The organism is Streptomyces sp. SAS_281, from assembly GCF_052542855.1.
On record NZ_JBMNDO010000065.1, the window covers coordinates 1 to 43512 of the forward strand.

The window sequence follows — 43512 nt, forward strand, 5'->3', positions numbered from 1 at the left end:
AGGTCCTCGTGCAGTTCCCCTTCGACGCGGAACTGCAGCTGGGCGCCGCGGTAGCTCATCGCCGCGGGCCTGGGCCGGTCGAAGGGCAGCTCGACCTGGTCGGGCAGGCCCGCCAGCCGCTCGCGCCAGTAGGCGAGCTGGTCGCCCCGCAGGCTGTCCGGGTCGCCCTCGTCGCCCAGCAGTTCCCGCTGCCACAGGGTGTAGTCGGCGTACTGGACCGGCAGCGGCGCCCACGCCGGCTTCGCGCCCTCGCGCCGGGCCGCGTAGGCGGTCGTCAGGTCCCGCGAGAGCGGGCCCGTCGACCAGCCGTCGCCGGCGATGTGGTGGACGACGAGCAGGAGGACGTGCTCCTCGTCGCCGAGCCGGAACAGCTCGGCGCGCAACGGCGGTTCGCCGGAGAGCTCGAAGCCCTGCGCCGCCGCCTCGGCCAGCCGGGCGGGCAGTTCGCGCTCGCCGGTCTCGGTCACCCGAAGCCGGGGCCGGGACGCTTCGGGGTCCAGCACCCGCTGGCACGGCACTCCGGCGGCCGAGGGGAAGACGGTGCGCAGGGTCTCGTGGCGTTCGGCCACGTCCGCCAGGGCTGCTTCGAGGGCGCGCTCGTCCAGGCTTCCGGTCAGCCGCAGCGCCAGCGGGATGTTGTACGTGGCGCTCGGGCCCTCCATCCGGTGCAGGAACCACAGCCGGCGCTGCGCGAAGGACAGCGGCACGGTCTCGGGCCGCTCGCGCCGGCCCAGCGCCGGGCGCGCCTGGGCGGCCGCGTCGACCCTGGCCGCCAGCCGGGCCACCGTCGGCGCGTCGAACAGGTCGCTGAGGCGCAGCTCCACGCCCAGCACGGACCGGGCCCGGGCGATGAGCCGGGTGCCGAGCAGGGAGTGTCCGCCGAGGTCGAAGAAGCCGTCGTCCGGCCCGACCTCGGTGACGCCCAGCACCTCGGCGAACAGCCCGGCGAGTTGGTGCTCGACCGCGCTGCGCGGGGCGCGGCCCGGTGCGGTGGGCCGGTGCTCGGGGGCGGGGAGGGCACGCCGGTCCAGCTTGCCGTTCGGGGTGAGCGGCAGGGCGTCCAGGACCACGATCGCCGACGGCACCATGTGCGCGGGCAGCCGGTCGCGGACCCAGGCCAGCAGGGCTTCCGTCCGGACGTCCTGTCCGGCGGCGGGCACGACGTAGGCGACGAGGAGGGGTTCCTCCTCGGTACGCACGATGACGGTGGTGCGCGTGAGGTCCGGGTGCTCGGCGAGGGCGGCCTCGATCTCGCCGGGTTCGATGCGGAAGCCGCGCACCTTGACCTGGTCGTCCGTACGCCCCAGGAACTCGAGGTGGCCCTCGGCGTTCCAGCGCACCAGGTCACCCGTGCGGTACATCCGGGTCCCCTCCGCGCCGAACGGGTCCGCCACGAAGCGCCCGGCCGTGAGCCCCGGCCGGTCGAGGTAGCCGCGTGCCAGCCCCGTACCCGCGATGTACAGCTCCCCCGACACACCACCGGGCACGGGCCGCAGCGCACCGTCCAGCACGTACAGCCGGGCGTTGGTCACGGGGCGGCCGATCACCGGGCGGGGGCCCGACGCGACGGCCGCGGTCACCGAGTTGACCGTGCACTCGGAGGGTCCGTACAGGTTGACGCAGTGCGTGCCGCCGGCCGCTCGCAACCGCTCCCACAGCTGCCGCGGGACGGCCTCGCCACCGGCCGCGACCAGCGCCGGGCCACGTCGCGCGTCGTCCAGGAGGCCGTGTGACACGAGGTCGTGGAGATACGAGGGGGTGGCCTCGACATAGTCCAGCGCACGGTCCGCCGCGTACGCGACGAACGCCTCCGGGTCCGTCCAGGTCGCCCGGTCCAGGACGTGCAGCTCATGGCCCGCGAACGGGGCCATGAGCTGGTTCCAGGAGGCGTCGAAGGACACCGAGGTGGTGAGCGCCACGCGCAGCCGTCGCCGGTCCCGCAACAGCGGCGCGAACAGCGCCTTCCGGTGGTCGGTGAGCAGGTCGGCCAGGCCGCCGTGCGTGGCGACGACGCCCTTGGGGCGGCCGGTGGACCCGGAGGTGTGGATGACGTAGGCGGGGTGCCGCGCGTCGACCGCCACCATCGGGTCGGTGGCGGGGCGGCTCCCGATCTCCGCCGCCGTCTCCGCGTCGTCGAGCACCAGCCGGTCACTCGCCGCCTCCGGCAGGCGGCCGAGCGTGCGCGCGTCGGTCAGGGTCAGGACCGGGCGGGTGTCGTCCAGGAGGTACGCGATCCGAGCGGCCGGGTATTCCGGGTCCACCGGCACATACGCGGCGCCCGACTTGAGCACCGCCAGGATCGCCACCACCAGGTCGGCCGACCTCGGCAACGCCACCGCGACCAGCCGCTCCGGGCCCGCCCCGCGCGCCATCAGCGCATGGGCCAAACGGTTCGCGCGTGCGTCCAACTCCGCGTAGGAGAAGGACACGTCGCCGCACACGAGCGCCGTCAGGTCCGGAATCGTCCGCACCTGCTCCCGGAACAGCTCCGGCAGGCTCGCAGCCGCAGGCGTTTCCGTCGGCCCGGTGCCCAGCGCCGCCACCTCGCGGTGCTCCTCGGCCGTGAGCAGGTCGACCCCGCCCACCGTCTCGTCCGGATCGAGGTCCGCCACCGCGTCGAGCAGGGCGAGCAGCCGTCCCTGGTGTGCGGCGAGGTCGTCGGCGCCGTACGCGTCCGGCGCGCCGTGCAGCCTGAGCAGCGGGGGGTTGCCGTCCCTGTAGTCGAACAGCCAGACGGCGAGGTCGGTGGTCGACCCCGAGACGAAGTGGTGCACGGACGCGGGGTGCCCGGCGAAGCTCGGCCTGGCGTTGAAGGCCATGATGTTGACGATCAGCGGGAACGCCGTACCGATGCCCCCGGGCGCTCCGAGGTCACGGAGCAGGTCCTCGCCGCGGTACCGCTCGTGCGCGACGGCCGCCTCGATCTCGCTCGCCACCTGGGCCACGAGCTCGCCCCACGGCATGTCGGGCCGTACGGTCAGCCGGAGCGGCACCACGTTGGACATCGTGCCGGGGACGGACATCAGGTCGCGGCCGGAGCCCCGGCGGGCCGTGACGGGCAGGGCGAGGACCACGTCCTGGGCGCCGCTCAGCCGGTGGGCGTAGAGCGCGGTCGCCGCGATCACCACCCGGGACCACCTGACACCGGCCCGGGCGGCCGCCGCCCGCAGCGCCTCCGGGTCCCGCAGCTCCCGCTCGCCGGCCACGCGCAGGACCCGGTGCGGGTCGGTCGCGGAGGTGGCGGTGAGCCGTGTCGGGGCGGGCAGGTCGGTGAAACGTTCGTTCCAGTAGGCACGGTCCGCCGTGAAGGCGTCGGAGGCGCGGTACTCGGCGTCGCTGTCGACCAGGTCCCGCAGCGTGCCGAACGGGGACGGCGGGACGGCGGCGTCCCCGGCCAGCGCCGAGTACACCTCACCGACCCGCCGGCGGACCATCGAGCTGCTGATCGCGTCCAGGACCACGTGGTGGTAGCGCAGGTACCAGAAGTACTCCGTCGGTGACAGCCTGATCAGCGCGTGGCCGAACAGCGGATCACGGGACAGGTCCAGCGGGCGGGCGAGGTCGCGCTCCATCCACTCGGCCGCCGCGGCCCGGGGGGCCGGCTCCGCCCCCAGGTCAAGGTGCACCGGCGCCCAGTCCCAGGTCTCCCGGAGGATCTGGCGCGGGCCGTCCCCCTCGTCGGTGAACGTCACGTGCAGGGCGTCGACCTCGCCCACCACCTGGCGCAGCGCGGTGTCGAACAGCTCCGGATCGACCGGCCCATGGATCTCCAGGCACTCACCGACGCGGTAGCCCGGGATCGGCGTCGGCGAGCTCTGCTCGGCGAGCCAGATCTCCCGCTGGGCCGCGGTCAGGGGAAGGACGTCGCCGTCACGACGGGACATGGGGGTACCTCCAGAGGTGTGAAAGGGCATGCGCGCAGGGCGCACCGGCCGCGGTGGCGTCACGCGGCCGGGCGGTGGGGCGGGTTCCTGCGGTCAGGCGGCGAGTTCGCCGGCCTGGAGCTGCCAGAGGGATGCGTAGAGCCCGTGCTGGGCGAGGAGTTCGTCGTGGGTGCCCTGCTCGGCGACGATGCCGCCCTTGTCCAGGACGTAGATGCGGTCGGCGTGGCGGACCGTGGAGAGGCGGTGGGCGATGACGATCATGGTCCGGTCGGCCGCGAAGCTGTGCAGCGTGCGCTGGATGGCGGCCTCCGTCTCGTTGTCCACGGCGGAGGTCGCCTCGTCGAGGATGACGACGGGCGAGTCCTTGAGAATCGCGCGGGCCAGGGCGATCCGCTGCCGCTGGCCGCCGGAGAGCGCGGCACCGCGTTCACCGATGAGGGTGTCGTAGCCGTTCGGCAGGGTCGTGACGAAGGTGTGGGCCTCGGCCATGGCGGCGGCGCGGACGACGGCCTCGTCGGAGGCGTCGAAGCTGCCGTAGCGGATGTTGTCGGCGATGCTGCCGTCGAAGAGGAACGGGTCCTGGGCGACGAAGCCGACGGCCTGGCGCAGTTCGTGCCGCCGCAGGTCCTGGACGTCCCGGCCGTCGAGCAGGACCCGGCCGGACTCGGCGTCCTGGAAGCGCATGAGCAGTTTGGCGATCGTCGTCTTGCCGGAGCCGGTGGCGCCGACCAGGGCGGTGACCCGCCCGGCCGGGACGGTCAGCGAGAGGTTGTCCAGGGTCGCCGGGCGGCCGGGATAGGCGAAGGTGACCTCGTCCAGGACGATCTCGCCGCGAACGGAGGGGAGGTCGAGCGTCTCTTCCCCGCGGTCGGCCTCGACGGGCAGCTCACGCAGCCGCTGGACCCGCTCGTAGGAGGCGAGGGTCCGCTGGTACTGGTCGGCGATGCCGCCGAGCCGGCTCATCCGCATGAGCAGCATCTGAGGGAGCCCGATGAGCGGGCTGAACACCTCGAAGCGGAGGGTGCCGTCGAGGACCGCGCGTCCGCCGATGAGCAGGGTGCCGGCCATCGACGCGGTGGTGCAGGCGCGGACGGTCTCGCCGTGGCGGAGGGTGCCGCGGTCGGTGCGGTGGCTGCTCTCCTGAACCGCGTCGCCCAACCGGTCGACGCGCTCGGCCTCGTACGCCTCGGTGCAGAAGCTCTTGACGGTGGCGCCGGCTTCGAGTGAGTTGATCACCTGGCTGCCGAGCCTGGCGCGGTGTTCGCCGGTGGCGGCGTAGTCCGTCGCGGCCTTGTCCTGGTGACGCAGGGAAAGCCAGGCGATGACCGGGATCGGGAGGAAGGCGATCCAGGCGATCTGGGGTGCCAGCAGGAGGAACGCCGGTACGAGCAGGGCCAGGCTGGTGCCGAGTTGCAGCACGTCGTTGGCCGGTCCCGCGAAGAAGGCGCCGAGCTGGCCGACGTCGTTGGTGAGGGTGCCGGCGACTCTGCTGGTCCGCTCGCCCTCCAGGTGGCCCAGTTCGAGGTGTTGGACGTGCCGGTAGGTGCGTCCCCGCCAGTCGTGCTCGATGTCCTGGCCGAGCCGGCGCCATTGGAGGTTCGAGGCGTACGAGAGTCCCGCGACGGCGGCGCATGCGGCGGCCACCAACCCTGCCAGACCCCATAGTTGGGCGGACGCCGTGGTCAGACCGAGGCGGGCCAGAGGTGCCGCCTCGCCCTTGATGAGGACCAGGCCGGTCCATCCGAGGAAGGTGCCGAGCGCCATCTCCGCGGCCTGGCAGGCGACGGACAGGGCGGCGGCCCGGTAGAGCCGGGGGCGGTGGGGTCCGACGATTTCCAGCAGGGGGTGCCGTTCGGCGCCGGGTCCGGCCGCGTCGGCCGTTCCGCGCCAGGCCTTCCGCAGGACGACCGCGGTCGCCGCGGCCACCCCGCCGACGGCCACGAGCTGCCGGGTCAGCGTCGAGCCCTTGACCAGCGCGGTGCCTGCCGCGACCCCGCCGCCGACGGCGAGCACCGGCCGTACGACGAGGCCGCGGTCCGCCCGGGGGGCCGGCACGGACCGGTCCGTCGCCGCTCGCCCCGTGCCGGCCGCCTCCCGGGCGAGCCGGGCGACGGTGCGGCCGATGATCCGGCCGACGTCCGCGGCGCGCAGCCGTGCGTCGTGCCGGACGAGCACTCCGCCGGTGACCGGGCTGGCCTGGGCCTCGGTGATCCCGGGGATGTGGCGCAGCGCGGCGGCGAGGATCTCGGCCGTCCGGGGGCGTCCGACGACGAGTCCGACGTCCCAGCGCTGGCGGCCCGGTGTGACCGAGCGAGGGCTCGCGGCCGGTTCCGTGGAGCGGAATCCGGATGCGGCTCCCAGTAGCGATGGCATGTGTACGTTCACCTGTTTGCGGAGGTCGCGGAAGGCCGTCACGGAGTCGACGGATCAGGGCGACGGAACGGGAGATGAGCTACGGAGCGGGCCGGCGGCGACACCGGAGGGGTGCGCGGGCGGGGCGGCCCGAGAACGGCCGCCACCCTGGCGTGCTCCGCCGCAACCGATCGGCGGGCTCGCCTGGTGGCGGCCGCGGGTCGCACAGGCCGTCAGTGCGTCTTTCCGGCGACGCTCTCGGCGGTGGCGCGGATCTTCGGGGCCCTCCGGTCCCCCTTGGCACCGGTTCCGGTCGTGTGCTGGCCGGGCACGGAGTGGCCCTCGGTGTCGCCGGCGGCGATCTGGGCGGCGACCACGTCGGCGGCGACCTCGGCCGCGAGGTCGTGGATGTTCTCCCCGGCCTCGTGGGCCGCCTTCTTCACCTCCATCGCGATTCCGACGGACGCTTTGACGACTCCACCCACCAGTGGCCTCAGCAGACGCTTGGCCAGCGGCGCGACGATGAGCCCAATGAGAAACGGCGGTACTACAGGCGGCATGACGCTCCATCCTCTCCACGCATACGTATGACAGGGAACCCGGGCACGACGAGAATGGGAGCGGCGCACCGCCGGGCGGAAAAAGGAAATTCCGTTGCGAATTCCGGTACGGACCGGAAAAACCGGCACGGCCCCGGAATCCGAATTCCCGGACGACAGGAACACGCCGTCCGATCCCTTGATCACGGTAGTCGAACAACGCCCGCCTGGGCCAAACGGATTCCTCCGGGTTCACTCGTGTGAGTGTGGGTGGCCATTTCTCGTGTCCGGAATTGGGCGCACCTCGGCACATTCAAGAATGATTATCTGACTATCTTTTTCAAAACATGCCGCCCGGCACATGCCCCGATGCCCCCGCACCGACTCGTACGGGTGAATCAGGTTCGGCCGTCCCCGTCGATCCCGGCCGTGCCCGGCCCGGCGGCCAGGCGATTCCGGGCACTCGAACAGGCTTTCCGCGCAAGGAAGTTGGATCATCACGGCCACCCTCCGGTGGCACCATGACGCCATGCTCCGACGCACCCCGCCGGCCGCCCTGACGGCCGCGCTCACCGCCTCGGCCCTCGCGCTGAGCGGCTGCGGCGGCGTCGCCCGCTCCTCGACGACCACCCCCCTGGTGGACCGCGGCACCGTCCGGATCGCCGAGGCCAGCGAGACGCCGAGCTTCGACCCGTACTCCACCTTCGGCGCCTCCCAGGCCCGTTACGCCTACGACTCCCTGGTGAACCCCGCCCCCGACGGCGGCCTGGTCACCGGCCTGGCCTCCTCCTGGCGGGCGACGGCCACCAGCGCCGTGTTCACGCTCCGCGCGGGCGTCACCTGCTCCGACGGGACCGCCCTCACCGCCTCGGCGGTCGCCCGGTCGCTGACCTACGCGGCCGACCCGGGCAACCAGCTCGCCGGAGCCCGCACGGTGCTGCCGAACGTCCCGTTCACGGCACGCGCCGACGACCGCACGCGCACGGTGTCGGTCTCGGCGGACGCCCCGTTCCCCTTCCTGGTCCGCACCATCGGTCTGCTGCCGGTCGTCTGTCCCGCGGGCCTGGACCGGCCCGGCTCGCTCGCCCGCACCACGCAGGGCACCGGCCCCTACGTGCTGACCCGCTACTCCCCCGGCGGGCCGTACGAGTTCAGCGTCCGCGAGGACTACAGCTGGGGGCCCGCCGGCGCGACGACCGACGAGCGCGGCCTGCCCGGGCGCATCGTCCTCTCGGTGGTGCCCCAGACGTCCACGGCGGCGAACCTCCTGCTGACCGGGGGCGTCGACATCGCGCGGGTGAGCGGCCCCGACCGCGCCCGGCTCACCGGCCACGGCCTGGCCGTCTCCGAGGTCGCGACCGTCGTCGGGCTCACCTTCTTCAACCAGCGCCCGGGCCGGGTCCTCGCCGACCGCGCTGTGCGCCGGGCCCTGGTCTCCGCCCTCGACCGCAAGGGGCTCGCCAACGTCGCCGTGGGCGGCACCGGCAGCCCCGCCGAGGACTTCGGCGCCGAGGGGGCCGTCTGCCACGCCGCCCTCGCCGACGCCAACCTGCCCGCCCTGGACGCCGCGGAGGCGCTGCGGGAGGCGGGCTGGACCCGTTCCGCCGGCGGTCCGCCGGCCAAGGACGGCCGAACGCTCCGGCTCCGCCTGATCACCAGCCCCGATCTCGGGCCCACACTGGCGTCCGTCGCCGAGCTGATGGCCCGGGAGTGGACGGCGCTCGGCGCCAAGGTCGAGCTGGTCACCGAGAGCCTGCCCGCCCTGGTCAACGCGATGTACACGACGGCCGACTTCGACGTGGTGGTCGGCAGTACGCCGGGCTTCGCCCTGCCGGCGGGCTTCATCCCCTTCTTCTCGGGCCCCGCCCCCGCCGAGGGCCTGAACTTCGCGGGGGTGACCGATCCGGAGTACGACGCCCTGGTCGCCCGGGCCCTCCGGGAGCCGGACACGACGGGGTGCGCCACGTGGAACAGGGCCGCCGCCGCGCTCCTCCGCTCGGCCGACGCGCTGCCGATCGCCGAGGGCCGCAGCGGCGTGTACGGCCACCGCACCACGTTCACCACCACGTTCGGCGGTCAGCTCGTCCCCACGAGCATCCGCCTCCACCAGTGATCCCGGGGCCCACCATGACCGTTCCCTCACTGCTGCGACATCCCTGGACGGTGTTCCTGGGCCGCCGCGGCCTCCGGCTCCTCGTCTCCCTCGGCATCGTCCTCACCGCGTCGTTCGCGATGATCCGCCTCATCCCCGGCGACCCGGTGCGCGCCGCGCTCGGCGTGGACGCCGCACCCGACCTCGTCGCCGCCCGGCGGCACGCGCTCGGGCTGGACATGCCGTTCCTGGCCCAGTACCGGCAGTACCTCGGCGGCCTGCTGCACGGCGACCTCGGGACCTCGCTGGTCACCGGGGCGCCGGTCGCGGAGCTGGTCCGCACCCGGCTGCCGGCCACCCTGGAGATCGCCGGCCTCGCCTTCCTCACCGCACTCGCCGTCGCCCTGCCCGGCGGACTGCTCGCCGCCGTCCGCACCCGCGACGGCCGCCGCCCGCGCACCGAGCTGGCGTTCACCACGGTCACCGCCGGTCTGACCGGAGTGCCCGACTTCGTGCTGGCCGCCGGGCTCACCGCCCTGCTCGCCGTCGGCCTCCAGCTGTTCCCGGTGGCCGGTGCGGCGGGCGTCGCCTCCCTGGTGCTCCCCGTCCTCGCGCTCTCCCTCACCCCCACCGCCGTACTGCTGCGCATTGTCAGGGTGGAGGCGCTGAAGGTGCTGGACGAGGACTATCTGCGTACCGCCCGGAGCAAAAGACTGTCCGCCGCACGCCGCCATCTGCGGCACGCGGCCCCGAACATGGCGTCCGCGGCGCTCACCGTCGCCGGGAGCCTGCTGCCCGCCCTGATCGCGGGCACGGTCCTGGTCGAGAAGGTGTTCGCCTGGCCCGGCATCGGGTCCGCGATGGCCCAGTCCGTGGTGTCGCAGGACTATCCGGTGGTCCAGGCCATGGTCCTGGTGCTCGGCGCCACGGTGCTGCTGGCCGGCCTGCTGGTCGATGTGCTGCTCGCCCTGCTCGACCCACGCTCGGCGATCCGGGAGATGTGATCATGAGCCTTGTCACCGATCTCCGGCGCTCCCCGATGGCCTGGGTCACCGGGGTCATGCTGGCGTCGCTCGTCGTGCTCGCCGTGGCCGGCCCGCTGTTGTGGGGCGCGGCCGCCGACCGCCCGGATCCCTCGGCCGTGCTGCGGGGGCCCTCGGCGACGCACCCGGCCGGTACGGACGGCCTCGGCCGGGACCTGCTGGCCCGCGTCCTGGCGGCGGCCCGGCCCTCGCTGCTGCTCGCGCTGGCTTCCGTGCTGCTCGGCGCGACCGCGGGCGTGCTCCTCGGGGCCTGTACGGCGGTCGTCGGCCCGCGCGCCCGCCGGCTGGCCGCCGGGGTCATCAACCTGCTGCTCGCGTTCCCGGCGCTCCTGGTCGCGATGTTCCTCTCGGTGGTGTTCGGCGCGGGCACGGCCGGGGCGGTGCTGGCTCTCGCCGCCGCGAGTGTGCCCGGGTTCGCGCGGCTGGCCCAGACGCTCGCGGCGGGCGTCGCGGGCACCGACCACCTGGCCGCCGCCCGGGTCCTCGGGCTGAGCCGGCTCCGGCTGCTGTGGCGCCACGTCCTGCCGAACATCGCCGAGCCGCTGCTCCTGAGCGTCACCACGGCGGCGGGCACCGCGCTGGTCGCACTCTCCGGACTGAGCTTCCTGGGCCTGGGCGTCCAGCCTCCGGGCTACGACTGGGGGCAGCTGCTCAGCCAGGGGCTCGACCGGATCTACGCCGAGCCGCTGCCCGCGCTCACCCCGGGCCTGGCACTCGTGTACGCGGCCCTGACGTTCCAGCTGCTGGGCGAGGTCCTCGCCGGGGGCGCCGCCCGGCGCGGCCAAGTGGTGCGCATCCCGGCACCGCGCTCCGCCCCGAGCGGCCCGGCCGAGGACGGGCAGGTCCTTCAGGTCGACGGCCTCACCGTCGAACTCCCGACCCCCGCCGGACCGATCCGCCCGGTGCGCGGGGTGAGCCTGTCGCTGGGGCGGGGCGAGATCGTCGGGCTGGTCGGCGAATCGGGGTCGGGCAAGTCGCTGACCGCGCTCGCCGTCGCCGACCTGCTCCCGTACGGCGCCCGGGTCTCCCGGCGCACGCTGCGCCTGCTCGGGACCGACCTCGGCGCGCTGACCCGGAAGGAACGGGACCGGCATCTGGCTACGGGCCTGTCGGTGATCTTCCAGAACCCGGCGTCCGCGCTCAACCCGGCCCTGCGCATCGGCACCCAGCTCACCGAGGCGGTCCGCGCCCATCGGGGGACGAGCCGGGCCGAGGCCGCCGCGCAGGCCGCCGAGGCACTGCGCCGCGTCGCCCTCCCCCCGTCGCTGCTGCACTCGCGCCCGTACGAGCTCTCCGGCGGCCAGCGTCAGCGGGTGATGATCGCCGCCGGGCTGATGGTGCGGCCCGGGCTGATCATCGCGGACGAGCCGACGACCGCGCTCGACGTGACCGTGCAGCGTCAGATCACCCGGCTGCTCGTGGACATCCGGCGGGACACGTCCGCCGCGATCCTGTTCATCAGCCACGATGTCGCGCTGGTCGCCGAGTTCTGCGAGCGGGTGCTGGTCATGTACGCGGGCACCATCGTCGAGGCCCTGCCCGTCGGCCGGCTCGCCGAGGGCGCCCGGCACCCGTACACCCGGGCGCTCGTCGCGTCGGTCCCGGACCTCACCGCCGACCGGGGCCGCCCGCTGCCGACGGTCGAGGGCGCCCCGCCCGATCCGCACGCGCCCCCGCCGGGCTGTGCGTTCGAGGCCCGCTGCCCGCGCCGCCGGGACCGCTGCGCCGAGCAGGCTCCGCCGCTGGACGACCTGGGCTCCGGCCACCGGGTCGCCTGCTGGAATCCGCTGCCGGTGCCGGCGGTCCCGGAGGCGGTGACCGCGTCATGACGGCGCTCCGGGTGGACGGCCTCACCGTCCGGCGCACCGGCCCCCGTGGCTCCTTCGCCGCCGTGGACGGGGTCTCGCTGGAGATCGCGCCCGGCACGACGCTGGGCCTCGTCGGGGAGTCGGGCTCCGGGAAGTCCACACTGGCGGGCGCGATCGTCGGGCTGGTGCCGGTGCGGGGCGGCCGGATCCTGGTCGACGGGGAGGAGGTACGCACCCGCACCGTCCGGGACCGGCGCCGGCTGGCCCGCCGGGTTCAGGTGGTGCTCCAGGACCCGGACACCGCGCTCGATCCCCGTATGACCGCCCGTCAGACGCTGGTCGAGGCGGCCACGGTGTTCCGCCGGCTCGACCGGGCGGGGCGCGCGGAGCGCGTCGCCGAGCTGCTGGACCTGGTCGGCCTGGACGGGGGGCTCGCCGACCGCCTGCCACGGCAGCTGTCCGGGGGTCAGCGGCAGCGCGTCGCCCTGGCCCGTGCGCTGGCCGTCGAGCCGGGCCTGCTGATCTGCCGACGAGATCACCTCGGCGCTCGACGTCTCGGTGCAGGCGTCCGTCCTGAACACGGTCGGCCGGCTTCAGCGGGAGCTCGGCCTGTCCATGCTGTTCATCGGCCACAACCTGCCCGCGGTCTGCCACGTCTCCGACATGGTGGCGGTCATGCGGCACGGCCGGATCGTGGAGACCGCCCCCACCGGAACGCTTCTGAGCGCACCGGCCCATCCGTACACCCGGACGCTGCTCGACTCCGTACCGTCCCTGCGCACTCGACTGCCCGGGGAAATGACCGTGTGACCGCGAGGAACACATTCACGCCATTCCGCTGTCAAGCCGTCGCCCGATTCCTCACGCTCACGGATTACCGCGCACTTTTCGCGCGGGTTTTCCGTGAGACGATGCGGCGGCTTCGGAATGCGACGGGGCCTTTCTCGAACCGCTTTCGAAAGGTACGGAGTATGGGAGTTCTCGCGCCCGGCCAGCCCCTGTCCCACCGGAGTTCGTCCCACCAGACCGGCGCCGGCCTGTCCGTGCCGTTCGCCGTCGCCGGGACCGGGATGCATCTCCCGCCGGAGGTCGTCACCAACCAGGAGCTGACGCGCACCCTGGACACCAGCGACGCGTGGATCACGAGCCGGACCGGCATCCGCGAACGCCGCCGTCTGGCACCGCACTTGGCGACCTCGGACATGTGCGTCGCCGCCGCCCGCCCGGCGTTGGAGGCGGCCGGGGTCGAGGCGGCCGGGCTGGACGCGATCATCGTGGCCAGCTACACGGGCGACCAGCCGCTCGTCTCGACCGCGCTGATCGTCAAGGACGCCCTCGGCGCCCACCGAGCCCTGTCGCTCGACGTCACCCAGGCCGCGTGCGCGTCCGGCATCCAGGCCATGCTGATCGCCGCACACCTCCTTCAGAACCCCTCCATCGGCACGGTCCTGCTCCTCGCGGCGGACTGCGCGTCCAGGATCACCGACCCCGCCGACCGCACCACGCGGGTCTTCTTCGGGGACGCCGCGGCAGCCGTCGTCCTCACCCGGAGCGAGACGCCCGGAGCCGGTCTGCTCTCGTACGACCTGGGCTCCCAGCTCTCGTACGACGTCCAGATCCCCGCCGGCGGCTCCCGGCTGCCGGCGAGCACCGCCACCGTCGCCGCCGGGGAGCACTACCTGTACATGGACGGGCGTGCGGTGTGGGACACCGCGACGACACGGCTCCCCGAGAGCATCCGCAGCGCCGCGCACCGGGCCGGTGTGCCGGTGGACCGGGTCCGGCACTTCTTCCTGCACCAGGCCAACCTGAACATCCTCGACGAGACCCTGAGCGCGCTCGACGTCCCCCGTGACCGCGCCACCGTCACCATCGACCGGCTGGGCAACACCGGTTCGGCGGGCGTGTTCACCGCGTTGCACACCTCGGTGACCGAGGGCGCCCTGCTTCCGGGGGACGTCTATGTGCTCTCCGGCATCGGCGCGGGCTTCCAGTGGGGCAGCCTCTGCCTGCGTCACGCCTGAGTCACGCCTGAGTCCGCGTGTCGTTCGGGACGTCCACGGACGAGTGAACTGCCTGCCGTACCGTGGCGCACCGTCCGCCGCGAACGACAGCATGGGCTCATGATCATCACGCGCTCCGGGGCCGATCGGGCTGCCCAGGCCCGGGCGGCCGAAGCCCAGCTCGCCATCGACGGAATCGACGGGGTGGTGTTCGGCTGGGTCGACAATTCCGGGCTCACCCGGGTGAAGTCGGTGCCCCTCAGCCAGCTCGTACACGCCGCCGAGTTCGGAGTCGGTGCCCCGCCCTGCTTCGATGTCGCCCTGGTGGACGACTCCTTCACCTCCGCCCCCTCCAGTACGGGCGCGGTGGGCGACCTGCGCCTCGTCCCGGATCTCGACCGGCTCACCCCCCTCGTGGCCCAGCCCGGCTGGGCCTGGGCCCCGGCCGATCGCTACACGCAGGACGGCGCTCCGCACCCCGGCTGTCAGCGCGGCTTCGCCCGCCGGGCCACGGAGGCCGTGGCCCGGCGCGGCCTGACGTTGCGCGCCGGGATCGAGGTCGAGTGGGTGGTGGCCGACGCCACCGGCGATCCGGCGACGACCGGGCCCGGGTACGGCATGACCCGCTTCATCGAGCACTCCGACTACCTCCGGGACGTGCTGCGCGCCCTCACCGGGCAGGGACTCACCGTGGCGCAGCTCCACCCCGAGTACGCCGCCGGGCAGTTCGAGGTCTCCGTGGCCGCCGAGGGCCCGGTCGAGGCGGCCGACACCACGATGCTGATCCGCCACACCATCCGGGCCGTCTCCGCCCGGCACGGCCTGCGCGTCTCGTACGCCCCCGTCTTCACCGAGGGCGCGCTCGGCAACGGCGGCCACCTCCATCTCAGCCTCTGGCGGGAGGGCCGCAACCTCGGCCACGGCGGCCCGGGGCCGCACGGGCTGCACGCCGAGGCGGAGCACTTCCTCTCGGGCGCGCTGGCGCAACTGCCCGCGCTGCTCGCCCTCGGCGCGCCGGGCGTCGCCTCCTATCTGCGCCTGGTCCCGGCCCACTTCGCCGGGGCGTACCGCTGCTGGGGGCTGGAGAACCGCGAGGCGGCGCTGCGCCTGGTCACGGGGTCCGCCGCCGGGCAGGCGAACGCCGAGTTCAAGTGCTTCGACGCCGCCGCCAACCCGTATCTCTCGGTGGGCGGTGTGCTGGCCGCCGGCCTCGCCGGCCTCGACGCCGGGCTGCCCCTTCCGCCCGAGACCCGGGACGACCCGGCCGCGGCTGCCTCCGCCGAGCGCCTCCCGGTCAGCCTGTCGGAGGCGGCCGACGCGTTCGAGAAGTCCGCGCTGCTGCGACAGGCGCTCGGACGCGAGTTGTATGAGGCGGTGCTGGCGGTGCGGCGGGCGGAGGCGGACCTGTTCGCGGGGCGCTCGGACGCGGAGGTGATCGAGGCGACGCGCTGGCGGTATTGACAGGCCGTCAACTAGGCTCGTCCAGCCTCCGCGCCATGGGGACCGCGTCCGGGCCGTAGCTCGCGGGGAGCGGGGTTCCGGGCCGGGCCTGGTAGCCCAGCGCGGCCCACTTCCCCTGCGTGCCGTGCACGGCGACCAGGGAGAGGGTCCGGAATCCGGCCGCCCGCCCGGCCGCCTCCAGGTGCCGCAGCATCCGGGGAGCCAGGCCGCGGCCGCGCAGCCGCTCGGCGATCACCAGGTCGTGCAGGTGCAGGTTGGTTCCCGCCTGCCGCACGTTTTCGAGCAGGCGCAGGTCCGGGCAGCGGCCGAGCGGGTAGGGCAGGGCGAGCAGGTAGCCGCCGAAGACACCCTGGTACTCCAGCGCGAAGCAGGTGGACGGCGATGCGTGGTGCCGGGAGCGCAGCGCCTCCTCGCCCTCGGACAGACCGCTCACCGCATAGGCGCGTCGCTCCAGCGCGACCACCTCGCCCCAGTCCTCTTCCCGGAGCGGGCGGATCATCCCGGAATCCGTCATGCGCCACCGACACAGGTGTAGGGCAGGGGCGCGAAGCCGTTGAAGCCCCGGGTGGTGTAGGCGGCGGCGTACGCGCCGCAGGAGTGGACCCAGACCGGGTCGCCGGAGGCAACCCCGCGCGGAACGCGGACCGCGCCGCCCTCCCGTGCGTAGGCGTCGTCGCTGTCGCAGGTCGGTCCGGCCACCAGGGCCTCGACGAACCGGCCGTGGGAATGGGAGGGGAACTCCAGCCGGTACCGCAACTGGTCCATCTCATAGAGGCCGTTGAACTTCCCGCAGCTGAGGAAGAGCCAGTCCTCGCGGGTGCCGTCGAGCCGTTGACGGGAGGTGAGCCGGGCGACATGGGCCCGGATCGCTCCGTGGTCCGCGACCAGGTGCCGGCCGGGTTCCAGCAGGAAGCGCAGGGGTCCCGCATTGACGGCGCTCAGCCGTTCCATGCCGTCGCGGATCACCCGGAAGATCTTGTCCATCGGAGGTTCCAGTGGCCGCCCGTACCGGTCGAGCACGCCGAGCGCCGGCAGCCCCCCGCCGAGGTTGATCCGGTCCGGCACGATGCCGGACCGGTTGAGCGCGGCCACCAGGGCGGCCAGCGTCTCGACCGCCTCACCCCACGCCTCCGCCGTCATCTGCTGGGAGCCGACGTGCACCGACAGCCCGGACGGCACAAGGCCGGCGGCCCGGGCCGCTCCGAGCACGCGCAGGGCGTCCTCGGGCGCGCACCCGAACTTGTGGCTGAGCCCCCACAGCGCACCGCTCCCGGTGGTGGAGACCCGGCAGAAGACCCGCGCCCCGGGCGCGTGCCGCGCGATCGCCGCCACGTCCTCGCGGCTGTCGGTGGCGAAGTCGCGTACGCCCAGCCGGTACGCCTCGGCGATGTTGCGGTCGGACTTGACGGTGTTGCCGTAGTGGATCAGCCCGGGCCGCACTCCGGTGCGCAGCGCCTGCGCGATCTCCTGCGGGCCGGCCGCGTCGAAGCCGGACCCGAGCCGGGCGAGATGGCCGAGCACTTCGTCCACCGGACACGCCTTCATCGCGAACCGGACTTCCGCGCCCGGCAGTTCGGCGCAGACGGCGGCGTACTGACGCCCGATGCCGTCCAGGTCGTACACCAGGGTGTCCTCGGACGCGGCGGCGAGCGCGGCACGCAGCGCCGATGGCTCGGCCGTGGTGTGCCCACCGGCTCTGGCCCGGTCGCCCGCCCGGCGCTGCGCGGCGATCTGACGCGTGTCGGAGCACTGAGGCGTCACGTACGAACTCCCGATTCGGTGGACGACCGGCGCCGAGTCCCCTCAGGCAGCCGCGAGATGAAGGAGGCAGCGCGCGAACCGGCTGGGGGCGTCCGCCCCGTCTTTCCCTCCTCGCCACAACTCTATGGAGATGTGGCGCCCCGCCTGTCCGGACTCGTGGACGGTCACCACGTACGACACCGCTTCCCGGGGCCCGAGGCAGCCGCGCCGCACCGGGCAGCGGCGCCTCCGTGACCGGGGGCGGAACCACCCGAACGACTCCGGTGCGCGCCTCCCCGATCTTGACGATCTTGGCAATCGTCGAGCGCGGGGGTACGGCCGAGGCCGTGCGGACCCCTGAGTGGAGGCGCCCCTGCTCTTCTGAGCCGTGTTAGCATGCATGCCGCAGAGACAACTGGGTCGATGCCGGACGAAGTGGGAGGTGAGATTGATGACTGCCGTAGAGACGGCTGCCGCACGCAGCGCCCTCCGGACCATCCTCACGTCCCGGGCCCCGGTGTGACCTGAGCTTCACGCTCCTCCACGGGGCCCTCGTTCAAGGGTCTTTACGTTGTCTCAATTCTCGCATCACCCTCATCCCCGTCCGAACTCCCTCGTGGATTACGGCTGGGACGAGGCGTGGAATCACGCCTTCTCCCCCAGTCGCGAGGCCGGACTGATCCCGGCCCGCATCGTGCGCGCCGAACACGGCTCGTGCGAAGCGGTCACCGACGCCGGAATCCTCCGTGCGGAGATCCCCGGCGGTGCCGAGCAGGCACCGCCCACCACGGGCGACTGGGCTGCCCTGTCTCCCGCCACCACGAGTCGCGGACCGGTGCTGCGCGCGGTGCTGGAGCGCCGCACCGCGCTCGTGCGGTCCACCGCTTCGCGCACCTCCGGGGGCCAGGTCCTGGCCGCGAACGTCGACACCGTCGTGGTGGCGGTGTCGCTGGCTGTGCCGCGGAAGCACGGCAGGACGGAACGCATGCTCGCCCTGGCCTGGGAGAGCGGTGCCCAGCCGGTCGTCGTGCTCACCAAGGCCGACCGGTGTGCCGACCCGCAGCAGGCCGCGGCCGAGGTGTCCGAGGTGGCACCCGGCGCGGACGTGCTCGTCACCAGCGCCGTGACCGGGGAGGGCCTGGACACCCTGGCGGCTGTCCTGAACGGCACCATCGTGCTGCTCGGCCCTTCCGGGGCGGGCAAATCCACTCTGGGGAACCGACTCCTCGGCGAGGAGCGGCTGGCGGCCGGCGCCGTGCGCGAGGCGGACGGAAAGGGCCGGCACACCACCGCGTGGCGGGAGTTGGTCCCGCTGCCGGGCGGCGGGGTCCTGCTGGACACCCCCGGCCTGCGGGCGATCGGTCTGCACGATGCCCAGACGGGGCTTGAGCAGACCTTCGCGGAGATCGAACTCCTCGCGCGGGAATGCCGCTTCACCGACTGCGGGCATGGCAGCGAGCCGGGCTGCGCGGTGCTGGCCGCCGTCGAGACCGGGGAGATTCCCCGGCGCCGGCTGGACAGCTACCACCGGCTGCTGAGGGAGAACGCCTACGCGGCCTCGCGCACCGACGCCCGCCTGCGGGCCGGCCGCGAGGCCACCAGGAAGGACATCACGCAGCATCTGCGCGCGACCTACCGGTTCCGGGACCGCCAGCGGTGAGCGACGACCACAGCACCGCCGCCGGTTCCACCCCCCTCGCCTCCGAGAACGGAACGACCATGACCACCTGGACCACCCGCCCCGAGACCCCTGCCGACATCCCCGCCATCCGCGAGATCAACCTCGCGGCCTTCCCGACCCCCCAGGAAGCCGGCATCGTCGAGGCCCTCCGCGCCGACCCAAAGGCATGGATCGACGGCCTTTCCATGGTCGCGACCGGCCCCGACAACGCTCCGGTGGCGCTCGCACTGCTGACCCGCTGCCACGTCGACGGCGAACCCGCCCTCGCCCTGGCTCCGTGCGCGGTCCTGCCCTCGGCCCAGCGCACCGGTGCCGGATCGGCGGCCATCCGCGCAGCACTGGCCGCCGCCCGGGCCAAGGGAGAGAATCTCGTCCTGGTCTTGGGCCACGCCGCCTACTACCCCCGGTTCGGCTTCACGCCGGCCTCCGGCTTCGGCATCCGGGCCCCCTTCGACGTCCCGGACGAGGCCATGATGGCCATGGTCCTGGACGACACCCGCCCGGCCCCGACGGGCACCATCCAGTACCCCGCAGCGTTCGGCGTCTGACCCTCCTGTAGCGCCCCGGAACCACCACTCCGGGGCGCCACCCGCCTGCTTTGCCGCGCGGTGGGACAGCGGCATGGTCCGTACGCGTTCCTGGGCGGCCCCGCGCATCCGCGTCTGCTGACGCCGCCGGCCCGACTGCCGTGGCCGTGGTGCGCACCAAGGCGGCCCCGGTGCGAGCTGTGCGGGCTGCGCCCATGACAACTGGCGGTCAGCGGACGGTTGATCCCGCACTCGACGGCGTGACGCTCGCGGTGATCGGCCGGATCGAAGCACGGCGGCCGCCCGCCGGCTCTACCAGCAGGTCCTCGGTCCCGAGCAGCCACCTGACGAATCCGCTCGGTGAGATCCCCGCTGCACCGGGGCCGGCGCCACCCCATACGGCGCGAACGCCGCCCTCGGCGCCGATCTGACGGGTGTACTGGCGAGCAGTGCCGTGAACTCGCCCTTCGGGTCGCAGCCCACGTCCCACCCGCCCCCGTGGGCGAGCCCTCAGGAGACCTCCGCTCTGTCCATGTTCCAGATGTGCCTGCCCTCGGACCAGTTCTCCACGAACCGGCGGGCGGGGTACAGGAGTCGTGGCAGCAATGGCGCCAAGGCCTGCGAGTCCTCCCGGCGGGCCTTGGCCAACAGGGCGAGCGAGAGCGGGTACCTGACCTGGGCGGTGAAAGCCTCTTCGAACAGTTCCATGAGGGCCATGCACAGGTAGATCAACCCGGTGAGATCCGGGCTCCCACCACGGTCGGCGCCTCCGGATTGTTCGTACAACTCCCGAACGGCCCTGTCGCAGCGGGCGGCACCGCAGGTGTTCCAGTACTCCAGGAACCGGTCGTCGAGCCGTGGGATGTCGAGATTCACCAGGGTGTCCATCGGGTCCCCCAACATCGTGGCGAGATCGGCGAGAGCCTCGCGGGCCCGTCCGTATTGTGTCCGGCCGACACCCGTACCGCCGAGGCTGTCGAAGACCCACGCGGCCGGCGAGATGGGTCCCAGCGAGTTGGGGGTGCCCGCCGTGTCAAGCATGACGGACAGGACATTGCTGTGCGCGGCGTCGGGTGGTCCCGCGGCTCTCCGAGCCTGTGGGCTCGCCAGCATCCGGATGTTGGCAGCACCCGTGTACAGGGAAAGAGCCCAGCCGGCCGGAGAGTGGTGCAGCGCGTTGAGGGCGATAGTCCGCAGGCCCTCCACGGAGTCGAGATGCGCTCGGACGGGATCGGCGTGGATGCTCACCGCTCGTCGATCACGGGGCGACGCGGGCAGGTAGTGGACGTTCGCCACGAGCCACGCCACGGCCAGCCCGTGGCGTGTCTCCCGGTCCGCCTCCAGGGTCAACTGGTCCTCGGCGACAGCCTGAAATGCCGCCCATGCCGCTTCCGGGTAGGGGCCCGAAGGTGACAGAAACTCGCGGAGCTCCCCGGAACCGGTGGATATGTAACTCTCGATGGCGAGTTTCATGAGGAGTCGCATGGTCGCCACGTTGATCTTGACGACGTCAAGCCGGCGAGCCATGAACTCGACAAGGGTCCGCAGGGCATCTCCTTCCGTCGTCTGCCCGCGCTCCAGCATCCGGGTGACGACTCGGCTGCTCCCGCCGGCCCATTTCTCGTCCGCCAGATTCATGCAGATCTGGGCGAGGATCTCCCATCGTCCGCCCGTGAGCTCGGGCAGGAGACGATCCGCCAGCAGTTCGGGGGTTCCGCTGTTGCGCGCCAGGTGAAGGGCCGCGAAGTACTCCTGAAGGCTTTGATGCGTGAAGCCGAAGACTCCCGAGCCGTCCACCTCCGTTCCGAGTTCCGTAAAGATCCACGCACGGCCGCGGCACAGGTCAACGAGGTTTTCTGCCAACCGGCGCGCCTCCTCCAGCGCGGGCACCGACTCGTCGGACATCGCTGCCGCAGCGACCGTCTTCACGTCGGCCTCCGGCATGCCCGCCAGCCACTGGGGGTCTGTGATGGACCGGTAGGCCAGCGCGGCAAGGGTGTGCCGTACGGTGTCGAGATCCGTCTCGCTGTCGACCGGAAGCCCCTGGAAATTGTCCCAGTCGGCCAGAAGGAGCTCTGCGCATTTCTTGTACAGCTGCGCCCGGCTGCGCGGTATGAATCGGTGCCCCCGATACAGCACGCAGATATAGGCCAGCAGGAGCGGATTGCAGCGCAGGTCGGGGATGCTCGCGCTCTCCCTCATGAACGCGTCGGTCACCTGGTCGGGAGGCTCCGGCAGACGCGATCCGACGGAGAACCACTTGGATACGTAAGCGCGGACCTCACCGTTCTCCAGGACGAGCCCGTCGTCGAACGGCTGGATGCGATACTCGTGGAAGGTCACGGGATTCAGCCTCGCCGAGCTGTATCCGACGATCCGTGATGTGGCGAGAACACGCGACAGCGGGTACAGGCGGCTCGCCGTCTCAATGATTTCTGAGGACCTCCGACGCAGGCTCGCGGACTGCACTTCGTCGAGACCGTCGAAGACCAGCAGCGCGGAGCCCTCGAGAAGGAGCTCCTCGATGAGTCCCTGCGGGACCTTGATCTGGTACCGGTGGGACAACTGCTCCTCGACTGCCCGCACCAGCGAGAACCCCGAGGCGGTGAAGTCGACTTCACGCATCACCACGTAGAAGGGTATCAATCGGTCCCGCTGAAACAGCAGTGCTGCGGATATGGCGCTGCTCGTCGATTTCCCGGCCCCGGGGTCGCCCAGGAGCACGGTCCGGTCTATGGCGTCGATGAAGTCGTCGAAGGAGGTCCGGCTTCCCGCCTGTCCGTGGATCAGGGTGGGCTCCACGAATATGTCGCTGTAGTGGATCCTGCGGCGGTTCCCGAGGTCGGGAAGTGGTATCTCCTCGTGCAGCGAAAACGCTTTCCGGTAACGCTGCGTCCATTCGTCGCGGTCCTCTGCCGTCAGCCTATGAGGACGAGCCAGGACCGCCAGGTACGACTCGATCGAGTCCGCGGTGGCTCGGGCCAAGGTGGCGTGCGCCCAGTCGATGGCCTGTGACTCGTCCTTCAGAGCGGCACGAAGCTCGCGGGCCAGCCCCTCGCACCTGCGGTGCAGATGCACGAACAGAAGTTCCGAGTAGTTGTTGAGGGCGGCGACATCCGCGTTCGGGAACCTCCTCCGGAAGAAGTCCCGCAAAGCGAACTTGATCTTCGTCGCTGCCCTCAGGTCCCCATCGAGTATCTCGACAGCCATCAACTGCTGAGCGAGAGCCCTGAACTCCGGAGTCTCTATGCAACCGAGCACGTCGCGGTTGTTCACCCCGTGTGGCAGCTCATTGAGGAGGGCGGTCGGAGAAACGGGCCGTCCATCCGGCGCAGCGATCCGGTCCAGGGCGTGCGCGAGGCTCCCCCTGGCCCGCCCCCGGCGAGCCAGTTCCCGCTGCAGACGCCCCACCATGGGCCCGGCGACGACACCGGCCAGTCGACCCGCGATGGCTGCTTCGATACTCAAGTGCCCCCCCCTCGATGACAGCGCACTGAGCCGCCCCCTGCACGCAACCAACAGTCTCCGGGTCGAAACCCGCGACGTGCAACGGCACAGCCGAATCTGCAAGTCCGGGCGGGGCGCCCAAAGAGGAACCGCCGGAGGCACACCCGCACCGGCGCGGGGCGGGCCGCTCCGCAAGCCCCTCCAGCGACGGACCCCCGGTCAGGAGCAACCGTGCGTAGCGGTGCAGGCGAAAGCGGCTGTCGGACACGGTGAGGCCGAGGGGATGTGCGTTAAAAGCACGTTCTCTTCTGCCAGGCGTACTTCATTGCAGTTCGGGTGGTGGAACGATTCGGGCCGACTGAGGCAGCGGACGTCTGTGGTGGCACGTAGGGCGGGTGATGTCTTTCGATTGCCCGGGCCGCTCACGTAGAGGGGGAGCCGCGCTCGTTGGAACCGGGTGCGTGATCAGGACGTTGAATCAGCATGATGATGCTGTCAGGGCTGCTGATCATGGCGGTGTTAGTACTCGTCCCCTTCATGCTGGCGTCGATCCGCCATGTACTGGTGCGAGTCGGGCGCCCCAAGTGGCTGTGTCGCCTCTTGAGAGCTCGGACGCCCGCCGGCGGGTTGGGTGTCGGCGCCACGGTCACCGATGAACTGCATGCGTTCTTGAATGCCAACAAACGTGTGCAGCTTGAGCGACGCCAGGAGCAACTTGCCCTGCGAGACGACACGCTCGACGGTGCTCCGCCGAGGATGGGGATCGACCTGGACGCGGGGACAGCCGTGGTCCGGAGGCGCCAATGAAGGTCCGGCTCACAGGTTGAGCCTTCGGTAGCAGATCAGGCTGGCCGAGATCCCGGTGAAGGCCAGAAAGTATTCGGCCAGGGTCGAAGGCATACCAGGATTCAGTGGGAGTACCTGCCGCAAGAGCTGGGCTTCGGTTCCGGCGTGACGTGCCGGCGCCGGCCGGCTGCCTGGAACAACGCCGGCGTCTGGGACCAGTCGCACCTCATCCTGCCGGCGAGACTGCGGGCCGCCAAGCAGCTCGACTGGTCGCGGGCGGTGATCGACTCCTCCCACGTCCGGGCCGCTCGGCGCGGCCCGATAGCGGCCCCATCCCGGTCGACCGCGCACGGCCGGGCAGCAAGCACCATCTCCTCGTCGACGGCCAGGGCATCACGCTCGCGGAGTCGCTGACCGGCGGCAACCGCAACGACGTCCCCCAGCTCCTGCCGCACCTGGCGAAGCCCCCCCCCCCCGGTTCCGGGCTCGTCGGCAGCCCGCCCCGGAGTCGCGCACGGATCCGGCCTCGGCATTCACCGCTGGGTGGTCGAGCGCACCATCACCTGGCTACACAGGCTTCCGACGCATCCGCATCCGCATCCGCATCCGCATCCGCATCCGCATCCGCATCCGCATCCGCATCCGCATCCGCATCCGCATCCGCTGGGAACGACGAGACGATATCCACGATGTCTTGAAGAGACTGCGGGAACTCGCATTACTCTCTTATATCGGTGGTCGGTTCCGGAAAAGCCGTACACCTGGGATTGGGATCCCCTGGCAAAGAGTCGGCAAGATGCAGCGCCATCGATCCCTTCCGATCAGAAAGACGCGTGCACCCGCACGGCTGCGACCGGCAACCCGCCCCCGACCGAGAGGGCGAACACGACGCGATGTCAACATGCCGCCCCAGAAGAGGCCGCCTACGCAGTTTTTACGCCCCGCAGTCGCCGCGTCTATGTTCGTGCCGACAAACGAGGTTGTAATCGCCGTCGTCACGTGTGCACTGCTCCCATGAGGAGCAATCATCCATCCACCGCAGGGCGACTTTTTGTTGATTTCTGTTCGGAGCGTTGACGCGCGAACGAACATAACTCCACACTGTGTGGCATCCCTCGCCCCCATCGAATGGGTATGCCGTGTCCATAAGCAGAGTCAGAACTGCGCTCGTGATCATCTGTGCGATGGTCGCCTCACTGACCGTCGCTCTCTCTCCTGCAGCAACCTCCCGTGCGGCAGCCGCCGCAGTCACCTCCTGGACAGTCGCGGGCCCGAACGCGAACGCTCCGGTTTCGGCGCAAGTCACCCTGGACGGTGACAGCGGACAGTTACGGTTCGCGGTGTCCCGCCAAGGAACGACCGTGCTGGCCGCGTCCCCCATCGGCATCGAGACCAGTGCCGCCGACCTGACGAAGGGCCTGGCATTCACCGGCCGGCAAGACAGGACGGTCACCGAGTCGTACACGATGACGACCGGGAAGCAGCGCGCCCGGCAGACGGCCTTCACCCAGGCGACCCTGTCCTTCACAGGCGCGGGCGGCGCCCGCCTCGACGTGGTGGTGCGGGTGTCGGGTACAGGCGCCGCCTACCGGTACGTCCTGCCCGGTTCGGGGAACGTGACGGTCGAACGCGAGGCATCGTCCTGGACAGTTCCGTCCTCGGCCGATGCCTGGCTGGTCCCGGGCCATCGTGAGGATCAGGGACAGTGGATTCACACGACCGCGGGCGGGGCCCCGGCCAACGACTATGCCGTCCCGGCGCTCTTCAAGGTCGGATCCGCTTACGCGCTGCTGGCCGAGACCGACCTCGACGGCCGCTACGCCGGCAGCCGCCTCACGCACGCCGCGGGATCGGCCACATACACGACGAGCCTGACCAGTCCCCCCGTCACCACGAAACTGCCCCTGTCCACCCCGTGGCGCACCGCCGCGGTCGGCGACCTGGCGACCGTCACCACGTCCACGCTCGTCGACGACCTCGCCCAGCCCTCCAAGGTGAGCGACACCTCCTGGATCAAGCCGGGCGCCTCCGCCTGGTCCTGGCTGACGGAACACTCCAGCCCCTCCGATCCCGCCCGTCAGCGCAAGTACATCGACTTCGCCCAGCACCACGGCTGGGGCTACGTCCTGGTCGACGAGGGATGGCAGTCCAGTTGGATGCCGGACCTCGTGAAATACGCCGACGCGCGCGGTGTCAAGGTGATCGCCTGGTTCAACAGTGCCGCCCTCCAGACGGCGGAACAGCGCAACACCTGGCTTCCCCTCGTCAAGAGTTGGGGCGTAGCAGGGGTGAAGATCGACTTCAGCTACGAGTACACCCAGCCCACGCTGAAGTGGTACGACGCCGTGCTCGCCCAGACCGCCCAGCTCAAGCTGCTCGTCAACTTCCACGGTGCCGCCACAGAACGGGGCATGCAGCGCACCTGGCCGCATGTCATGACCGGTGAAGCGGTCTACGGCGCGGAACAGCAGAACAACAGGGCCGCCCGCAACACGGTGCTCCCGTTCACCCGCAACGTGATCTCCAGCATGGACTTCACACCGGTTGTCTTCAGCATGAACAACCGGGACACCACCGACGCCCATGAGCTGGCGACCGCCGTGGTGTTCGAATCGGGGTGGCAGCATTACGCGGACAACCCCGAGAGCTACCAGTCACGGCCCGACGCACTGCGCATCCTCGACCAGTTGCCGACCGCCTGGGACGAGACCAGGCTGCTTGCCGGCAGTCCCGGTCAGGAGGCGTATGTGGCCCGTCGCTCGGGCGAGAGGTGGTTCGTCGGCGGCATCTCGTCCATCGCGGCCAAGACGTTTCAGACACCGCTGAGTTTCCTCGGGGGTGGCCAGTGGCTGCTGGAGACGGTGCGGGACGGGCCCGGCCCGCTCGTCCGGGAGACCAAGGTGGTCACCGCCTCCGACACCCTGTCCGTACCCATGCAGCGCAACGGTGGCTTCGCCTCCGCCCTGTGCCAGTACACGGCGGGGATGACGACCTGCGGGTCGGCCGACGTCGACGGCGTCCTGAAGAGCCAGGAGTCGGGCCTGTGTGTCGATGTGCCCAACAACGCTCAGACCAACGGAACGGATGTGCAGCTCTTCGACTGCCACGGTGCGTCCAACCAGCTGTGGACACAGACTCCCGCGCGGCAGCTCACCGTGTTCGCCGGCAAGTGCCTGGACGTCGACGGGGGTGCGAGCGCTGACGGTACTCCGGTGCAGATCTGGGACTGCAACAACACCGGAGCCCAGCAGTGGACAGTCCGCCCCGACGGCTCCGTCCTCAACCCCGCCTCGGACAAGTGCCTCACCGCCGCCGGTTCGGCGCTCGCGATCCGCGCCTGCGACGGCGGAGCCCTCCAGAGATGGTCACGGGGCGCGGTTACCGGCCCGGTGAGAGGCGCGGGCTCCGGTCGCTGCCTCGACGTGCCCAACAGCAACGCCGACAATGGCACCCGGCCCGCCCTGTGGGACTGCAACGGAGGCGCCAACCAGACGTGGACATCCACGGCCTCGAACCAGCTCCGGGTCTTCCCCACCGAATGCCTGGACGTCAGCGGCGGTGCGATCGCCGACGGCAGCGCCGTCATCATCAGTGACTGCAACAACTCGGCGAGCCAGCAGTGGCGCGTCAGGTCCGACGGCTCGATCGTCGGAGTGGCTTCCGGCAAGTGCCTCGATGCCTACGGCAGCGGCACGGCGAACGGAACCCAGGCCGTCATCTGGTCCTGCAACGGAGGCGCCAACCAGAGGTGGGCCCGCGGCTGATTCCACCCGGCCGTCAACCGGTCGCGGACGGGCGCTCCCGTCCGCGACCGGCGGGGGCCTCCCGGTCTGTTCTCCCTGCGCTCGAACCCCTTCCAGTCCTCGAAGGACAGGTGTCATGCCACAGTCGATGTCCAACGGTCACACGCCTAGCCCTGCTCACCGCCCCCTGAGCCGCCGGCGCCTCCTGGAGGCAGGCGCGTCCGGCTTCGGAGCACTCGCCCTCGGCGCGTTCAGTGCGGGGACCGCATCCGGCGCCGCACCCGCCAGCGGCTCGGCTGCCACCGGCTGGGAGCCGCCGGCCAACGGTTACCCGGAGTGGAACAACAACATCGCCATCTTCGACGTCGGTTCCGAGCCGTCCCACACGACGCTCATGCCGTACGCGGACATCGACCAGGCGCTCGCATGCGACCGCACCGAATCCCCCTGGCGGCGCGATCTGGACGGCGTCTGGAAGTTCGCCTACGCCGACCGCCCCGACGAGCGGGACTCCGACTTCTTCCGGCCTGGCCTGGACGACAGTTCCTGGGACACCATTCCCGTCCCCTCGGTCTGGCAGCAGCACGGCTACGACTTCCCCATCTATGTCAACATCACCTATCCCTGGTGGGGTGCCAACGGTCGCGGGGAGAACGCGCAGCCGCCATTCGCACCGACCAAGTACAACCCCGTGGGTCAATACCGCCGCACTTTCACCGTGCCGCGCGACTGGTCCGGCCGACGGGTGTTCCTGCACTTCGAGGGCGTCAAATCCGCCTTCTACGTATGGGTCAACGGGGAGCAGGTGGGGTACCGGGAGGACTCCTACACGTCCGCCGAGTTCGACATCACCGATCGTTTGACGTCCGGCACCAACCACATCGCCGTCGAGGTCTACCGATTCTCCGACGGCGACTGGATGGAGGACCAGGACATGATCAGGCTGAGCGGTATCTTCCGCTCGGTCTTCCTGTACTCGACCCCCGCCGTCCACCTGCGCGACTTCAAGCTCGACACCCCGCTCGGCGACGGTCACGCCACCGCCCAGCTGTCCGTCACCGCGTCCGTGCGCGCGTACGGCGCAGGGGCGTGGCGTGGCTCGTACACAGTCGAAACCCAGCTCTACGACGCCGACGGGCACCCGGTCTGGCGGCGCCCCTTGCGGCAAAGCGCCGACCTCGGCGCCGTTCCGGTCGGCACGGACGTCACCGTCCAGGCGGCCTCCCCCGTTCCCGCCCCGCGTCTGTGGTCGGCAGAGCATCCGTACCTCTACACGGCCGTGCTGCGGCTGCGCGACCCGTCCGGGCGAGTGACCGAGACTCTTTCGCACCGGGTAGGGCTGCGCGAGTTCGCGCTCACCGACGGGCTGATGCGCATCAACGGCAAGCCCATCTCGTTCCGCGGCACCAACCGGCACGAGATGGACCCCGACCACGGCTCCGCGCTGACCCGGGCCGACATGGTCAGGGACATCGAGGTCATCAAGCGGCTGAACATGAACAGCGTCCGGACCTCGCACTACCCCAACAACCCGGTGTGGCTGGAGCTCGCCGACGAGTACGGCCTGTACCTGGTGGCGGAGACCAACCTCGAGACCCACGGCGTCAGCGACAGCTACCCGGCCGACCACGAGGACTGGACGAAGGCCTGTGTGGCCCGCGCCCAGCACATGGTCCACCGGGACAAGAACCACCCCTGCGTCGTGATCTGGTCGCTCGGCAACGAGGCCGGGGCCGGGTCGGCCTTCTCCGCCATGTACGACTGGATCCACTCCTACGACCCCACTCGCGTGATCCAGTACCAGGGCGACAGCCGACCCGGGGTCAGCGACATCCGCTCCGAGATGTACACCCAGCCGTGGGACGTCGAGAAACGAGCCAAGGACACCTCCGACACCCGCCCGTACATTCTCCAGGAGTACTCGCACGCGATGGGCAACTCCAATGGAAACTTCAAGGCGTACTGGGACGTCTTCCGCTCCTACGACGTGCTGCAGGGCGGCTGGATCTGGGACTTCGCCGACCAGTCACTGCGATGGCCCACCCCGTCGCGGAGGCTCCTCACCGAAACCGGGCCGAAAAGGCTGACCGCCGACCTCGGCGCCGCCTCCCACTTCGACCCGGGAAAGGGCCTCACCGGTGGCGCGGCCTTCACGCGCGACCGATCCCTGGACCTCAACGGCTCGCTGACCCTGGAGGCTTGGGCCACACCCGGCGCAGTCGGCGGGGACCAGCCGATCGTCGCCAAGGGCGACACCCAGTTCTCCCTCAAGCAGACCGGCAGCACGCTCGAATTCTTCATCTACTCCGGCGGGGAATGGATCAGTGCCGCCGCCGCGCTGCCGGCCGACTGGACCGGGACCGAACACCATGTCGCGGGTGTGTTCGACGCCACCGCCGGCACCCTGACCCTCTACATCGATGGCATGGCCAGGGCCACCACAGTCACCGACCGCACACCCGGCAGCATCGATGCCCCCGTCGCTTTGGGCTCGGACGCCGACAACCCCACCCGTGTCTTCAGCGGCACGATCCGGCAGGCTCGGGTCTACGCGCGCGCCCTGTCCCCCGCCGAGCTGGCGGACGACAGCCGCAAGGCCGGTGGCGACGGCGTACGGCTGTGGTTCGACGCCTCCACCGCCACCTACACCGAGATGCGACCGGAGAAGCCCACCTACCTCGCATACGGCGGCGACTGGGGAGACAACCCGAACGACGGCAACTTCTGCGCCAACGGCGTCGTCACCGCCGAGCGTCGCACCGGCGGTAAGGCGGCCGAGGTCAAGCAGATCCACCAGGCCATCAACGCCGCACCCGCCGCAGGGGCCGGTGCGCTCGCGTCCGGGCGCGTCAGGCTGACCAACGAATACCTGTTCACCAACCTCACCGAATTCCGCGGTACCTGGGCTCTCGTCGCCGACGGCAGGCCCGTCCAGCGCGGCGAGCTCTCCCGCCGGGCCATGGATATCGCACCGTTGACCGATGGCGACATCACCGTCCCCTTCCGGATGCCGTCCAACCCTGAGCCGGGAACGGAGTACTTCCTGCAGTTGTCGTTCACCACCAGAACGGCGACGAAGTGGGCGGGAGCCGGCTTCGAAGTGGCCAAGCAACAACTTCCCGTCGACGCCGGCAGCCCCAGGGTCGCCCCGGTACCACTGAGCCGAGTGCCGGACCTGAGTCACGTGGACGGTGACGGCGCCGTCACGGTGACCGGCAAGGGCTTCTCCGTCTCCATCGGCAAGGCCGACGGTGTCATCAACTCGTACAGGGCCGGCGGCACCGAACTGATCGTCTCCGGCCCCGCCCCCAACTTCTGGCGCGCCCCCACGGACAACGACCTCGGAAACGACCAGAACACCCGCAACGCCACTTGGCGCCACGCCGGAGCGGACCGCACCGTGTCGGACGTGCAGGTGCGGAAGCTGGGCTCAAAGGCAGTGGAGATCACCGTCCGGGGCACTTTGCCGACCTCGACCGAGTCCACGTACTCCACTACTTACACCGTCTTCGGGAACGCCGAGATCAAGGTCACCAACACCCTGCACCCGGGCGCGTCCTCGCTGCCGTACATCCCCGAGGTCGGCACCCTGCTCCACCTGCCCCATCGCCTGGAGCACGTGCACTACTACGGCCGCGGCCCCGAGGAGAACCACTGGGACCGCAACAACGGAACTGACGTGGGCCTCTACTCCGGCACCGTCACCGGGCAGTGGACCCCTTATATCCGCCCTCAGGAGAACGGCAACAAGACGGACGTGCGCTGGATGGCGCTGACCGACGGCAGCGGCTCCGGCCTGCTCGCCACCGGTGAGCCGCTGCTTGAGGTCAACGCCTCCCATTACACCCCCGAGGACCTGTCATCCGGCGCCCTCCACGACCATCAACTCACCCCGCGTGAGCAGGTCGTTCTGCGCCTGAGCCACCGGCAGATGGGTGTCGGTGGTGACACCAGCTGGGGCGCGCAGACCCACGACGAGTACAAGCTCTTCGCCGACCGGGACTACTCATACACCTACAGGCTGCGACCGCTCGCGGACGTCCGAGACGCGATGGCCGCGTCCCGTCGCCCCACCGCGACCGAATAGCCGTCATACGCCTGCTCATCCGCGCATCGCGCCCGGAGCAACTGAGGGATCCCCACACTCCCGAGTACGCCCGCATCACACCCAGGAGAGACGCATGATCGGACGGAGAACCTTCCTCACGGCAACAACGGCAACGGGAATCGCCATGGCCACGGCAACCGCCCCAGCTTTCGCCGGAACGTTGAAGCGGTCCTCGCACGAGGCGCCGCGCGCATCGACTCTGGGGACCAGCAATGCCAACGCGGCCTTCTCCGCGCTCAACTCCGCCTTCCTCATCTCCGACGGCGGCCGGCGCTACTACAAGACCTCCCTCGGCAACGCGGAAAAGGACTACTTCTGGCGTCAGGCCCTGGACATCCAGACGGTGGAGGACGTCTACGACAGCGCTCCTACCTCCGAGACCCGCGGACTCATCAGCGGCCTTCTCGACACCTTCCTCCAGCAGAACCAGGGAGGCGGCGGCCTATACGACTGGAACTGGAACGACTACAACGACGATCTGCTCTGGGCCGGATTGGCCTTCGCACGCGGCTACCGGATCACGGGCAACGAGACCTATCTGAACCAGGCGCGCTACGCCTTCGACCGGGTTCATGGCCGCGGCTGGGACGGTGCCCTGGGCGGCGGTGTCTGGTGGAGCGTCGACAAGAACGAGAAGAGTGCCCTCAGCAACAGCCCCGCGGTCGTTCTCGGCTGTCTGATCCACCAATCGACCGGTGACCGCGCCTACCTGGACAAGGCGCGCGCGATCTACGACTGGACATGGAACACGCTGCTGGACCGCTCCACCGGCGGCGTCCACGAGAACATCCAGGCCAACGGAAGCGTGTCGACCGGGCAGACCGTGTACTCGGCAGGCGCCTTCGTCAGTGCGGCTCAGGCCATCTATCGCCATCAAGGCGGAGAAAGCCTGTTCAACGACGCCAGACGGACGGTCGACTGGGTCATCCGGGATCGCACCAGCAACGGAATCATGACGAACGGCCAGCGAGAGGGCACCTGGCAGGCCGAATTCGCCCGAGGGATGGGTGAATTCGTCCGCGAGAACAACTTGTGGGGTCAGTACTACGACTTCATGAAGCGCAACGCGGACGCGGCATGGAACGCACGGCGGACCGACCTGAACCTGACCTGGAACCGATGGGACGCGCAGACCCCCCGGGACGACACCCGGGCGGTCGAAGCCATCGGGTCGGTGGTCATGCAAGCAGTCACTCCGGCCACTCCACCCGAACCCGCCGTCGTGTCCGGATCCACTTACCAGCTGATCTGTGTACGCAGCGGAGAAGCCCTGGACAACGGCAGCACCGGCGCGGAGGGGGCACCCGCGATGCAGTGGACCGCCAACGGAGGGACGGCACAGCGCTGGAAGGTCACCGGCGTCGGTTCCGGCTACTACAAGCTCGTCAACCAGCAGAGCGGAAAGGCGCTCGACAACGGCAACAGCACCGGCGACGGCGCCGCGGTCATCCAGTGGACCGACAACGGGGGCCCACAGCAGCAATGGGGCATCACCAGTACCGGCAACGGCACCTACAGACTGACCAGCCGCCTCAGCGGCAAGGTACTGGACAACGGTAATGCCACGGGCCGGGGCACCGCCGTCATCCAGTGGACCGACAACGGCGGTACCCCGCAGCAGTGGAAGCTCATCGAGGTCTGACACGAGGGGGGGGAGCCGTCCACACGGGTTCCCCCCTGTGCTTCGTCGGCTGCGGACCGGAACCGGCAGGGTCAGGCGGCAGCCACGCCTTGGGCGACCCGTTTGAGGCCGTCGATCCACGACTCGACCTCAGCCGTCGATGCCGATGGGGGTAGTCCCGTCATACGGAGAGCCATCGGGGGCAGCTCGGGCGTCGTGGGCATGAGAACGACGATCGAAGCGAGGTCGTACTTCTGTCCCGGCACGAGGTCGGGACAGAAGAGCCCGGCCAACTCCACGGTCGCCTGCCGGACGGCGCGTTCCTGGCGTGGCAGGCGGTCCGACTGCTCGAAGGCGGCCAGAGCTGCCCGATGGCGCTCGAGCAGGTGTGGCTCCGCGGCTAGGAGGGAGTATCCGCACTCACGGACCCTGTCCAGCAGCGCACTGTGGAGATCCCGGGTCTCCTTGCTGTCGTCCGGCGCGCGTCGCAGCCACGCGTCGACCGCCGCCGGCACCGCGTCCGCCATGAATACGGCTCCCATGGGAGGAATGACGGGTTGCCGATGCCCGAGCGGGGGTGAGCCACCGGCCGCATCCCGGTTGATGGCGAGCACCTGGACCGCGTCGTCACGGATCCTGGCGAGGACACTGCAGTTGACCGAGAACTCAGCGCTGAGCTCCTCCACCTGAGCCCTGATCGTCTCAGCGAGATGCGCTGCCTGGATCAGCTCGGGATCGGGTGCGGCCACGAAGGACCCGGGTGAGAACCGTCCATAGCCGCCTTGGAAGAAGAGCAACGGCAGCGTCGACCGTTCGACGGCAAGGTCATGGACCCGGCCCAGGACGATGAGATGATCGCCCGCCTCACGAACCTCCTCAAAGGTGCACTCGATCCACGACACAGCTCCGTTGAGAATGGGCGCTCCCAAGGGGCCGGGCCGCCAGCCGACCCTGTCGAACTTGCCCTCCCCCCTGGTTGCGATCTGCCGGCAGAGCGGCTCCTGGTCGGATGCCAGGACGTTGACACAGAACGCCGAGGCGCTGCGGAGGCGCGCGAAGCTGCGCGAGTCGCACGCCGGATAGAAGGCAACCAGCGGAGGATCGAGCGAAACCGAGGAGAAGGTCCCGACGACCATGCCGTCCGGTATCCCCTCGTCCGTCACTGCCGTGACCACGGCTACGCCCGTCGGGTAGTGCCCCAAGGTCTCACGGAAGAGGGTGGCGTCTATGGGCCGGGACATGGCTACTCCATTTGATCTTGGACGGCGCGAGCTCCCGCCGAACGGACTCTCCGAAGGTCGTGGGCGGCCGACCGAGCAGCCACGTCAGCACGTTGGGCTCCCGATGAAGTCGTGGTGGAGGGCGGGCCCGACGGAGTAGACCGTCTCCACGCCGCGCATGGCACGAGCCAGTACCGCCGGGTCGGCCGATCACCGACCAGGACGTCGGTCGCACCGCCGGCACGGAGCGCCTGCGCCGACCCGGCGGAGCGGACACAGGCGCGCACCTCGGCTCCTGCCGCCACCAGGGTCGGAATGAGGCGCTTTCCCCGGTTGCCGTTCGCGGCGGTCACGCGAATCACAGGCGCCTCCTCTTCTCCTTCTCGCCGATCGCCTTCAGGAAGGCGATGTCGCCCTCCTTGGCGAACTGGTGCAGCCCGACCGCGTTCATGTCCGGCTGGTGTTCGCGCTGCGGCTCGGGGACTGCGGGGTTGCCGGTCCACGTCAACAGTCGGCAGACGCGCCGCTTGATACGCCAGCCTTCGTCGGTACGAACGAGCTCGTCGTCGTAGTAGCCGGTTCCCGTCCAGGTGGGCCCGCCTTCAGCGGACTCGCGCACCAGGATCCAAGTGCCGTAACTGAACGCGTTCGCCTCGTCCCCGTCGACCGTGACCAGCTGGCCCATCATCGTGTGGACGTGGCTGTCGAGGCTGTCGTGGAAGCCGGCGAAGGATGCCTTGAACTCTTCCAGGCCGACCCAGGCCGCTCCGGCCGGACCGAAGACAGCCTCCACGTCCTTGGTGAATACACGGTCGAACAGGTCCCATTGGCGCGTGTCGAGCGCGAAGGCGTACATGTTCAAGGCCTCGATGACCGCGGCCTTGTCGTCGTTGATCATGCGGTTCCGTCCCTCTTCCTCGTCAGTATTCGAAGCCCAGTACTGCGACCCGGCACAGCCCGCGACCGCGGTGAACAGCGGACCGGGCAGGCGGCGGTTCGAGTTCATGCGCCACGCCGACATGGCTGTCGACGCGCTGAATCGGGCCGACACGGCCTGGCGCCTCATGGAACCCTGGGGCGTGACCCCGGAGACAGCTCACCTGGAACGGCACGCCGTCTATACGTTCCGTGGGCGTTGGGCATGTGCCTGGCGCAGAGGGAATGTCTTCCTGGCCGGTGATGCGGCCCACCTCATGCCACCGTTCCTCGGTCAAGGGCTTTGCGCGGGTCTGCGTGACGCGCGTGCTCTCAGCTGGCGCATTGCGATGACGCATCAGGGCCTTTCGGCACCCTCGGTGCTCGACACTTACGGTTCGGAACGCAGTGGCCACGTCCGGGAAATCATCGACGAGGCGGTGGCAGCCGGACGGGTCATCTGTGAGCTCGACCCCGACAAGGCGGCCGCCCGCGATGCCGAGATGCGGCGGTTGTCCCGCGATTCCGTCGCCGACACCCGGGAGCCTCCGCACCCCAGGCTCGGCGAGCCGTCGTTGGCGATGGCGCGCACAGGCGCGGTGGGCCGGCTGGCGCCGCAGGGAAGGGTTCGGTGCGGTCGACGGGAAGGACTGCTCGACGATGTGATCGGCGGGGGCTGGCAGCTGATCAGTCGCGCCGGGGATCCCGCCCTGTCCCTCAGCGCGGCTGACATCGCCTGGTTCCGGCAGATCGGCGGTGTCATCGCCGATGTCTCCGAGCGGGGCACCGTCGATGATCTGGACGGCGTCTACGAGCGGTGGTTCGCCAAGCACGGGTGCGAAGCTTTCCTCGCGCGCCCGGACTTCTATGTTTTTGCGGCCGGCGCGCAGACGGATGTACCCGAGTTCGTCTCGCAACTGCGGAGGACCCTGCGGCCCGCCGCGGGGCGGCAGCGCCGACGGCGCTCCTCCGCCGCCCGTCATGGTGAGAACCGGTGAGCCAGTCGCCGCCACCACGATCGTCCCCCGCGCCCGGCCGTGTTCCGGCAGACGACAGCGCATGAAATCCTGATCAATTGACGAGGAAGGGCATCACAGCATGACGGGAACCCGGCATTCACACCACGACGGCAAGCTTCCCGAGGCGCATCTGCCACGACCGGACGGCTCGTTCGACGCAACGGCCATCACCTTTGCCGCGATGGGGCTGTTCGACGGTCTGACCACCGAACAGCGCGCCAAGGTGTTGCTGCCCTCCGCGGACCCGGGCCGCACGCACTGGAACTTCCTTCCCGAGTCCGGCCGGCACGGCCTTGCGCTCGGCGAGCTCGACCGCCATCAGGAGGTACTGGCGCACCGGCTCATCGCCGAATCGATGTCGACTCCCGCGTACGCACGCGTGGTCCAGGTGATGGCCAACGAGCATGTGCTGCGCGAGCTCAATCTCCCCTTGTTCGGTCACATCGCCCCGACTCTCCGCGATGCCCGTGGATACTTCCTCACCTTCTTCGGTCAACCACAACCGGACAGCGACTGGGGATGGCGCCTGGTCGGTCACCACCTGTCCATCAACGTGACCGTGGCGGACGGAGACCTGGTCAATGCCACCCCGTTCCTGCTCGGCGCCGAACCAGCCCGTTTCGGCCCGTTCCGGATCCTTGGCGAGGAGGAGGACGCCGGCTTCGTCCTGCTGGACGGCCTCGCGCACGCACAGAGGAATGAAGCAATCATTCACTCCAGGCCCCCGGCGGACTTCGTGACGCGCACCGTGGAGACGATCGGCGACATCGAGTACCCCGCCTACCATGGGGTCGGCCGACGCGACGCGATGATCACCGATGCCGACCGCAGGGCTCTCGCCTATTTCCGCGCCCATCCTCGCGGTGTGCGGGTCGGCGATCTCTCGCCGGTTCAACGTACCGCCTTCGACACTCTGCTCGCCCTGTTCGTCGAGCGCGCACGCCCCGGCCTGGTCGGCTTCGAAATGGACCGCATCGCCGCGGTCGGCGGTGTCGAGGAGTTGCGGTTCGCATGGGCCGGCGGCACGTCCATCGACCAGCCTCACTACTTCCGCATCCAGGGGCCCGCGACCCTGGTCGAATTCGACAACGCCGAGGACAACGCCAACCACGTGCACAGCGTCTGGCGCGATCCCTCGAATGACTTCGGCGCGGATCTCCTCATGCAGCACCACCTCGCCCACGACCACACGGGCTCCCCCGGGACAACGCCGGCCGGCGAGACCGCAGCCGGGGGATAACGCTTACGGAAACAGTGCGAGACCGGGAGGCCGTCGCATCACCTCTGGCGCCCCGCATTGCGCCGGAGGCCAGTCCGCACAGGCCACGGCCGCAGTTCCGGGTCCGGGGCCTCGTCGACAGAGCTGCGGACCGCCGACATCCCCTGATCGTGCGCGACCGTGGCTACGCATCCGAAGCCGGGGAAAGGCGCCGACCATCCCCCTCCTGGGCGCGTCCCGGCCGGGTGGGAGCACGTCATCCCCACGGCTGAGCCGCGAACGGGACCCGACGTCCCCGAACTCGGAAAACCGCAGGTCAACGTACACGCCCTCGGGGCTTCAGGGCTACGTCCGGGAGCATCGGGGCCGGGATCGGCGGCCCGTCGTAGCCGTGTACGGTGCCGAAGCGGTCGCCGCCCATCCAGTCCTCGCGGGCCCGGGCGATCTCGTCCTGGGTCCTGCCCACGAAGTTCCACCACATGATCAACTCCTCCTCGAACGGCTCGCCGCCCAGGAGCATCAGGCCCGCGTCGGACTCCGCGCGGAGCGGGAGCTCGGTGCGGCCGCAGCCGAGGTAGAGCATGGAGCCGGGGAGGACCGGGACACCGTCGACCTCCGCCTCGCCGGACATCGAGAGCACGGCGTACTCGAAGTCGGGGTCCAGGGGGAGCCGGGCCCGCGCGCCTCGGGTCAGGGAGAGGTCGGCGCCCACGATCGGGGTGTACGCGGTGCCGGGCGAGGTGGCGCCGTCGAGTTCGCCCAGGATCACTGTGGCCGTGAGGCCGGGAGCGGTGACCGCGGGCAGGTCGCTGTGGTGCTGGAAGTGGGGTTCGGTGAAGCGGTGCGCGTCCGGGAGCGCCACCCACAGCTGGGCGCCGTGCAGCAGGGCGGCGTGCTGCTTGGGGCTCTCCTCGGAGTGGCTGATCGCGCGGCCGGAGGTCATGAGGCCGAGTTCACGCGGGCGGATCGTCCGGAGGCTGCCGAGGCTGTCGCGGTGCAGGACCTCGCCCTCGTGCAGCCAGCTGACGGTCTGGAGGCCCATATGGGGGTGCGGCGGCACCTGCATCCCGGGTTCGTCGGCGATGTCGTCGGGGCCGTAGTGGTCCACGAAGGCCCAGGCACCGACCATCCGGCGGCCCAGGTTGGGCAGCAGCCTGCGGACCTCGGTTGACTCGCCGAGCCGCACCGTGCGCGGGGCCAGCAGTTCACGTACGGGCTCCGCGACGACGAAGCCCCGGCCCCCGCAGACGGTGGGGACGGCCTGGCGATCGAGATTGCTCATGGCGCTCAACCTATTCCGATGCGGGCGGGGGCGGGTGACACCCACGCCGGACAATTAGTGGAATGTTAAACCACCTGTGGGTGTTGTGCGGATCGGACACCCGCCCGACCGAGGAGACGACATGAGCGACAGCTACTACGAGTTCGGTACCGCCGCCGAGCGCTGGGAGCGCGCGGGGTTCTTCTTCGACGCGAAGGAGTACGGGACCGCGGCACGCATCCTGGACGGCCTCGTCGCGGAGGTCCCGGAGCAGGTCGCGCCCCGGCTGCTGCTGGCCCGCGCCTACTACCACTCGGCGAGCCTCGGACGGGCCGAGACGGAGCTGCGGTCGGTTCTGGAGCGCGACCCGGTCGAGCACTACGCCCGCCTGATGCTGGGCCGGACCCTGGAGCGCCAGGGGCGGCAGGCCGAGGCGGACACACAGCTGCGGCTGGCCGCCGCGCTCTCCGGTGACCTCGGTCCGGCGTGAGCGCGTCCCGGCGCCCGGCATATTCCGGGTGCCGGGAACGGCGGCGGCGTGATACTCCACAGGACCATGAACGACCTTGAAACGCCGCGCCTGTTCCTGCACCCGATGAGCCCCGCCGACGCCGAGCACGTCGCCGCGGGGTCGCCGCCGGCCGGGGCGCGCTGGGCTCCCGGCTATCCCTCCCCCGGCGAGCGGGGTGCCGCCTCGCGCTTCCTCACGACCTGCGCGGACACCGGCGATCCCAGCCCGTTCTGCTCGTACGAGATACGGCTCCGGACCGACGGTGTGGTCATCGGCGGCATCGGCTTCCACGGCGCGCCGGACGATCGGGGCAGCGTCACGATCGGGTACGGGCTCGTGGAGTCGGCGCGCGGGCGGGGTTACGCCTCCGAGGCGCTGCGGGCGCTGCTGCGGTTCGCCCGGGAACAGGGCGTCTCCCGGGTGCGCGGGGACGCCGACACCGGCAACATCCCCTCGCAGCACGTCATGACGGCGGCCGGGATGCGCCTCGTGGGTGAGGACGCCTCGCTGAAGTACTACCTGGCCGAGTGGACGGCGTAGAAGCGTGGAACGGGCGGAGCCCGCCCGGAGCACCCGGCGGGCTCCGCCGTACAACGGCACGTACGCGGGCGTCAGCCCACGGCGGCGGCCGTACGGTTCGTCCGGCCGTCCGACAGCGTGTCGGCCCTCGGCACCAGCAGCCGTTCGGTGAGGTGGCCGAAGAGCAGGCCGAACGCGGTCCACAGGGTGGCCTGCACCGCGAGCGTGGCCAGCCGGAACTGCCACAGCAGCGTGGCGGGGAAGTCCTTGCCGACCTCGTTGAAGGAGGGCAGGAACACGTAGGCGAGAGCGATCAGCAGGACGTAACCGGCCGCCGCCGCGACCGTCGCGTTCCAGTTGCCCAGACGGGGTGCCAGCCGCTTGCCGACCATGACGGCGGCGACCGCGAGCAGCACGCTGAGGGCGACCATCAGGAAGAACAGCGCGGTGCGTCTGCCGATGGTGTCGGGGTTGCCGACGGCCGGCGGGTTGGCCGGGTACTTCAGGAACGGCACGACGTATACGCTGAGCAGCGCGGCGCCCGAGATCAGCGCGGCCGTGGCCCTGGGGCCGAACCGGCCCACCCTGCCCAGCGCGTAGCAGAAGACGAGTGCGGCGATGCCGCCGGCCGCGACGCCGAAGACGAGTACACCGGTGGCCAGGCCGGCGGTGGACTGCACGCCCCTGCTGACGAGTTCCTCGCCGGCGCCGTGGTGGTGGCCGTGGGCGCTGTGCGCGGCCTCTTCGACGGCGATGGCCGCGTCGACCCTGGACTCGCCGAGGAAGTAGGCGACGAGCAGCGCGAGCGCGCCCGCGGCCAGTCCGGCCAGCATGCCCCGGATCAACAGGGCTCTGACAGATATGGAGTTCATGAGGGATTCCCCTGGATCAGCCGGTAGGGCGGTCAGTGGCAGGGGAAGCCGAGCAGGTGACGGCCGTCGTGGACCCACTCGTGGACGCCTTCGCCCGAGATGAGGGCCGTGGCACCCTGTTCGGCGCCGACGAAGTAGAGCAGGACCAGCATGAGGATGCCGAAGAAGACCGCCCAAGGGGCAATGGCCTTCAGGGAGATGGGAGTGATGGCGGGTGCGCCGGTTGCGGGGGCAGCACTCTGTGCCATGGCAGAACCTCCTGTGGGAACACGCGTCCCGTTCGTGGTGCCTGAGACGAAGGTGCTGGGTCTGACTTCCCGCGTGCGCGGGTACACAGTGGCGCGACCGTGCCGGATTCTCACCGGACTTCCGTCACACCCTCGTCATGTCGCCGCGACCATACCGCCTGAGCGCCTGGCTCCGCCATGCCCCGTGCAAGCGGCTCGCGTGGCCGGGATGCCATGGTGTGCTGGGCCGCGGGGCCTCTGTTGCGGGAGTTGAGGGCGGGTATGACGGTACGGGTGATGTTGATCTCACCGGCGATGAACGCGGCGCTGCGTGAGGCCCGGTTCGCCGGTGACGCCACGCTCGACGCGTCGGGTGTGCGTATGGCACGGCTGGCCGCACCACATGTCCCGGACGCGGACCGGGCGGTGCACGGCCCGTCCGAGCGGTGCGCCCGTACGGCGGAGGCACTGGGCCTACCCTCGGCGGTCGAAACCGCCCTTCTGGACTGGGAGTTGGGGCGCTGGTCGGGCGCCCGGCTGGACGAGGTGGGCAGGCGCGAGCCGGAGGGGGTGGCCGCCTGGCTGGCCGACCCCTCGGCCGCCCCGCACGGCGGCGAGTCGTTGCTCGGCCTGTGCGCGAGGGCGGGGGCCTGGCTCGACTCGGTGAGCGGTGCCGGCCGAGTGCTGGCCGTCGCCGAACCGTCCTTGGTGCGCGCGGCCGTGGTCCACGCGCTCGCGCTGCCGCCCCGGGCGTTCTGGCGCCTCGACGTCGCCCCGCTCACGCTGACGGAGCTGAGCGGCCGCTCGGGGCGCTGGAACCTGCGCGTCGGGCAGCCGCTCTCCCCGCCTACCCCCGGTACGTCTCCATCAGCCGCAGCCACACCTCGCTGATCGTCGGGTACGACGGGACCACGTGCCACAATCGGTCGACGGGGATCTCGCCCGCGACCGCCATCGTCGCCGAGTGGAGCAGTTCGCCGATGCCGGGGCCGACGAACGTGACGCCCAGCAGGACTTCGCGGTCGAGGTCCACCACCATGCGGGCGCGGCCCCGGTAGCCGTCCGCGTAGAGACCCGACCCGGCCACGGAGGCGAGGTCGTAGTCGACGGCGCGGACCCGGTGGCCGGCCTGTTCCGCCTCGGCCAGGGAGAGGCCCACCGAAGCGGCCTCCGGGTCGGTGAAGACGACCTGTGGGACGGCCGCGTGGTCGGCGGTCGCCGCGTGGGCGCCCCAGCGGGCGGTGTCCAGCGGCTTGCCCTGCGCGCGGGCCCCGATCGCGTCGCCCGTGATGCGTGCCTGGTACTTGCCCTGGTGGGTCAGGAGCGCGCGGTGGTTGACGTCTCCGGCCGCGTAGAGCCAGTCCGTGCCCTCGACCCGGCAGGTGTCGTCGACGGTGAGCCAGGAGCCGGGTTCCAGGCCGACCGTCTCCAGGCCCAGGTCGTCGGTGCGCGGGGCGCGGCCGGTGGCGAAGAGGACCTCGTCGGCCTCGACGCTCTCGCCGTTGTCGAGTTCCACGGTGACCGGTCCTTCGCCGTCCGCGCGGCGTACGGCGGTGGCCGAGACGCCGGTACGGATGTCCGCGCCGGCCTCGGTGAGCGCCTCGGCGACCAGCTCACCGGCGAACGGCTCCATCCGGGGCAGCAGCCCCTTGCCGCGTACGAGCATGGTGACCTTCGCGCCGAGCGCGTTCCACACGGTGGCCATCTCGACGCCGACGACTCCCCCGCCGACCACGACCAGCCGGCCGGGGACCGCCTTGGCGCTGGTCGCCTCGCGGCTGGTCCAGGGGCGGGCGTCCTCGATGCCGGGCAGGCCGGGGACCACGGCCTTGCTGCCCGTGCAGACGGCGACGGCGTGCCGGGCGGTGAGCCGGTGCTCCGTGCCGTCGGGCGCGGTGACGGTGACCTGCCGGGGGCCGGTCAGCCGGCCGTGGCCGCGGATGACGTCGGCGCCGATCCCGTCGAGCCAGGCGGCCTGGCCGTCATCCTTCCAGTGCGAGGCGTACTCGTCGCGGTGGGCGAGGACGGCGGCGGCGTCCAGCGGACCCTGGACGGCGCCGCTCAGGCCGGGGACGCGGCGGGCGTCGGCGCGGGCGACGACGGGGCGCAGGAGCGCCTTGCTCGGCATGCACGCCCAGTAGGAGCACTCACCCCCGATCAGCTCCGCCTCGACCACCGCGGTGGTCAGCCCGGCGGCCCGGGCCCGGTCCGCCACGTTCTCACCCACCGGACCTGCTCCGATGACCACGACGTCGTACTCGACAGGCTCCGCTCCATGTGTCATGCGGCCCATTCTGGCGGGGGGTGTGGACGGCGGCCACATGGGCAGGCACGGAATAGCACGAGAACGGGCACCGTTGACCCGGACACGTCTCATACGGGCACAGGAAGAGGGAGCAACGCATGAGCACCGTAGAGCTCACCAAGGAAAACTTCGACCAGGTCGTCAGCGACAACGAGTTCGTCCTGATCGACTTCTGGGCTTCCTGGTGCGGCCCGTGCCGGCAGTTCGCCCCGGTGTACGAAGCGGCGTCCGAGCGCCACACGGACCTGGTCTTCGCGAAGGTCGACACGGAGGCGCAGCAGGAGCTGGCGGCGGCCTTCGAGATCCGGTCGATCCCCACGCTGATGATCGTCCGGGACAACGTGGCGGTCTTCGCGCAGCCCGGCGCACTGCCGGAAGCGGCTCTGGAGGACGTCATCGGCCAGGCCAGGAAGCTGGACATGGACGAGGTGCGCAAGTCCGTCGAGGCCGAGCAGCAGAAGGACAAGGCGGAGGGACAGCAGTAGCACCGCCCCTCCCCCGCTGGGCGGCCTAGGTGTATTGATCACGAGCGTTGTTGACACTCGGCAGGTCTTGAACATGGCGAAGACCTCCGATGTGGTGGAGCTGTCTAGGAACACACCACACGGA

30 protein-coding genes and 2 pseudogenes are annotated in these 43512 nt (G+C 70.8%); 20 read left to right on the forward strand and 12 right to left on the reverse strand.

Annotation, left to right across the window (positions count from 1 at the left end; genetic code table 11):
- From ACN6LM_RS23285 to ACN6LM_RS23295, 3 genes are all read right to left on the reverse strand, one after another.
- Positions 1-3884: amino acid adenylation domain-containing protein (locus tag ACN6LM_RS23285; protein WP_445067325.1), on the reverse strand; the 3884-nt coding region annotated here is incomplete at its 3' end.
- A gap of 93 nt (positions 3885-3977) precedes the next feature.
- Entirely contained in the window at positions 3978-6257 is a 2280-nt protein-coding gene (locus ACN6LM_RS23290) for an ATP-binding cassette domain-containing protein (protein ID WP_445067326.1), read from the reverse strand.
- Positions 6258-6469: 212 nt separating this feature from the next.
- Positions 6470-6796, reverse strand: a complete 327-nt coding sequence (locus ACN6LM_RS23295; protein ID WP_445067327.1) for a DUF5132 domain-containing protein — start codon at positions 6794-6796, stop codon at positions 6470-6472.
- A gap of 508 nt (positions 6797-7304) precedes the next feature.
- On the opposite strand from ACN6LM_RS23295, the gene ACN6LM_RS23300 reads away from it, so the two are divergent.
- The 7 genes and pseudogenes from ACN6LM_RS23300 to ACN6LM_RS23330 all read left to right on the forward strand — a co-directional run bounded on the left by ACN6LM_RS23300 (position 7305) and on the right by ACN6LM_RS23330 (position 15182).
- Positions 7305-8888, forward strand: a complete 1584-nt coding sequence (locus ACN6LM_RS23300; RefSeq protein ID WP_445067328.1) for an ABC transporter substrate-binding protein — start codon at positions 7305-7307, stop codon at positions 8886-8888.
- Positions 8889-8902: 14 nt separating this feature from the next.
- Positions 8903-9871 (forward strand): ABC transporter permease, encoded by a 969-nt coding sequence (locus ACN6LM_RS23305; protein WP_445067329.1) that lies wholly within the window; start codon positions 8903-8905, stop codon positions 9869-9871.
- A gap of 2 nt (positions 9872-9873) precedes the next feature.
- Positions 9874-11739, forward strand: a complete 1866-nt coding sequence (locus ACN6LM_RS23310) for a dipeptide/oligopeptide/nickel ABC transporter permease/ATP-binding protein (protein WP_445067330.1) — start codon at positions 9874-9876, stop codon at positions 11737-11739.
- A pseudogene (locus tag ACN6LM_RS23315) lies at positions 11736-12182 on the forward strand (ATP-binding cassette domain-containing protein); the annotation flags it as partial. The gene ACN6LM_RS23310 and the pseudogene ACN6LM_RS23315, both read left to right, overlap by 4 nt.
- A gap of 94 nt (positions 12183-12276) precedes the next feature.
- A complete protein-coding gene (locus ACN6LM_RS23320; protein WP_445067350.1) occupies positions 12277-12528 on the forward strand; it encodes an ABC transporter ATP-binding protein in 252 nt (83 codons plus the stop codon).
- 161 nt (positions 12529-12689) lie between these two features.
- The gene (locus ACN6LM_RS23325) at positions 12690-13742 is read left to right on the forward strand and encodes a 3-oxoacyl-ACP synthase III family protein (RefSeq protein WP_445067351.1); all 1053 of its coding nucleotides are present in this window, start codon (positions 12690-12692) and stop codon (positions 13740-13742) included.
- Positions 13743-13841: 99 nt separating this feature from the next.
- On the forward strand, positions 13842-15182 hold the full coding sequence (locus tag ACN6LM_RS23330) for a glutamine synthetase (protein ID WP_445067331.1): 1341 nt from the start codon (positions 13842-13844) through the stop codon (positions 15180-15182).
- Between the two features lie 7 nt (positions 15183-15189).
- Here the strand turns inward: ACN6LM_RS23330 and ACN6LM_RS23335 are convergent, their stop codons facing one another.
- Positions 15190-15681 carry a GNAT family N-acetyltransferase gene (locus tag ACN6LM_RS23335; protein WP_445067332.1) on the reverse strand — a complete coding sequence of 164 codons (492 nt, stop codon included), beginning with the start codon at positions 15679-15681 and terminating at the stop codon, positions 15190-15192.
- Between the two features lie 11 nt (positions 15682-15692).
- The gene (locus tag ACN6LM_RS23340) at positions 15693-16844 is read right to left on the reverse strand and encodes a type III PLP-dependent enzyme (protein WP_445067352.1); all 1152 of its coding nucleotides are present in this window, start codon (positions 16842-16844) and stop codon (positions 15693-15695) included.
- 694 nt (positions 16845-17538) lie between these two features.
- On the opposite strand from ACN6LM_RS23340, the gene rsgA reads away from it, so the two are divergent.
- Positions 17539-18582 (forward strand): ribosome small subunit-dependent GTPase A, encoded by a 1044-nt coding sequence (rsgA, locus tag ACN6LM_RS23345; protein ID WP_445067333.1) that lies wholly within the window; start codon positions 17539-17541, stop codon positions 18580-18582.
- A 59-nt stretch (positions 18583-18641) separates the two neighbouring features.
- Complete coding sequence (locus tag ACN6LM_RS23350) at positions 18642-19151, forward strand: GNAT family N-acetyltransferase (protein WP_445067353.1); 510 nt, start codon at positions 18642-18644, stop codon at positions 19149-19151.
- Positions 19152-19640: 489 nt separating this feature from the next.
- On the opposite strand, the gene ACN6LM_RS23355 is transcribed toward ACN6LM_RS23350, so the two are convergent.
- Entirely contained in the window at positions 19641-22598 is a 2958-nt protein-coding gene (locus ACN6LM_RS23355; protein WP_445067334.1) for an NACHT domain-containing protein, read from the reverse strand.
- Positions 22599-23060: 462 nt separating this feature from the next.
- On the opposite strand from ACN6LM_RS23355, the gene ACN6LM_RS23360 reads away from it, so the two are divergent.
- The 5 genes and pseudogenes from ACN6LM_RS23360 to ACN6LM_RS23380 all read left to right on the forward strand — a co-directional run bounded on the left by ACN6LM_RS23360 (position 23061) and on the right by ACN6LM_RS23380 (position 32856).
- Positions 23061-23384 (forward strand): DUF6191 domain-containing protein, encoded by a 324-nt coding sequence (locus ACN6LM_RS23360; protein ID WP_445067335.1) that lies wholly within the window; start codon positions 23061-23063, stop codon positions 23382-23384.
- Positions 23385-23477: 93 nt separating this feature from the next.
- Positions 23478-23961: pseudogene (locus tag ACN6LM_RS23365) on the forward strand (transposase); the annotation flags it as partial.
- Between the two features lie 586 nt (positions 23962-24547).
- Positions 24548-27127, forward strand: a complete 2580-nt coding sequence (locus tag ACN6LM_RS23370) for a glycoside hydrolase family 97 catalytic domain-containing protein (protein ID WP_445067336.1) — start codon at positions 24548-24550, stop codon at positions 27125-27127.
- Positions 27128-27242: 115 nt separating this feature from the next.
- Positions 27243-31193, forward strand: coding sequence for a glycoside hydrolase family 2 TIM barrel-domain containing protein (locus ACN6LM_RS23375; RefSeq protein ID WP_445067337.1), 3951 nt, complete (start codon positions 27243-27245; stop codon positions 31191-31193).
- 94 nt (positions 31194-31287) lie between these two features.
- A complete protein-coding gene (locus ACN6LM_RS23380; RefSeq protein ID WP_445067338.1) occupies positions 31288-32856 on the forward strand; it encodes an RICIN domain-containing protein in 1569 nt (522 codons plus the stop codon).
- Between the two features lie 71 nt (positions 32857-32927).
- On the opposite strand, the gene ACN6LM_RS23385 is transcribed toward ACN6LM_RS23380, so the two are convergent.
- Both ACN6LM_RS23385 and ACN6LM_RS23390 read right to left on the reverse strand, forming a co-directional pair.
- Positions 32928-34076, reverse strand: a complete 1149-nt coding sequence (locus tag ACN6LM_RS23385; protein ID WP_445067339.1) for a flavin reductase — start codon at positions 34074-34076, stop codon at positions 32928-32930.
- Positions 34077-34413: 337 nt separating this feature from the next.
- Positions 34414-34953: a nuclear transport factor 2 family protein gene (locus ACN6LM_RS23390; RefSeq protein WP_445067340.1), complete on the reverse strand. Its 540-nt coding sequence runs from the start codon at positions 34951-34953 to the stop codon at positions 34414-34416.
- On the opposite strand from ACN6LM_RS23390, the gene ACN6LM_RS23395 reads away from it, so the two are divergent.
- Together ACN6LM_RS23395 and ACN6LM_RS23400 are read left to right on the forward strand one after the other, a co-directional pair.
- Entirely contained in the window at positions 34910-35968 is a 1059-nt protein-coding gene (locus ACN6LM_RS23395) for an FAD-dependent monooxygenase (protein ID WP_445067341.1), read from the forward strand. The genes ACN6LM_RS23390 and ACN6LM_RS23395 overlap by 44 nt on opposite strands.
- A 100-nt stretch (positions 35969-36068) precedes the next feature.
- Positions 36069-37229 (forward strand): DUF3500 domain-containing protein, encoded by a 1161-nt coding sequence (locus tag ACN6LM_RS23400; protein WP_445067342.1) that lies wholly within the window; start codon positions 36069-36071, stop codon positions 37227-37229.
- A 295-nt stretch (positions 37230-37524) separates the two neighbouring features.
- On the opposite strand, the gene ACN6LM_RS23405 is transcribed toward ACN6LM_RS23400, so the two are convergent.
- Complete coding sequence (locus ACN6LM_RS23405) at positions 37525-38490, reverse strand: pirin family protein (protein WP_445067343.1); 966 nt, start codon at positions 38488-38490, stop codon at positions 37525-37527.
- A gap of 121 nt (positions 38491-38611) precedes the next feature.
- Here ACN6LM_RS23405 and ACN6LM_RS23410 point away from each other — a divergent pair, with 121 nt between their 5' ends.
- Together ACN6LM_RS23410 and ACN6LM_RS23415 are read left to right on the forward strand one after the other, a co-directional pair.
- Positions 38612-38959 carry a tetratricopeptide repeat protein gene (locus ACN6LM_RS23410; RefSeq protein WP_445067344.1) on the forward strand — a complete coding sequence of 116 codons (348 nt, stop codon included), beginning with the start codon at positions 38612-38614 and terminating at the stop codon, positions 38957-38959.
- Between the two features lie 66 nt (positions 38960-39025).
- Positions 39026-39520, forward strand: coding sequence for a GNAT family N-acetyltransferase (locus ACN6LM_RS23415; RefSeq protein WP_445067345.1), 495 nt, complete (start codon positions 39026-39028; stop codon positions 39518-39520).
- 71 nt (positions 39521-39591) lie between these two features.
- On the opposite strand, the gene ACN6LM_RS23420 is transcribed toward ACN6LM_RS23415, so the two are convergent.
- Both ACN6LM_RS23420 and ACN6LM_RS23425 read right to left on the reverse strand, forming a co-directional pair.
- Positions 39592-40371 (reverse strand): CbtA family protein, encoded by a 780-nt coding sequence (locus ACN6LM_RS23420; RefSeq protein ID WP_445067346.1) that lies wholly within the window; start codon positions 40369-40371, stop codon positions 39592-39594.
- Positions 40372-40403: 32 nt separating this feature from the next.
- A complete protein-coding gene (locus ACN6LM_RS23425; protein WP_361021048.1) occupies positions 40404-40619 on the reverse strand; it encodes a CbtB domain-containing protein in 216 nt (71 codons plus the stop codon).
- A 261-nt stretch (positions 40620-40880) separates the two neighbouring features.
- On the opposite strand from ACN6LM_RS23425, the gene ACN6LM_RS23430 reads away from it, so the two are divergent.
- Positions 40881-41489 (forward strand): histidine phosphatase family protein, encoded by a 609-nt coding sequence (locus ACN6LM_RS23430; RefSeq protein WP_445067347.1) that lies wholly within the window; start codon positions 40881-40883, stop codon positions 41487-41489.
- Here ACN6LM_RS23430 and ACN6LM_RS23435 read toward each other — a convergent pair.
- Positions 41446-42882, reverse strand: coding sequence for a dihydrolipoyl dehydrogenase family protein (locus tag ACN6LM_RS23435; protein ID WP_445067348.1), 1437 nt, complete (start codon positions 42880-42882; stop codon positions 41446-41448). The genes ACN6LM_RS23430 and ACN6LM_RS23435 overlap by 44 nt on opposite strands.
- A gap of 119 nt (positions 42883-43001) precedes the next feature.
- On the opposite strand from ACN6LM_RS23435, the gene trxA reads away from it, so the two are divergent.
- Complete coding sequence (gene trxA / locus ACN6LM_RS23440; protein WP_445067349.1) at positions 43002-43388, forward strand: thioredoxin; 387 nt, start codon at positions 43002-43004, stop codon at positions 43386-43388.
- Positions 43389-43512 lie beyond the last annotated feature (124 nt).

Excerpts from the sequence above, each read along its gene's own strand:
- ACN6LM_RS23305 (WP_445067329.1), top strand. The coding sequence starts at position 8,903 with ATGACCGTTCCCTCACTGCTGCGACATCCCTGGACGGTGTTCCTGGGC.
- ACN6LM_RS23390 (WP_445067340.1), bottom strand. The coding sequence starts at position 34,953 with ATGATCAACGACGACAAGGCCGCGGTCATCGAGGCCTTGAACATGTAC.
- ACN6LM_RS23335 (WP_445067332.1), bottom strand. The coding sequence starts at position 15,681 with ATGATCCGCCCGCTCCGGGAAGAGGACTGGGGCGAGGTGGTCGCGCTG.
- ACN6LM_RS23420 (WP_445067346.1), bottom strand. The coding sequence starts at position 40,371 with ATGAACTCCATATCTGTCAGAGCCCTGTTGATCCGGGGCATGCTGGCC.
- ACN6LM_RS23295 (WP_445067327.1), bottom strand. The coding sequence starts at position 6,796 with ATGCCGCCTGTAGTACCGCCGTTTCTCATTGGGCTCATCGTCGCGCCG.
- ACN6LM_RS23415 (WP_445067345.1), top strand. The coding sequence starts at position 39,026 with ATGAACGACCTTGAAACGCCGCGCCTGTTCCTGCACCCGATGAGCCCC.
- ACN6LM_RS23370 (WP_445067336.1), top strand. The coding sequence starts at position 24,548 with ATGGTCGCCTCACTGACCGTCGCTCTCTCTCCTGCAGCAACCTCCCGT.
- ACN6LM_RS23375 (WP_445067337.1), top strand. The coding sequence starts at position 27,243 with ATGCCACAGTCGATGTCCAACGGTCACACGCCTAGCCCTGCTCACCGC.
- ACN6LM_RS23435 (WP_445067348.1), bottom strand. The coding sequence starts at position 42,882 with ATGACACATGGAGCGGAGCCTGTCGAGTACGACGTCGTGGTCATCGGA.
- ACN6LM_RS23300 (WP_445067328.1), top strand. The coding sequence starts at position 7,305 with ATGCTCCGACGCACCCCGCCGGCCGCCCTGACGGCCGCGCTCACCGCC.
- ACN6LM_RS23430 (WP_445067347.1), top strand. The coding sequence starts at position 40,881 with ATGACGGTACGGGTGATGTTGATCTCACCGGCGATGAACGCGGCGCTG.
- ACN6LM_RS23360 (WP_445067335.1), top strand. The coding sequence starts at position 23,061 with ATGATGATGCTGTCAGGGCTGCTGATCATGGCGGTGTTAGTACTCGTC.
- ACN6LM_RS23310 (WP_445067330.1), top strand. The coding sequence starts at position 9,874 with ATGAGCCTTGTCACCGATCTCCGGCGCTCCCCGATGGCCTGGGTCACC.
- ACN6LM_RS23330 (WP_445067331.1), top strand. The coding sequence starts at position 13,842 with ATGATCATCACGCGCTCCGGGGCCGATCGGGCTGCCCAGGCCCGGGCG.
- ACN6LM_RS23410 (WP_445067344.1), top strand. The coding sequence starts at position 38,612 with ATGAGCGACAGCTACTACGAGTTCGGTACCGCCGCCGAGCGCTGGGAG.
- ACN6LM_RS23425 (WP_361021048.1), bottom strand. The coding sequence starts at position 40,619 with ATGGCACAGAGTGCTGCCCCCGCAACCGGCGCACCCGCCATCACTCCC.
- ACN6LM_RS23395 (WP_445067341.1), top strand. The coding sequence starts at position 34,910 with ATGTTCAAGGCCTCGATGACCGCGGCCTTGTCGTCGTTGATCATGCGG.
- ACN6LM_RS23380 (WP_445067338.1), top strand. The coding sequence starts at position 31,288 with ATGATCGGACGGAGAACCTTCCTCACGGCAACAACGGCAACGGGAATC.
- trxA (WP_445067349.1), top strand. The coding sequence starts at position 43,002 with ATGAGCACCGTAGAGCTCACCAAGGAAAACTTCGACCAGGTCGTCAGC.
- ACN6LM_RS23405 (WP_445067343.1), bottom strand. The coding sequence starts at position 38,490 with ATGAGCAATCTCGATCGCCAGGCCGTCCCCACCGTCTGCGGGGGCCGG.
- ACN6LM_RS23400 (WP_445067342.1), top strand. The coding sequence starts at position 36,069 with ATGACGGGAACCCGGCATTCACACCACGACGGCAAGCTTCCCGAGGCG.
- ACN6LM_RS23350 (WP_445067353.1), top strand. The coding sequence starts at position 18,642 with ATGACCACCTGGACCACCCGCCCCGAGACCCCTGCCGACATCCCCGCC.
- ACN6LM_RS23290 (WP_445067326.1), bottom strand. The coding sequence starts at position 6,257 with ATGCCATCGCTACTGGGAGCCGCATCCGGATTCCGCTCCACGGAACCG.
- ACN6LM_RS23325 (WP_445067351.1), top strand. The coding sequence starts at position 12,690 with ATGGGAGTTCTCGCGCCCGGCCAGCCCCTGTCCCACCGGAGTTCGTCC.
- ACN6LM_RS23385 (WP_445067339.1), bottom strand. The coding sequence starts at position 34,076 with ATGTCCCGGCCCATAGACGCCACCCTCTTCCGTGAGACCTTGGGGCAC.